The 55899-nt window shown below is 59.2% G+C and carries 59 protein-coding genes, 1 tRNA gene and 1 pseudogene (1 of these 61 only partly in view); 24 read left to right on the top strand and 37 right to left on the bottom strand.

The genetic code is table 11. The features are described from left to right. From BMY36_RS10325 to BMY36_RS10315, 3 genes are all read right to left on the bottom strand, one after another. A protein-coding gene (locus tag BMY36_RS10325; protein ID WP_175469278.1) for a polysaccharide biosynthesis/export family protein crosses the window boundary here: on the bottom strand, positions 1-485 show its beginning. It extends 661 nt beyond the left edge of the window; only the first 485 of its 1146 coding nucleotides appear in the window; it begins with the start codon at positions 483-485; the stop codon falls past the left edge of the window. Positions 486-706: 221 nt separating this feature from the next. Beyond that, positions 707-976, bottom strand: a complete 270-nt coding sequence (rpsO, locus tag BMY36_RS10320; RefSeq protein ID WP_050518908.1) for a 30S ribosomal protein S15 — start codon at positions 974-976, stop codon at positions 707-709. 132 nt (positions 977-1108) lie between these two features. After that, positions 1109-1765, bottom strand: a complete 657-nt coding sequence (locus BMY36_RS10315; RefSeq protein ID WP_050518928.1) for a peroxiredoxin — start codon at positions 1763-1765, stop codon at positions 1109-1111. 195 nt (positions 1766-1960) lie between these two features. On the opposite strand from BMY36_RS10315, the gene BMY36_RS10310 reads away from it, so the two are divergent. Both BMY36_RS10310 and BMY36_RS10305 read left to right on the top strand, forming a co-directional pair. Beyond that, positions 1961-3406 carry an aldehyde dehydrogenase family protein gene (locus BMY36_RS10310; protein ID WP_050518907.1) on the top strand — a complete coding sequence of 482 codons (1446 nt, stop codon included), beginning with the start codon at positions 1961-1963 and terminating at the stop codon, positions 3404-3406. Between the two features lie 418 nt (positions 3407-3824). Then, complete coding sequence (locus tag BMY36_RS10305; protein WP_050518906.1) at positions 3825-4379, top strand: L,D-transpeptidase; 555 nt, start codon at positions 3825-3827, stop codon at positions 4377-4379. 42 nt (positions 4380-4421) lie between these two features. On the opposite strand, the gene BMY36_RS10300 is transcribed toward BMY36_RS10305, so the two are convergent. After that, a complete protein-coding gene (locus tag BMY36_RS10300; protein ID WP_050518905.1) occupies positions 4422-4877 on the bottom strand; it encodes a universal stress protein in 456 nt (151 codons plus the stop codon). 62 nt (positions 4878-4939) lie between these two features. Continuing rightward, positions 4940-5803 (bottom strand): branched-chain amino acid aminotransferase, encoded by an 864-nt coding sequence (locus BMY36_RS10295; RefSeq protein ID WP_050518904.1) that lies wholly within the window; start codon positions 5801-5803, stop codon positions 4940-4942. Between the two features lie 141 nt (positions 5804-5944). Here BMY36_RS10295 and BMY36_RS10290 point away from each other — a divergent pair, with 141 nt between their 5' ends. Continuing rightward, a complete protein-coding gene (locus BMY36_RS10290) occupies positions 5945-6256 on the top strand; it encodes a hypothetical protein (protein WP_074818684.1) in 312 nt (103 codons plus the stop codon). Positions 6257-6302: 46 nt separating this feature from the next. Here the strand turns inward: BMY36_RS10290 and BMY36_RS10285 are convergent, their stop codons facing one another. From BMY36_RS10285 to trpS, 3 genes are all read right to left on the bottom strand, one after another. Next, positions 6303-7550, bottom strand: a complete 1248-nt coding sequence (locus BMY36_RS10285; protein ID WP_050518902.1) for an Hsp70 family protein — start codon at positions 7548-7550, stop codon at positions 6303-6305. A gap of 62 nt (positions 7551-7612) precedes the next feature. Beyond that, positions 7613-8098: a VOC family protein gene (locus BMY36_RS10280; protein WP_050518901.1), complete on the bottom strand. Its 486-nt coding sequence runs from the start codon at positions 8096-8098 to the stop codon at positions 7613-7615. 85 nt (positions 8099-8183) lie between these two features. Next, positions 8184-9221 carry a tryptophan--tRNA ligase gene (gene trpS, locus BMY36_RS10275; RefSeq protein WP_050518900.1) on the bottom strand — a complete coding sequence of 346 codons (1038 nt, stop codon included), beginning with the start codon at positions 9219-9221 and terminating at the stop codon, positions 8184-8186. An 88-nt stretch (positions 9222-9309) separates the two neighbouring features. Between trpS and BMY36_RS10270 the strand changes: the two genes are divergently transcribed. The 3 genes from BMY36_RS10270 to BMY36_RS10260 all read left to right on the top strand — a co-directional run bounded on the left by BMY36_RS10270 (position 9310) and on the right by BMY36_RS10260 (position 10935). Then, complete coding sequence (locus BMY36_RS10270) at positions 9310-9996, top strand: rhomboid family intramembrane serine protease (protein WP_050518899.1); 687 nt, start codon at positions 9310-9312, stop codon at positions 9994-9996. Between the two features lie 297 nt (positions 9997-10293). Continuing rightward, positions 10294-10533, top strand: coding sequence for a hypothetical protein (locus BMY36_RS10265; RefSeq protein ID WP_050518898.1), 240 nt, complete (start codon positions 10294-10296; stop codon positions 10531-10533). Between the two features lie 54 nt (positions 10534-10587). Beyond that, complete coding sequence (locus tag BMY36_RS10260; protein ID WP_050518897.1) at positions 10588-10935, top strand: hypothetical protein; 348 nt, start codon at positions 10588-10590, stop codon at positions 10933-10935. 156 nt (positions 10936-11091) lie between these two features. Here the strand turns inward: BMY36_RS10260 and BMY36_RS10255 are convergent, their stop codons facing one another. From BMY36_RS10255 to BMY36_RS10245, 3 genes are all read right to left on the bottom strand, one after another. Continuing rightward, a complete protein-coding gene (locus BMY36_RS10255) occupies positions 11092-11742 on the bottom strand; it encodes a pseudouridine synthase (RefSeq protein WP_050518896.1) in 651 nt (216 codons plus the stop codon). A 69-nt stretch (positions 11743-11811) separates the two neighbouring features. Continuing rightward, positions 11812-12267 carry a free L-methionine (R)-S-oxide reductase MsrC gene (locus tag BMY36_RS10250; protein WP_050518895.1) on the bottom strand — a complete coding sequence of 152 codons (456 nt, stop codon included), beginning with the start codon at positions 12265-12267 and terminating at the stop codon, positions 11812-11814. 63 nt (positions 12268-12330) lie between these two features. Continuing rightward, positions 12331-13491, bottom strand: a complete 1161-nt coding sequence (locus BMY36_RS10245; protein ID WP_050518894.1) for a thiolase family protein — start codon at positions 13489-13491, stop codon at positions 12331-12333. Between the two features lie 88 nt (positions 13492-13579). On the opposite strand from BMY36_RS10245, the gene BMY36_RS10240 reads away from it, so the two are divergent. The 3 genes from BMY36_RS10240 (at position 13580) to BMY36_RS10230 (ending at position 16178) form a co-directional block, all read left to right on the top strand. Further along, a complete protein-coding gene (locus tag BMY36_RS10240; RefSeq protein WP_050518893.1) occupies positions 13580-13915 on the top strand; it encodes an STAS domain-containing protein in 336 nt (111 codons plus the stop codon). A gap of 1 nt (position 13916) precedes the next feature. Beyond that, positions 13917-14369: an ATP-binding protein gene (locus tag BMY36_RS10235; RefSeq protein WP_050518892.1), complete on the top strand. Its 453-nt coding sequence runs from the start codon at positions 13917-13919 to the stop codon at positions 14367-14369. 219 nt (positions 14370-14588) lie between these two features. Then, positions 14589-16178 carry a gamma-glutamyltransferase family protein gene (locus BMY36_RS10230; protein WP_050518891.1) on the top strand — a complete coding sequence of 530 codons (1590 nt, stop codon included), beginning with the start codon at positions 14589-14591 and terminating at the stop codon, positions 16176-16178. A 104-nt stretch (positions 16179-16282) separates the two neighbouring features. Here the strand turns inward: BMY36_RS10230 and BMY36_RS10225 are convergent, their stop codons facing one another. Genes BMY36_RS10225 through pheS form a run of 3 tightly spaced genes read right to left on the bottom strand, consistent with a single transcriptional unit; the run spans position 16283 to position 19381 of the window. After that, the gene (locus BMY36_RS10225; RefSeq protein ID WP_197086036.1) at positions 16283-17197 is read right to left on the bottom strand and encodes an AEC family transporter; all 915 of its coding nucleotides are present in this window, start codon (positions 17195-17197) and stop codon (positions 16283-16285) included. Positions 17198-17207: 10 nt separating this feature from the next. Further along, positions 17208-18308 (bottom strand): chorismate synthase, encoded by a 1101-nt coding sequence (gene aroC, locus BMY36_RS10220; RefSeq protein WP_050518889.1) that lies wholly within the window; start codon positions 18306-18308, stop codon positions 17208-17210. Beyond that, positions 18305-19381: a phenylalanine--tRNA ligase subunit alpha gene (gene pheS, locus BMY36_RS10215; protein WP_050518888.1), complete on the bottom strand. Its 1077-nt coding sequence runs from the start codon at positions 19379-19381 to the stop codon at positions 18305-18307. The genes aroC and pheS overlap by 4 nt, the downstream gene beginning before the upstream one ends. 143 nt (positions 19382-19524) lie before the next feature. On the opposite strand from pheS, the gene BMY36_RS10210 reads away from it, so the two are divergent. Continuing rightward, the gene (locus tag BMY36_RS10210; RefSeq protein WP_050518887.1) at positions 19525-20214 is read left to right on the top strand and encodes an SGNH/GDSL hydrolase family protein; all 690 of its coding nucleotides are present in this window, start codon (positions 19525-19527) and stop codon (positions 20212-20214) included. Positions 20215-20265: 51 nt separating this feature from the next. Here the strand turns inward: BMY36_RS10210 and rplT are convergent, their stop codons facing one another. From rplT to pyk, 4 genes are all read right to left on the bottom strand, one after another. Further along, positions 20266-20655 carry a 50S ribosomal protein L20 gene (gene rplT / locus BMY36_RS10205; protein WP_050518886.1) on the bottom strand — a complete coding sequence of 130 codons (390 nt, stop codon included), beginning with the start codon at positions 20653-20655 and terminating at the stop codon, positions 20266-20268. 12 nt (positions 20656-20667) lie between these two features. Then, positions 20668-20868 (bottom strand): 50S ribosomal protein L35, encoded by a 201-nt coding sequence (rpmI, locus tag BMY36_RS10200; protein ID WP_050518927.1) that lies wholly within the window; start codon positions 20866-20868, stop codon positions 20668-20670. 120 nt (positions 20869-20988) lie between these two features. Beyond that, positions 20989-21213, bottom strand: a complete 225-nt coding sequence (locus BMY36_RS10195; protein ID WP_050518885.1) for a hypothetical protein — start codon at positions 21211-21213, stop codon at positions 20989-20991. 33 nt (positions 21214-21246) lie between these two features. Next, positions 21247-22695, bottom strand: coding sequence for a pyruvate kinase (gene pyk, locus BMY36_RS10190; RefSeq protein WP_050518926.1), 1449 nt, complete (start codon positions 22693-22695; stop codon positions 21247-21249). A 116-nt stretch (positions 22696-22811) separates the two neighbouring features. On the opposite strand from pyk, the gene BMY36_RS10185 reads away from it, so the two are divergent. Continuing rightward, the gene (locus BMY36_RS10185) at positions 22812-23117 is read left to right on the top strand and encodes a DUF1244 domain-containing protein (RefSeq protein WP_050518884.1); all 306 of its coding nucleotides are present in this window, start codon (positions 22812-22814) and stop codon (positions 23115-23117) included. A gap of 238 nt (positions 23118-23355) precedes the next feature. Continuing rightward, on the top strand, positions 23356-24921 hold the full coding sequence (locus BMY36_RS10180) for a calcium-binding protein (protein WP_175469276.1): 1566 nt from the start codon (positions 23356-23358) through the stop codon (positions 24919-24921). A 156-nt stretch (positions 24922-25077) separates the two neighbouring features. Here BMY36_RS10180 and BMY36_RS10175 read toward each other — a convergent pair whose 3' ends face one another. Both BMY36_RS10175 and dgcA read right to left on the bottom strand, forming a co-directional pair. Next, on the bottom strand, positions 25078-25941 hold the full coding sequence (locus BMY36_RS10175; protein ID WP_050518882.1) for a D-amino-acid transaminase: 864 nt from the start codon (positions 25939-25941) through the stop codon (positions 25078-25080). Positions 25942-25944: 3 nt separating this feature from the next. Continuing rightward, positions 25945-26907 (bottom strand): N-acetyl-D-Glu racemase DgcA, encoded by a 963-nt coding sequence (dgcA, locus tag BMY36_RS10170; RefSeq protein WP_050518881.1) that lies wholly within the window; start codon positions 26905-26907, stop codon positions 25945-25947. A 163-nt stretch (positions 26908-27070) separates the two neighbouring features. On the opposite strand from dgcA, the gene BMY36_RS10165 reads away from it, so the two are divergent. Beyond that, positions 27071-28027: an L-malyl-CoA/beta-methylmalyl-CoA lyase gene (locus BMY36_RS10165; protein WP_050518880.1), complete on the top strand. Its 957-nt coding sequence runs from the start codon at positions 27071-27073 to the stop codon at positions 28025-28027. 36 nt (positions 28028-28063) lie between these two features. Here the strand turns inward: BMY36_RS10165 and trxA are convergent, their stop codons facing one another. The 8 genes from trxA to regB all read right to left on the bottom strand — a co-directional run bounded on the left by trxA (position 28064) and on the right by regB (position 40025). Next, the gene (trxA, locus tag BMY36_RS10160) at positions 28064-28384 is read right to left on the bottom strand and encodes a thioredoxin (RefSeq protein ID WP_050518879.1); all 321 of its coding nucleotides are present in this window, start codon (positions 28382-28384) and stop codon (positions 28064-28066) included. Between the two features lie 58 nt (positions 28385-28442). Next, the gene (gene addA, locus BMY36_RS10155; protein WP_050518878.1) at positions 28443-31790 is read right to left on the bottom strand and encodes a double-strand break repair helicase AddA; all 3348 of its coding nucleotides are present in this window, start codon (positions 31788-31790) and stop codon (positions 28443-28445) included. Next, on the bottom strand, positions 31787-34741 hold the full coding sequence (addB, locus tag BMY36_RS10150) for a double-strand break repair protein AddB (RefSeq protein WP_050518877.1): 2955 nt from the start codon (positions 34739-34741) through the stop codon (positions 31787-31789). The genes addA and addB overlap by 4 nt, the downstream gene beginning before the upstream one ends. Beyond that, positions 34734-35426, bottom strand: a complete 693-nt coding sequence (locus tag BMY36_RS10145) for a nucleotidyltransferase family protein (RefSeq protein ID WP_050518876.1) — start codon at positions 35424-35426, stop codon at positions 34734-34736. Before BMY36_RS10145 ends, addB begins: the two co-directional genes overlap by 8 nt. Next, complete coding sequence (locus BMY36_RS10140; protein ID WP_082224776.1) at positions 35402-36409, bottom strand: aminoglycoside phosphotransferase family protein; 1008 nt, start codon at positions 36407-36409, stop codon at positions 35402-35404. Before BMY36_RS10140 ends, BMY36_RS10145 begins: the two co-directional genes overlap by 25 nt. Then, a complete protein-coding gene (gene tsaE / locus BMY36_RS10135) occupies positions 36402-36878 on the bottom strand; it encodes a tRNA (adenosine(37)-N6)-threonylcarbamoyltransferase complex ATPase subunit type 1 TsaE (protein WP_050518874.1) in 477 nt (158 codons plus the stop codon). The genes BMY36_RS10140 and tsaE overlap by 8 nt, the downstream gene beginning before the upstream one ends. Before the next feature lie 48 nt (positions 36879-36926). Next, positions 36927-38519: a PAS-domain containing protein gene (locus tag BMY36_RS10130; protein ID WP_050518873.1), complete on the bottom strand. Its 1593-nt coding sequence runs from the start codon at positions 38517-38519 to the stop codon at positions 36927-36929. Positions 38520-38636: 117 nt separating this feature from the next. After that, positions 38637-40025, bottom strand: a complete 1389-nt coding sequence (regB, locus tag BMY36_RS10125; RefSeq protein WP_050518872.1) for a sensor histidine kinase RegB — start codon at positions 40023-40025, stop codon at positions 38637-38639. A 105-nt stretch (positions 40026-40130) separates the two neighbouring features. Here regB and BMY36_RS10120 point away from each other — a divergent pair, with 105 nt between their 5' ends. The 3 genes from BMY36_RS10120 to BMY36_RS10110 all read left to right on the top strand — a co-directional run bounded on the left by BMY36_RS10120 (position 40131) and on the right by BMY36_RS10110 (position 41802). Further along, positions 40131-40745, top strand: coding sequence for an SCO family protein (locus BMY36_RS10120; protein WP_050518871.1), 615 nt, complete (start codon positions 40131-40133; stop codon positions 40743-40745). Positions 40746-40807: 62 nt separating this feature from the next. After that, positions 40808-41362, top strand: a complete 555-nt coding sequence (locus BMY36_RS10115; RefSeq protein ID WP_050518925.1) for an ActR/PrrA/RegA family redox response regulator transcription factor — start codon at positions 40808-40810, stop codon at positions 41360-41362. Between the two features lie 125 nt (positions 41363-41487). Beyond that, on the top strand, positions 41488-41802 hold the full coding sequence (locus BMY36_RS10110; RefSeq protein ID WP_050518870.1) for an H-NS histone family protein: 315 nt from the start codon (positions 41488-41490) through the stop codon (positions 41800-41802). A 9-nt stretch (positions 41803-41811) separates the two neighbouring features. On the opposite strand, the gene BMY36_RS10105 is transcribed toward BMY36_RS10110, so the two are convergent. Next, entirely contained in the window at positions 41812-42402 is a 591-nt protein-coding gene (locus tag BMY36_RS10105; protein ID WP_050518869.1) for an HD domain-containing protein, read from the bottom strand. 97 nt (positions 42403-42499) lie between these two features. On the opposite strand from BMY36_RS10105, the gene ahcY reads away from it, so the two are divergent. After that, positions 42500-43888 carry an adenosylhomocysteinase gene (ahcY, locus tag BMY36_RS10100; protein WP_050518868.1) on the top strand — a complete coding sequence of 463 codons (1389 nt, stop codon included), beginning with the start codon at positions 42500-42502 and terminating at the stop codon, positions 43886-43888. Between the two features lie 175 nt (positions 43889-44063). Further along, positions 44064-44405: a DUF2853 family protein gene (locus BMY36_RS10095; RefSeq protein WP_050518867.1), complete on the top strand. Its 342-nt coding sequence runs from the start codon at positions 44064-44066 to the stop codon at positions 44403-44405. 259 nt (positions 44406-44664) lie between these two features. Here the strand turns inward: BMY36_RS10095 and BMY36_RS10090 are convergent, their stop codons facing one another. The 8 genes from BMY36_RS10090 to tsaD form a co-directional block, all read right to left on the bottom strand. Next, a complete protein-coding gene (locus BMY36_RS10090) occupies positions 44665-45498 on the bottom strand; it encodes a shikimate dehydrogenase family protein (RefSeq protein ID WP_050518866.1) in 834 nt (277 codons plus the stop codon). Further along, on the bottom strand, positions 45495-46991 hold the full coding sequence (locus BMY36_RS10085) for a tripartite tricarboxylate transporter permease (RefSeq protein ID WP_050518865.1): 1497 nt from the start codon (positions 46989-46991) through the stop codon (positions 45495-45497). Before BMY36_RS10085 ends, BMY36_RS10090 begins: the two co-directional genes overlap by 4 nt. After that, a complete protein-coding gene (locus tag BMY36_RS10080) occupies positions 46992-47501 on the bottom strand; it encodes a tripartite tricarboxylate transporter TctB family protein (protein ID WP_050518864.1) in 510 nt (169 codons plus the stop codon). A 64-nt stretch (positions 47502-47565) separates the two neighbouring features. Continuing rightward, the gene (locus BMY36_RS10075) at positions 47566-48558 is read right to left on the bottom strand and encodes a Bug family tripartite tricarboxylate transporter substrate binding protein (protein ID WP_050518863.1); all 993 of its coding nucleotides are present in this window, start codon (positions 48556-48558) and stop codon (positions 47566-47568) included. A gap of 79 nt (positions 48559-48637) precedes the next feature. Continuing rightward, positions 48638-49060, bottom strand: coding sequence for an EVE domain-containing protein (locus tag BMY36_RS10070; protein WP_050518862.1), 423 nt, complete (start codon positions 49058-49060; stop codon positions 48638-48640). Continuing rightward, positions 49060-49332 (bottom strand): YciI family protein, encoded by a 273-nt coding sequence (locus tag BMY36_RS10065; protein WP_050518861.1) that lies wholly within the window; start codon positions 49330-49332, stop codon positions 49060-49062. Before BMY36_RS10065 ends, BMY36_RS10070 begins: the two co-directional genes overlap by 1 nt. 4 nt (positions 49333-49336) lie before the next feature. Beyond that, positions 49337-50269, bottom strand: a complete 933-nt coding sequence (locus BMY36_RS10060; protein WP_050518860.1) for an NAD(P)H-dependent glycerol-3-phosphate dehydrogenase — start codon at positions 50267-50269, stop codon at positions 49337-49339. Then, positions 50266-51345 (bottom strand): tRNA (adenosine(37)-N6)-threonylcarbamoyltransferase complex transferase subunit TsaD, encoded by a 1080-nt coding sequence (tsaD, locus tag BMY36_RS10055; RefSeq protein WP_050518859.1) that lies wholly within the window; start codon positions 51343-51345, stop codon positions 50266-50268. Before tsaD ends, BMY36_RS10060 begins: the two co-directional genes overlap by 4 nt. Positions 51346-51391: 46 nt before the next feature. On the opposite strand from tsaD, the gene BMY36_RS10050 reads away from it, so the two are divergent. The 6 genes and pseudogenes from BMY36_RS10050 to BMY36_RS21015 all read left to right on the top strand — a co-directional run. Beyond that, on the top strand, positions 51392-52126 hold the full coding sequence (locus BMY36_RS10050; RefSeq protein ID WP_050518858.1) for a uroporphyrinogen-III synthase: 735 nt from the start codon (positions 51392-51394) through the stop codon (positions 52124-52126). Between the two features lie 68 nt (positions 52127-52194). Then, positions 52195-53382, top strand: coding sequence for a COG4223 family protein (locus BMY36_RS10045; RefSeq protein WP_050518857.1), 1188 nt, complete (start codon positions 52195-52197; stop codon positions 53380-53382). 8 nt (positions 53383-53390) lie between these two features. Next, positions 53391-54851, top strand: coding sequence for a heme biosynthesis protein HemY (locus tag BMY36_RS10040; RefSeq protein WP_050518856.1), 1461 nt, complete (start codon positions 53391-53393; stop codon positions 54849-54851). Between the two features lie 90 nt (positions 54852-54941). Then, positions 54942-55017 (top strand) — tRNA-Thr (locus BMY36_RS10035). Positions 55018-55078: 61 nt separating this feature from the next. After that, complete coding sequence (locus BMY36_RS20875) at positions 55079-55603, top strand: DUF6538 domain-containing protein (protein ID WP_331458121.1); 525 nt, start codon at positions 55079-55081, stop codon at positions 55601-55603. 139 nt (positions 55604-55742) lie between these two features. After that, positions 55743-55899: pseudogene (locus BMY36_RS21015) on the top strand (IS110 family transposase); the annotation flags it as partial.

Raw genomic sequence — 55899 nt, 5'->3', positions numbered from 1 at the left:
TGCGGTGACGTCAAAATGGTGCCCATTTTTTCCTGCAATTCCGCCCGCGCCACATCCGGGGTTTGATTGCTGATGGTGTAATCGCCGATGTAGGGCAGGAAAATCTTGCCTGTCGGGCTGACCACAATGTTCGCCAATTGCACCGATTTCTGGTTTCCGGGCGTCAACAACGCGTTCGCCTCATTCTCCCAAACTGTCAGGCTGATGCGATCCCCCGGTTTGATCTTGCTGCTGGTGCCCCCACGCCCCGCGCTCGGCCAGCCCTGCGTCGCCGCTTTGTTTGGCGTGGCCCACCCGTTCAACTGGTCAATATTTTGCTGGCTGATCGCGACAACGCTGTATTCGCCCGATGTTTGGCCACTTTTCTTGGTAATCTCACTTTGGATAGGCCCGCCGCGCGGCAATGCGCAGGCCCCCAGCGCAAACGCCAAAAACAAGCCAGTCATAAGGCGCAGCCAATACGTCATAAGGTCAAACCCGCTCATCATCGGGCGATCCTTGTGCAGCCAAGACCACCCCCCAAACCTGAATCTATAGCCATGATTGTGGGCTGAGGCAATGCGCCTGCTATATATTGTGTGTCCCTATCACATTCTGTGAAACAATTGATCTGCATAACAAAATCACGCACGCGGCCACCAAAACGCGAAATGCCCGCACCTTTTGGGTGCGGGCATCGTGTAAAATCAATCGGCTGGGCCGCGCCTTAGCGGCGGATGCCCAAACGCTTGATCAAGGTCTGATACCGCTCATCGCTTTTGGATTTGGTGTAATCCAACAGCTTGCGGCGCAAGGCCACCATCATCAACAACCCACGACGGGAATGATTGTCTTTTTTGTGGCCCTTAAAATGCTCGGTCAGGGTCGAGATGCGCGAGGTCAAAATGGCAACCTGCACTTCGGGCGACCCAGTGTCACCTTCTTTGGTGGCATAGTCTTTGATCAGTTGGGCTTTCAGTTCTGGCGTAATCGACATCGGGTTCTCCGTGGTTGAATTGTGACGGCACGTGCCGGGATGTCGTCCAGCAAGGCCCTTAATGCCCCGAACAGGTCGGGACCGCTTTCCCTTAGGGGGTTTGCGCCCAAAAGGAAAGCGGCAAGTGAATGGTTATTTCGGCGCTTTGGCAAACCGCAAATAGGGCAGTTTGATATCCAGCGGGCCAAACTTTGCCTCCGCCGCCGCGTTGTCCAACGAATTGGCGACAATCACATCTTGCCCCGGCACCCAGTTGGCGGGCGTGGCGATCGGCACACCGTCGGTGGCCTGCACCGCATCCAATGCGCGCAAAATCTCGGCAAAATTGCGGCCCACGGACATTGGGTATGTCATGGTCAGGCGGATTTTTTTGTCCGGCCCAATGATATAAACCGCGCGCACGGTGGCGGTGTTGGCAGGGGTGCGGTCCGCGCCGGGCAGATAATAATCGGCGGGCAGCATGTCAAACGCCTTGGACACGGTCAGCGATGTATCATCAATGATCGGGAAATCGGCGGGCGCACCGGCAAAGGCGGCAATGTCGTTTTTCCATTTCACATGCTCTTCGACCGAATCAACCGACACACCCAGAACCTTGGTTTTGCGTTTGGCAAATTCGGGGGCCAATTGCGCCACTGCGCCAAATTCCGTGGTGCAAACGGGGGTAAAATCGCGCGGGTGGCTGAAAATGATGGCATAGCTGTCGCCAATCCAGTCATGCAGCTTGATCTGGCCAGCGGTGCTGTTGGCGGTGAAATCGGGGGCAATATCGTTGATGCGAACGGACATGATGTTTCCTTTGTCTAAGCTGCCCCTGACATATGCGGTTTTTCGCATATTAACACCCCCGAACCCCGCCTTGCGTCAAAAAGAAACAGCTTCCCGCCGCAAACGCCCCGCCCAAACCGCTTTCCCCCACCGCGCGGCCTTGCAGGTCCGCCGTTCCGGTGCCACGTTGATGCAAAGAAATAATGGGAGGCCGCAATGCTCGACAAACGCAAATTTTACATCAATGGCCAATGGGTCGCACCGTCTGCGCCGCGCGATTGCGACGTGATCGACCCATCGACCGAAGATGTCTGCGCCGTCATCTCGCTTGGCGCGCAGGCCGATACCGACGCCGCCGTGGCCGCCGCGAAAACCGCCTTTGAAACATGGTCCGTGACACCGCCCGCCGAACGACGCCGCATCGTGGCTGGCATCTTGGACCAATATAACCAGCGGGCCGAGGAAATGGCACAAGCCATCAGCCTGGAAATGGGCGCGCCAATTGACATGTCGCGCAATGATCAAGCGCCGTGCCTGCCGTGGCATCTGGAAAATTTCCTGACCGCATTTGACGCGATGGAATGGATCCGCCCCCTTGGCCCCCACGCGCCAAATGACCGGATTGCGATGGAACCGATTGGCGTGGTGGCCCTGATCACCCCGTGGAACTGGCCAATGAACCAAGTCACGCTAAAGGCGATTCCCGCGTTGCTGGCAGGCTGCACGTGTGTGCTGAAACCGTCCGAGGAAAGCCCTTTATCGTCGATGCTGTTCGCCGAATTTTGCCATGATGCAGGCGTGCCCGCAGGCGTGTTCAACTTGGTGAATGGCGATGGCATGGGGGTCGGGTCGCAGCTGTCGTCGCACCCGGATGTTGAAATGATCTCGTTCACAGGCTCCACCCGCGCGGGGCGTGCAATTTCGGTTGCGGCGGCGGAAACGCTGAAACGCGTGACGCTGGAACTGGGCGGCAAAGGCGCAAACGTGATTTTCGCCGATGCCGATGACAAGGCGGTGAAACGCGGTGTTCTGCATATGATGAACAACTCGGGGCAAAGCTGTAATGCGCCAAGCCGGATGCTGGTGGAACGCAGCATCTATGACAAAGCGGTGGAAATCGCGGCCGAAGTGGCGGGCGGCATTAAAGTCGGCCCCGCGTCTGAACCCGGCCGCCACATCGGCCCCGTGGTGAACCGCCGCCAATGGGACCAAATCCAAGGCTTCATCCAAAAAGGAATTGATGAGGGCGCGCGCCTGATCGCAGGCGGCCCGGGCTTGCCCGATGGGCTGAACAAAGGCTTCTACGTCCGCCCCACGGTGTTTGCGGATGTAAAACCGGGTATGACGATTGAGCGCGAAGAAATCTTTGGCCCCGTGCTGTCGATGATCCCGTTTGATACCGAAGAGGACGCAGTGCGCATCGCCAACGACACGCCCTACGGCCTCACCAACTACGTCCAATCCACCGACGGCGCACGCCGCAACCGCATGTCACGCAAACTGCGGTCGGGCATGGTGGAAATGAACGGCAAATCCCGCGGCGCCGGATCGCCATTCGGTGGCGTCAAATCATCCGGCCGCGCCCGCGAAGGCGGCCACTGGGGGCTGGAGGAGTTTTTGGAAGCCAAAGCCATTTCCGGCTGGGACAACGACGCCGGGTAAAAGGGCAGCCGTTGCAGGGCGGCATTGAGCCCCCCTGCAACGGCGCTAACGCAGTACGATAACCACCGACATGCTATCTGGGCACCGACATATAGGTACTTGGACCAAGCCGAATTTGCAAAGCACGCTCTTTGATTTCGGCTTGGCTTAAATACCTATTCGGCGTTTCCCCATCACCACTATCCCCCAAACCCGTAACGTGTCGAAAAAACACGTCAGTGCCGCCGAGATGGGTTCGATGCCCATCTCGGCGGCCCCCCCTTTTTGCTTGCGCACAGTCTTAGAAAATCAGCGAACAGCCACAACACAGCAGCCCGCACACAGGCGCAACCCTCACGCACAGATAAAGCCAATGTCATTTGTAAACCCGACCTGCCGCACCCATATACCCATTAAAGGAGCACAAAGGACCACGCAGATGATCCCAACCACCCCAACCCGCCGCCAAGTATTGCTCGGCGCCGCCTTTGCCCTCGCCACCCCCAGCCTTGCGCGCGCCATGCAGCCCGTGCGCAACAACACCTCTGGCTTTCAATCCGCCCGCTGGCAGGACCATTTCGACACCACCGAAAACGGCGTTATTCTGGCCGATATGACCTCACGCGCTGTGCATTTCTGGTCCGAAGATCAAACGATTTACCGCCTTTGGCCCTCGTCTGTTCCTATATCCGAGGAATTGACACGCCGCGGCATGACCCGCATCACCAAAAAGGTCGAAGGCCCGACATGGACCCCCACCCCCTCCATGCGGGAACGCTTTCCGCATTACCCCGCCGTGGTCCCCGCCGGGCCGGAAAACCCGCTGGGCACCCATGCGCTGCATCTGTCATGGCAATATTACCGCATCCACGGCACCCATGACACGCGCAAAATCGGGCGCGAATCGTCGGACGGCTGCATCGGCCTTTACAACGAACACATCGCGCAACTTTATACTTTGGCAAAGGTCGGCACGCAGGTCAAACTGCTGTGACCCTTGGGCGTAGGGTGGGTGCAATCCATCGCCACTTGGGTTTTAAGTAATCTGCTCCAACCGCTCTTTGGACATATCACCGGGCACGATCGTGATCGGCACCGGCAACCCGGCCGAACTGCGGCTCAGTTGCGTGACCAACGGGCCGGGGCCGGATTTGTCGCTGCCTGCCCCCAACACCAAAATCCCGATTTCGGGGTCATCGCGCACTTGCGCCAAAATCTCTGTCAGCGGGTCACCTTCACGGATCACCAGCTCCGGGTTCACGCCTTGCTTGTCGCGCATCCACTTGGCGAACACTTCAAAATGCGCCTCAATCCGTTCGCGCGCCTCGGCCCGCATCAGGTCGGCAACCCCCATCCAATGCTGAAACTCCTCTGGCGGGATAACGGACAGAATTTGCACCCCCGCCCCCGTATGCGCCGCCCGCAACGCCGCGAACCGCATCGCGTTCAGACATTCGCGGCTGTCATCCAGCACAACCATAAACTTACGCATGTTCGCCCCCGTCTTTCCCGCAGACCATGGCGCATCTGCCCCCCGACTTGCAAGCCCCTCACCTATCCTGCGCTATGCGCCCAATCCCAATACAACGACCGCGCCCGCCGCGTCATAGGCCCAATCTGGTACTGCGTATCGTCAAACGCCCGCACCGCCGTGATCTTGGCGAAATTGCCCGACAAAAACACTTCATCCGCCGCGTGGAAATCGTCAAAGCTCAACACGGTTTCCACCACCTCCACCCCGTCAGCGCGCAGGTTGGCAATGTGGCGCGCCCGCGTGATGCCCGACAGGAACGTGCCATTGGCAATCGGGGTAAAGGCCACCCCATCCTTCACCATAAACACATTAGCAGTCGCGGTTTCGGCCACATTGCCCATCGCATCGGCACACAGCGCATTACCAAACCCTTTGCTTTTTGCCTCCACCAACATGCGCGCGTTGTTGGGGTACAGGCAGCCAGCCTTGGCGTTGCACACGTTATCTTCCAACACCGGGCGGCGAAACTGGGTGCGTGTCAAACTTGTGGGCACATCGAAATCCGGCATCGCCACTTGTTCCAGGCTAATCGCAAACCCGGTCGAACCCTCTTTTGGGGCCACCCCCAGTTCGGACCCGTCCAGCGCCCAATACATCGGCCGCACATACACGGCGGCGCCGGGCGCGTATCCGCGCAACCCATCGCGCACCATCGCCTCCATCTCTGCCGCGCCAACCGTGGGCGTGATCATCAACGCTTGCGCGGATGCATTGGCCCGCGCGCAATGCTTGGCCAAATCGGGCACCACCCCATCAAAATACCGCGCCCCGTCAAAGATGGATGACCCCTGCCAAATCCCATGATCGGCCGCGCGCATCACGGCCACATCGCCCTCATGCCACTTGCCTTCGAAATATGTGCGGATATTGGTGCCGATTGCCATGCGCTGCCCTTTCATGCGGAAACAGGCAACGCTAACGCCCCGGCCCCCACGGCGTAAAGGGCACCATGCCACAAATCCCAATAAATTCCCCTTTTGCTGCACTGCAGCATAGTGTAGGCATGACTTAACAAGGAGCGCATAATGCCCAGAAAACCAGCCGCAAATCCCATGACCAACGCCCTGCAACTCAGCATGATGATGATCGAGGCGCAGTCCGTCATCGCCATGCGCATGATGGGCATGGCCGGACTGTGGAAAGTGTCGCCCACGGAAAACGACCGCATGGTGACCGAAAAAATGGACGCCATGGTGGAATCCGCCGCCGCCGTTGGCCGCGTCACACTGCAAGGCGGATCCGCCGATGAAATTACCGCCGCCGCAATCGCCCCGATGCGCAACGCCACCCGCCTGAACAAACGCCGCCTAAAGAAAAGCGGAATGAAAACAGGCTAAAGCCCTTCATCTCTTCCTAAATACCCCCGCGCGGAGCGCTCCCAAATCAGCCAAACCGCCGCGCCGCATCCAATGCAAGGCCAGTCCCCACGCTGCCCAACACATCGCCTGTGGCCACCCGAACCCCCGGCAAACAGGCCGCAACGGCGGCCTGCACCACGGGCAGGCTGGATGATCCGCCGGTCATGAACACGGTGCCAATCTGGTCTGCCCCAACGCCCGCATCCGACAAAACATGCGCAATCGCGCCCGCAATCCGCGTCACAGGTTTTGCCACCGCCGCATCAAACATCGCGCGGCTGGCCCCGGTATCCACCCCAATAATATCCGCCAACCGAATCGGCGTGGCCAGCGTTTCCGACAATTCAATCTTTGCCACCTCCACCGCCATCGCAATATTGTGGCCTTGTTTTTCCTCAATCACCCCGATCAAGCGGTCCAACAGGTCCGGCTCCGCCGCATCAAACCGAATTTGCTTCACCTCCAGCAACGCGCGGCCCGCATAGACCATGTTGATCCGGTGCCACGTCGCAAGGTCGTGATAGTAATGCAGCGGCATCGGCGTTTTGCCTTTGTTGATCATGGACCCAAGGCCCAGCGCAGGCATCACCTGCCCCAGCGACAAAAGGCGGTCAAAATCGGTGCCGCCCACGCGAATACCGTGGCTGGCCAAAATATCATTGTCCCGGTCCGGCAATCCGCGCCGCGCAGGCCCGACGCGCAGCACCGAAAAATCCGACGTGCCGCCGCCAATATCGACGATCAGCACCAATTCCTCGGCCTCAACACTCTGCTCGTAATGCAGCGCGGCCGCGATCGGTTCAAACTGAAACGCCACATGGTCAAAGCCAAATTTGTGCGCAATCGCCTCCAGCACGTCTTGGGCGGCTTGGTCGCCCGCCGCGTCATCATCGACAAAATGCACCGGGCGGCCCAACACCACATGCCGCGTGCCGGGTTGCACGGCGTCCAATTGGCGGCGCAAATGTCCGAAAAACCGCCCCAAAATATCGGTGAACGCCAGCGCGCGGTTGCCCACCCGCGTCTTTTCATGGATCAACGCAGACCCCAGCGCGGATTTCAGGCCGCGCATCAGCCGCCCATCCTCGCCCCCCGTATAGGCGGCGATGGCCGCGCGGCCAAATTCGGGGGCGGCCCCGTCACTGTCCCAAAACACCGCCGATGGGATGGTGACCGCCGCCCCTTCCAGCGCGATCAACCGCGACACGCCGCCCGACAGAATGGAAACCGTGGAATTGGAGGTGCCAAAATCAATACCGCAAACCTGTACCATCGCACGCCCCTTTGCCTCAGCCAGCCGCAGGGTCTAGGCCCGATGCCAAGCGGTGTAAACCCTCACACCCCTTCGGCCAGCAATGCCGCCACATCCAACCGCGCGTTGACCATCTTCAGCGCCCCATCCGCATCCCGCGGCCAATCGGCGGGCGCGCGGTCGCGGTACAATTCCACCCCGTTGCCGTCTGGGTCGCGCAAATACACCGCCTCCGACACGCCATGATCGGCGGCCCCGTCCAGCGCAATGCCCGCCGCCAACACGCGCCCCACCGCCGCCCCCAAACTGGCGCGGTCGGGGAACAAAATCGCCGTGTGGTACAACCCCGTATGCCCCTGCGCAGGCGGCGTGCCACCCAGACTGTCCCAAGTGTTCAGGCCAATGTGGTGGTGATACCCCCCCGCCCCCAAAAACGCCGCTTGGTCGCCAAGGCGTTGCGTGACCGCAAACCCCACCACATCACGGTAAAACGCAATCGCGCGGTCAAGGTTGGCCACCTTCAAATGCACATGGCCAATGCGGGTTGTGGGGGGCAAGATTTGGGTCATCACATCGCTCCAAGGCTGGTTTGGCAGACATTAGCGCAGCAATACCGCCCCCAACACCTGCCCAACCGCACAGAACCTGCGCGCCTTACCGCGACCGGATCATCCCAACAATATCATACACATCATTCACAATCGGGCGCGCAATCGCATCGGCACGCACGGCCCCTTCGCCCAAAATGCGGTCAATCTCGGCCACATCTTGCATCAACCGGTTCATTTCCGTTGTGATCGGCGACATCACCGACACCGCCAAATCCGCCAGCGCGGGCTTGAAACTGCCAAATTGCGCGCCCGCGTGCTGGGTCAGCACCGCTTGCGGCGTCATATCCGCCAACGCGGCATAGATGTTGACCAAATTGCGCGCCTCTGGCCGGTCCGCCAACCCGTCCATCTCACCCGGCAACGCCTCGGCATCCGTCTTGGCCTTTTTGATCTTTTTCGCGATCATATCGGCATCATCGGTCAAATTAATGCGGCTTTGGTCCGATGGGTCCGATTTCGACATCTTTTTGGTCCCGTCCCGCAAACTCATCACCCGCGTACCAGCGCCTTCGATCACGGGTTCGGTGATCGGGAAAAAATCCACGCCAAAATCATTGTTAAACTTGGCGGCAATATCGCGGCACAGCTCCAGGTGCTGCTTTTGATCCTCGCCCACTGGCACATGCGTCGCCTTATAGGCCAAAATATCGGCCGCCATTAGCGCAGGGTACGCGAACAGCCCCAGCGACACATTCTCAGAATTTTTGCCCGCCTTATCCTTGAACTGCGTCATCCGGCTCATCCAACCCATCCGCGCCACGCAGTTGAAAATCCACGCCAATTCCGCATGGGCATGCACTTGGGATTGGTTGAAAAGGATGGACCGCGCAGGATCAATCCCCGCCGCAATAAACCCCGCCGCCGCCTCTCGGGTCTGTTGGCGCAGGCGCGCGGGGTCTTGCCACACGGTGATCGCGTGCATGTCCACAAGGCAATAAACCGTCTCAATCCCCTCATCCTGCTTTTCCACAAAGCGTTTCAGCGCGCCAAGGTAATTGCCCAGCGTCAACCCGCCCGACGGCTGAATCCCCGAAAAAATGCGGGTGGCAAAGGCAGGAGGCGTTTGGACCGGCTCAACCATGGCGATAACTCCATCTGGAAACTGCGTTGCAAACCGCTTACCCTTGCCACCAATGGGCGTCAATCAGCCTAGAAAATTGAGAGGCCGAATGTACACAGACCGCAACGCCGCCCCGCTAAACCCATTGCCCGCCGTGGTGTGGCTGCTGGCCCTGCCGATAATAGCGGTGGAGGTGGTGGTAAACCTTGCCGCCGCTGGCCTGATTGGTGGCGCGCAAGGCATCGGCTGGCGCGCAGACGCCGTACAACGCTGGGCGTTCGCGCCCGACCTGATGCGCGAAATGATCGCAACCGGCACCTACCCCCCTGAACACCTCATGCGCTTGGTCAGCTACCCGCTTATCCACCTCAGCTTTACCCATGCCGCCTTTGTGGTCGTGTTCCTGCTGGCGCTTGGCAAAATGGTGGGCGAAGTGTTCCGCCTGTGGGCCGTCCTCGCCGTGTTTTTCGGCGCCACCTTGGCCGGGGCCGCCGCCTATACCGCATTGCCCTTCATCACCGCGCCCCTGATCGGCGGCTATCCTTCGGTCTACGGGCTTATCGGCGCGTTCACGTTCCTTTTGTGGACCAATCTGGCCAACACCGGCGACAACCAATACCGCGCGTTTTCCTTAATCGGCATATTGATGGCCATCCAACTGCTGTTCGGCCTGATATTTGGCAGCGGCTGGGAATGGGTCGCCGAACTGTCAGGCTTTGCGGCGGGGTTCCTTTTGTCATTCTTGGTCAGCCCCGGCGGCTGGGCGCGGGTGCGGGCGAAGATACGGGAGCGGTGAAGGGGGCAAACCAAAGGCAATTCCAAATGCCAAATTCTGTCGTTTTTCGGGCTGGTTTGGACGCCGCGATGTCCACAAACACGAAAGGCAATCCGCTGGCGCATGTCGCAGACTTCTGACCAGCAAGAACGTAATTTGGACAAAAACTGTGCAGACGTCCTTGGATAACTTTGATAAAGCGCCGAAAAATAAAGCGAGTTTGTCAACGAACAGCGACAAATTCTTACGCGCCTGCCCGTTGCAGGCCAGTCAGAAAACCGGTCGCGCTTAAGTGATTGAAACCATAGGTTTGTGAACATGTTAATCGGCGTCGAAAAAAGGTTTATCTTTGTTTCCAATACAAAAGCAGCTTCCACATCGGTAGAGCATTTATTGATGCCCTATACGGAGGTCGTGTGCTTGGGTAATTCTGAACGCAAACACAGGCCGATGAAAAAAGTGCTGACCAGCTTTCCATTCCTCTTTGACCAGCCCAAGTTCCAACCTGAAAGCTTTTTTCGGTTCGGTGTTATGCGCCATCCGTTGGAGTGGATCTAGTCGTGGTACAGGTATCGAAAAGGAAACCAAGTCGCAGATCCGCTTACTGAAAATATGGGTTTCAGCGCGTTCTGGGCCCGAAAGGATTGGAACATTCAACGGCAAGACGGAACAAAATACCTGCAAAGCCAGATGTTTTGCGCGGATGATGGCCAAGTTTTGGTCGACGTGATCATTCCCTACGCTCGTTTGAATGAAATGCTCGGTGAAATTTGCGGCAACCTTAAGATCGTGGGAAAGCTAGAGCAGAAAAATGCCAGCATCCTTGGCCAAACTGATTCGCTTCCCGACAGCCTGAAAAGCGAGATGGAAGAGTTTTATGTCAAAGATTTAGAGCTTTTTGATCGACTGGATCAGATCAACGCCGTTGGCATGCAAAAGTTACGGGAGATGGCCCCATAACTGTTTGAGACCAAGCAGGTCCGTAAATATGCCGGGTTTCATGCTTGGTCTGTAAGCCTTGGATCAAAAGGCCTTTTTAAACATCCGTGTAAGACAACCATGGAACCTGTTCTGTATCAGCGTTTTTACAAAACATCGCGGGCGACACCGCACCTGTTAAAACGGGCAAACCGCCGCAAAGGTCATTGCCGTACCGCTGTCTGGATGCCGAATTTTCAGGCTGTCGGCGTGCAGCATCAAGCGCGGGAAATCGGCCGCCGGCCCCTGCGCATACAAAGGATCGCCCAGAATGACATGCCCCAGCGCCTGCATATGCACCCGCAATTGGTGACTGCGCCCAGTTAGCGGGGTCAATCGCATCCGCGTCTCTGCCACCTCACGGCGCAGCACGCGCCAATCGGTTTGGGAGGGTTTGCCCGTGGCGTGGTCTACATGCTGGCGGGGGCGGTTGGGCCAATCCACAATCAGGGGCAAATCCACCCGCCCCGCCTCTGCCGCCACCTGCCCCCACACGCGCGCAAGATAGATTTTCTTGGTCAGCCGCTGTTCAAACTGCTGGCCCAAAAACGCCTGCGCGGGCTTGGTGCGCGCGAAAATCATCACGCCCGACGTGTCCAGATCAAGGCGATGCACCAGCAGAATATCCGCGTACACATCGCGCAGCCGGTTGATCAAACAATCCGCCCGATCATCCCCCCGCCCCGGGACTGAGAGAAGGCCAGACGGTTTGTCCGCGACCACAATATGATCATCGGCAAACAAAACGGCCAGCGGCACATCCGGGGGGGTATAGATAAAATCAGTCATGTGGTGGTGGTATCGCAGGCAGGCAGGCGCTCGCAAGCAGGCAAACAGGGGCGGTGGGTTGCACCCACCCTATACCGCGTCCCTAAACAGCCGCGCCATAAGGCCTGTAAGTTCGCACACATCCGTGTCCGTAAACGCGGCAGGGGTGTCGCTGTCCAAATCCAGCACCCCCAAAAGCCGCCCCGCACCGTTATAGACCGGAAGCACCAGTTCCGACCGGGTCGAGGATGCGCAGGCAATATGGCCAGGAAACGCATCAACATCAGGCACCAAATGCGGCTGCCCCGTGCGCGCCGCCGCACCGCACACCCCGCGTGAAAACGGAATGACAAGGCAGCCATGGCCGCCTTGATAGGGGCCGATTTTCAACAGATCAGGTTCGGTGACGCGGTAAAACCCGGTCCAATCTGACAGGACGTGCGCGTGGTGGAGTTCGCAAGCGATGGTGGCCATCAGCGCGACCGTATCCGTTTCGCCGCGGCACAGCGCATCGAGGGTTTTAGAAAGGTTGGGATAGTCGGGCATATGCGGTCCTTTTTGGTCAATGCCAGAGAGGTATTTGTCCCAAGCCGAATTGGAAAGGGGGGTTTAGGGGCGTTCGATCGCAATTGCCGTGCCTTCGCCACCACCGATACAGATGGCGGCAATGCCGCGTTTTAGGCCCCGCGCCTCTAGCGCGTGGAGAAGGGTCACGATGATACGCGCGCCGGATGCGCCGATGGGGTGGCCCAGCGCGCAAGCGCCGCCATTGACGTTCAGTTTGGCATGCGGGATGCCAAGGTCGCGCATGAAGGCCATAGGGACCACGGCAAACGCCTCATTCACCTCCCACAGATCGACGCTGTCCACGCGCCAACCAAGGCGGTCCAGCAGTTTACGGGCAGCGGGGATGGGTGCTGTGGCAAAATCGGCGGGGGCCTGAGCATGGCTGGCATGGCCCCGGATATAGGCGCGGATGGGCATCGCATGTGCCTGCGCTGCGTGTTCAGAGGCCACAAGGAGCGCCGCAGCGCCATCGGAGATTGACGACGCGTTGGCCGCCGTGACCGTGCCCCCGTTGCGAAAAGCGGGTTTCAGGGTGGGGATTTTTTCGGGACGCGCCAGCAGGGGCTGTTCATCCGCCATGATCACAGTGTCGCCCTTGCGCCCCTGCACGGTCACGGCAGCGATTTCCACCGACATATCCGCCGCCCGCGCGCGCGTCAGCGAGGCCAGAGCATAGCCATCTTGATCAGCGCGGGTAAAGCCGAACGCCGCCGCGCAATCTTCGGCAAAACTGCCCATCAGCCGGCCTTTTTCATACGCATCCTCCAACCCGTCCAGAAACATATGATCCTGCGCGGCGCTGTGCCCCAACCGCGCGCCGCCCCGCATTTTGGGCAGCAAATACGGGGCCTCGGTCATGCTTTCCATGCCACCCGCCACGATGATCTGGCAGCCCCCCGCGATGATCTGATCATGCGCCAGCATCACCGCTTTCATCCCCGACCCGCACATCTTGTTCAGCGTGGTCGCGGGCACCCCTTGCGGCAGCCCACCCGCAAACGCCGCCTGCCGCGCGGGCGCTTGGCCTTGACCGGCGGGCAGCACGCAGCCCATCACCACCTCCTCCACCAGCGCCGGGTCCACGCCCCCAAGGCTGGCACGAATCGCAACACCCCCCAGCACCGCCGCCGGCACCCCCGCAAACACGCCCGCAAACCCACCCATCGCCGTGCGCGCCGCCCCCGCAATGACAACTTTCTGCATTTGCCGCCCCCAAATTCGCTTTCAGTTACCAGATGCTAACCACTGCCCCCTAGCCTGCAAGCACCGAATTTGGGAAAGAGAGCGCATAATGAACCTGACCGCCAATCTGCACACCGACCTTTTGGTCGTCACTTGCCATGAAAATCGAATCGACAGCGCCAGTGCCATCCAGTTCAAGGAACGCATGCGTGACATCACTGAAACACCGTCCGCCCGCGTGATGCTGGACCTGTCGAACGTGGCATTTCTGGACAGTTCCGGCCTTGGGGCTGTTGTCGCGGTGATGAAACTGCTGGGCCCCGATCGCAAACTGGAACTGGCGGGCCTAACCCCCACCGTGGCCAAGGTGTTTCGCCTGACGCGGATGGATACCGTTTTCACCATCCACGCCACCCTGCCCGACAATCTGCGCAAGGCAGGCTGATATGATCCACAATATCGACAGCTTTTACAGGGGACTTATGCAACTGGTTATTGAAAGCGACCCCACCGCCGTGCGCAGCGGCCTGGCCCAATTGCTGGCCAGCGACATGATCCAAACCATGCAAGACGGCGCGCGCGGCACCGCCGAAATCGTGCTGGCGGAGGTGTTGAACAACATCGTCGAACACGCCTATGCGGGCGATAATGGGGCGATTCTGATCGGGCTGGCCCATCACCCTGACGGCGTCCACGTCACCGTCCGCGACCAAGGCCGCCCCTTCCCAAGGGAGAAACTGCCACAAGGCCATCTGCCCGAAATTGATCAATTCGCCAACCTGCCCGAAGGTGGTTTTGGCTGGTATCTGATCCGCACCTTGGTCCGCGACCTCACCTATCTGCGCACGGACGGCTTCAATCACCTGTCCTTTTGCCTGCCTTATGAGGATTCTCTCTAAATCATCCAAAATGCCGCAACCTTGCCATTTTTTCCCCCTGAACACGCCACAAATAGCGCCTACATAAGGGGGGTAGCTCTATAAAGCTTCCCTCGGTGCTGCGACTTTTGCCCCCACCCAGAACGTGGCACCGAGGACGATCTTTTCCCCAAAATACGCCTTTCCGCCACCCCGCCTTTCGTCCTAGGCTGTGGCAAATGCAAAACGGGGAACCACATCATGCGCGATTTTCAAATGCCGGGCCGCTCGGCGGTCTATGCCGCCAACGGTATGTGTGCCACCTCGCACCCACTGGCCGCAGGTGTGGCGATTGATATTTTAAAGGCAGGCGGCAACGCGATGGACGCGGCGATTGCAGGCGCGGTCCTCCTTGGGTTTTGCGAACCGCAAATGACCGGGCTTGGGGGCGATTGCTTTGTTCTGTTCAAACCCGCAGGCAGTGAAAATATCCACGCGATGAACGGGTCGGGCCGCGCCCCCGCCGCGCTGAACGCCGCGCTGAACGCCGATGCCTTGCGCGCGCGCGGCCTTACCGCAATGCCGCTTTACACCGCCGATGCCGTCACCCTGCCCGGCGCGGTTGATGCGTTTTGCACCCTGTCCGCCGATTGGGGCAAAATCGGCCTGCCCGCCACGCTGGCCCCCGCCATTCATTACGCCGAAAACGGCGTCCCCGTGGCCCCCCGTGTCGCCAGTGATTGGGCCGAGGCGGCGCACCTGCTGCAAGGCCGCGCGCGGCAAACCCTGCTGCACAACGACAAACCCCTCACCCTTGGCCAAATGTTCCGCGCCCCCGGTCAGGCGCAGGTCCTTAAACGCATCGCAAGCGAAGGCCGCGCTGGGTTTTACGAAGGCGAAGTGGCCCAAGATATGGTTGCCTCCCTCACCGCGCTGGGCGGCACCCACACGCTGGCCGATTTCGCGAATGTGAATTCCGAATATGTCGATGCCGTTTCCGGCCCCTATAAATCCATTGAACTCCACGAACATCCGCCAAACGGCCAAGGGGCCACCGCCATTCTGCTGCTGAAAATTCTCCAACATTTCGACATCGCCGCGATGGACCCGATGGGCGCCGACCGCGCGCATATTGAGGCGGAGGCGACAAAACTCGCCTATGACGCGCGCAATCGCTTCATCGCGGACCCCGACCACACAACCCGGCTGGCCCATATGTTGCACCCCGATACGGCGGCAAAACTCGCCGCCTTGATCGACCCCAAACGCGCCATGGCCAACCCCGCCCCCCTCACCGAACAGGTCCACAAAGACACGATCTACATCACCGTGGTCGACCGTGACCGTATGGCCGTCTCGCTCATCTACTCCGTCTACCACAGCTTCGGGGCCTGCCTTGCCTCCGACAAATTCGGCATCAACTTTCAAAACCGCGGCGCAGGCTTAACCCTTGAGCAGGGCCACCCAAATGAGGCGGCAGGCGGCAAACGCCCCATGCACACCATCATCCCCGGCATGGTCACCGAAAATGGCCGCGTCACCCTGCCCTTCGGCGTCATGGGCGGATCGTACCAACCCACAGGTCACGCGCGGCTCGTCTCCAACATCGTGGATTTTGGCATGGACCCCCAATCCGCAATGGACGCCCCGCGCTGTTTTTCGGGGGTCAACGGCATGGAAATGGAACGCGGCTACAGCGACACCGTCCGCGCGGACCTCGCCGCACGCGGCCATAACGTCATCCCGCCCGAGGTGCCGCTTGGCGGCTCCCAAGCCATCAAGCTCCACGCAGATGGCCTCTTGGAAGGGGCCTCCGACCCCCGCAAAGACGGCTGCGCCCTAGGGTACTGACGACACATTATTCGTCTTGGCCCAAATACCTTCGGGGGTGATGAGTGTTAAAAAACGCCCCAGTGGGGCGTTTTAGCGAAGAACGCCTGCCCCAAAATCAGCCTTCACATCAAAAACACCAACGCCAAACTCAACGTGAAAAAGCTCATCGCTGTCGTCATCAACAGTGCCAGCGATGCCAGCCCTTCCATCCCCTGCTCTTGCGCAAAAATCGGGTACACACCCAGCATCGGCACGGCGCAGGCGATCAACAAACACGCCTGCAATTCAGGCGACAGCCCCGCCCCCGCAACCGCCAAAACACCAAGGGCCAACAGCGGGTGCAACACCAACTTGCCCACAGAAATCTGCGACGCCAGCCCCAGATTGCCCCGCAGCGACACCCCCGCCAGCGACCCGCCCACCACAAACAGCGCCAACGCGACTGCGGCGGTGGATATCATCCCCAACCCTTGGCCCAACACCGCAGGGATCGGCAGCTTGAACACCGACCAAACCAACCCCGCAATCAGCGCCAAAATCAACGGGCGGCGCAGCAAATCGCGCGCAATCCCCCAAATCATCCCGGCCCCGCGCCCGCGCCCCAGTGCGATCAACACCAATACGGTGGGAATCATCAACAGATTTTCCACCAACAGGCACATCGCCAGCACTTTTGCCGCCAAATCCGGGAACGCCAACAGCAAAATCGGAAACGACATATAACCAGAATTGGAACAGGCCACGCCCATCATACAAATGCCCGCGCGCTCCAACGGCATCCCGCGTACATGGCAAAACCAAACATAGGCAATTGCCAGCGCACACAGCGACACGCCCGCGTAAATCCCCATGAACACCGGGTCAAACACCTCGGCCACGTCGCGCTTTGCAATGGCGTTAAACAGCAGTGCGGGCAGCGCGATCGAAATCACAAACCGCCCGAAAATCCGCATATCGGGCACCGAAAAAAGCCCCGCCCGCGTCACGCCGAACCCCAGCCCCACCACCAGAAAAATCGGCAGTGTGATGGCGATCACAACCTCCATATCAGCCGATATGCCCGCGAATACCGCCGGTTTGGCCCCGGTCCATCAACACATGGTCCAGCAGCACGCAGGCCATCATCGCCTCGCCCACCGGCACCGCGCGGATGCCCACACACGGGTCATGGCGGCCCTTGGTGATCAAATCCACCTCGTCGCCCGCCACCGTCACCGTCTGGCGCGGCGTCAGGATGGACGATGTGGGTTTCACCGAAAACCGCACCACCACATCTTGCCCCGTCGAAATGCCGCCCAATATCCCGCCCGCGTGGTTGGTCAGAAACGCTGGCCCCTGCGCCCCCATCCGAATTTCATCCGCATTTTCAACACCCGTCAGGCTGGCCGCCGCCATGCCCTCACCAATCTCCACGCCTTTGACCGCGTTGATCGACATCATGGCCGCCGCCAAATCCGCGTCCAACTTGGCATAGATCGGCGCACCAAGCCCCGGCACCATCCCGCGCGCGACAACTTCAATCACCGCACCAACCGAATTATGCGCGCGCCGCAAATCATCCAAATACACCGCCCAATCACGCGCGGCCACAACGTCCGGCACCCAAAACGGGTTCTCATCAATCTGGTCCCAATCAAACCGCGCGCGGTCAATGCAGTGCGGCCCCATCTGCACCATATACCCTGTCACCGACAGCCCCGGCACCAACTGCGCCAACGCCGCCCGCGCCACACCGCCCGCCGCCACCCGCGCCGCCGTTTCGCGCGCCGATGACCGCCCGCCCCCACGCGGGTCGCGCACCCCGTATTTCTGGTGGTACGAGATATCCGCATGACCGGGGCGGAAACTTTGCACAATATCCCCGTAATCCTTGGACCGCTGATCGGTGTTCTCAATCATCAACTGAATGGGCGTGCCCGTCGTGCTCCCCTCATACACCCCCGACAAAATGCGCACTTGGTCCGCCTCTTGCCGCTGCGTGGTGTATTTGTTCTGCCCCGGTTTGCGCTTGTCCAACCACGGCTGAATATCGCCTTCGGTCAACGGCACCCCCGGCGGGCACCCATCGACCGTGGCGCCCAGCGCGATCCCATGGCTTTCGCCCCACGTCGTGACCCGAAACATATGACCATAAGTGTTGAAGCTCACGCCACACCCCCGGCCAGTTCGGGCACATTCAACGCCGCAAACCCGTAATGGCGCAACCAGCGCAAATCGCTCTCAAAAAACGCGCGCAAATCGGGGATGCCGTATTTCAGCATCGCCATCCGGTCGATGCCCATCCCAAACGCAAACCCTTGCCATTCGTCCGGGTCCACACCCGCCGCGCGCAACACTTTTGGATGCACTATCCCAGAGCCGAGGACTTCCATCCACCCATCCCCTTCACCAATGCGCAACTGCCCATCAACCCAGGAACACTGAATATCCACCTCGGCCGATGGCTCGGTGAATGGGAAATGGCTGGCGCGGAACCGCGTTTTCACGGGCTTGCCGAAAAACGCGGTAAAAAACTCCTCCAACACCCATTTAAGGTTCGCCATAGAGATGTCTTTGCCAATCACCAAGCCTTCGACCTGATGGAACATCGGCGAATGGGTTTGGTCCATGTCCATGCGGTACACGCGGCCGGGGCAAATGATGCGAATGGGCGCGCCTTGGTCCAGCATCGCGCGGATTTGCACGGGGGATGTGTGGGTGCGCAACACATGCGGCGGGCGATCATCGCCGTCCGCGCGGTTCATAAAAAACGTGTCATGTTCTTGGCGCGCCGGGTGTTCGGGCGGAATGTTCAGCGCGTCAAAGTTGTACCAATCGCTCTCCACCTGCGGCCCCTCGGCCACCGCAAACCCCATATCGGCAAAAATCGCCGTCAATTCCTCGGTCACTTGGGAAACTGGATGGATGGTGCCCACCGGGCGCGGTCGCGCGGGCAGCGTCACATCCAACCATTCCGTGCGCAACCGCGCATCCAGCGCCGCATCACCCAGTGCGACTTTTTTCGCGCGCAACGCCGCGTCAATCTCATCCTTCACCACGTTCAGCGCCGCGCCAAATGTGCTGCGCTCCTCAGGCGACATCCCGCCAAGTTCACGCATTTTCAGGCTAATTTCGCCCTTTTTTCCCAACGCTTCCAGCCGCACCGCCTCCAGCGCCGCCTCATCACCCGCATCGGCCACGGCGGTCAGGTATTTGGCCTTCAGATCATCAAGCGCGGTCATGGGTCTGCCTTTCGGAATTTACGCTTTTGTGCTATAGTCCAAGGGCTTAAAATGCAAGGCCCGCACCCGCGCCCCAAAATTAACGTATTCGCAAGGTTTAATCCGAACAATCGCGCTTAACAGACCTGCCAAACGGACCCGATATGATCAGAACCATCGCCGCCCTCATGACCTGCCTTTTGCTTGCCGCCTGCGGTGAACAGGTCACCCCCAACACCAAATCCCGCATCCTTTTGCTGGGCGACAGCATGATGGCAGCCAACGCGCCTACAAACAACACCGTCGCCAACGGGATAGAGGCGGCATTGGGCGAAGAGGTGATCGACCGCTCCGTGATCGGCGCGCGCTATTTTTATTCGCTGCCCCTGTCAGGTGCGGCGGGGTTGAAACTGGATGCGCAATACCGCCCCGGCCCGTGGGATTGGGTCGTGCTGAACGGCGGGGGCAATGACCTGCTGTTTGGCTGCGCTTGTACGTTTTGTGATGGGGTGTTGAACCGGCTGGTCTCCCCTGATGGGCGCAAAGGGGCGATTCCCGCACTCATGGCCCGGCTGCGTGCATCTGGCGCGCGGGTCGTTTATGTCGGGTATTTGCGCAATCCCGGCACCTTAACCCCGGTAAAGGCGTGCGGCCCGGCGGGCAATGAACTGGACCGCCGTTTGGCCAAAATGGCCACGCTCAACAGCGGGGTCGATTTTCTGCCCATGTCGGGTGTCGTGCCCAATGGCGACTGGTCGTATCATCAGATTGACCGCATCCACCCCTCGGTCAAAGGCAGCACCGCCATTGCGGCCCGCATCGTGGCGCATATCAAATCAAAACCACGCCGCTAAAACGCAAAAAGCCCCGTATCGCTGCGGGGCCTTTCACAAACTCAAGTCAAATCACACAGCTGCTTTTGCCGCTTCGGATTTGTCAAAGGCTGCCTTGGCGGATGCTGCGATGGCGTTGAACGCCTCCGGCTCATGCACAGCCAGATCGGCCAGTACTTTGCGGTCCACTTCAATCCCCGACAGCATCAAACCATTGATGAAACGGGAATAGGTGAAGGCAGCATCAAACAAACGCACAGCCGCGTTGATCCGCTGGATCCACAGCGCGCGGAAGTTGCGCTTGCGGGTCTTACGGTCGCGTGTGGCGTATTGGTTGGCTTTATCAACCGCCTGCGTTGCAGTGCGGAAGTTGGTGCTGCGCGCGGCGTAATAGCCTTTTGCAGCCTTAATTACCTTGCGGTGACGGGCGTGGGTAACGACGCCAGATTTTACGCGGGACATCTTTGGCTCTCCTTACCGGTTATAGGGCATGTATTTTTTGACAATTTTCGCATCGGCTGCGCACAGGATCATGGTCCCGGCGGTGTCCCGAATGAATTTCGTCGTACGCTTGATCATGCCGTGGCGCTTGCCGGCGGGGCCGGCCTTTACCTTACCGGATGCGGTGAAGCGAAAGCGCTTCTTGGCCGCTGATTTGGTCTTCATCTTGGGCATTTCCATCTCCTCGTTCGAGTGGTTATCGCGCGACTCGGCATGCCACTTTGGCCGGTCCCACGGATCATAGAAGCGTGCGTGATACGGCCCACCGCCCCAAAGTGCAAGCCAAAAAGCCGCCTAATTCACATAACGCCCAACAACTTTAAAAAACACATCGGGGATTTGCGCGATAGTATATCCCCCCGGTTTGTTTTGCAGCGCCATCACCACCAAAACCCCCGCAATCAACACCATAATCGCCGCCACCCGTGGCGCGCGGCTTTCCGAAAGCGCCGACAACATGGACGGGACAGCAAGAACCCCAATCATTATGCCCACAATCAGCAACAGGTCGGGGTCCATGCCATCCTCCAATATTCGTTAAGAGTATTGGTATTATTCAGCTTCAGACGCGTAAATCAACCGCTCATCACACGGGGCCACGCGCAGAATGTTGGTGGTGCCGGGCACGTTAAACGGCACCCCGGCGGTGACCACAATCTGCTCAGCCTCTTTGGCAAACCCATCACTGCGCGCCGCCCGCACAGCGGCCAAAACGGCGCCTTTAAACCGGTCCTGCGGCTCTGTGATCACACAATGCGCGCCCCAGGTCAGCGTCAAACGCCGCGCGGTGCGCACCAATGGCGTCAGCGCCAAAATCGGCGTGCGGGGCCGTTCGCGCGCCACCAAACTTACCGTGGTGCCCGACTGCGTGAAACAACAAATCGCCTTAATATCCGTGGTTTCCGCAATTTCCCGCGCCGCCGATACAATAGCATCCGCCACGGTGTTTTTCGTGCCCTTCCGGCTCGCTTCAATCACCTCGCGGTAAATCTTGTCGCTTTCCACCGAAATCGCCACGTTGTTCATCGTGGACACCGCTTCAATCGGATACTGCCCTGCCGCCGATTCCGCCGACAACATCACCGCATCCGCACCTTCATAAATCGCGGTCGCCACGTCTGATACTTCGGCCCGCGTGGGCACCGGGGCCGTGATCATCGATTCCAACATCTGCGTCGCCACAATCACCGGTTTCGCCGCCGCCCGCGCCCCGCGCACCAGCCGTTTTTGAATCGGCGGCACCGCATGCACCGGCAATTCCACCCCCAAATCGCCGCGCGCCACCATAATCCCGTCCGACACGGCCAAGATGCTGTCAAACGACTTCACCGCCGCCGGTTTTTCAATCTTCGACATAATCGCGGCGCGCCCTTTGGTCAACTCGCGCGCTTCCAACACATCTTCAGCCCGCTGCACGAACGACAGCGCCAACCAATCCACACCCATCTCGCAGGCAAATTCCAAATCGGCGCGGTCCTTGATCGACAGGGCTGCCAACGGCAACAACACATCGGGCACGTTCACGCCCTTGCGGTTGGAAATGACGCCGCCCACCACAACCGTGCAATCGGCAAAATCCTTGCCGCACGCCTCAACCTTCAACCGGATCTTGCCATCATTCACCAACAGGCTAGCACCCGGTTGCAACGCTTCAAAAATCTCCGGATGCGGCAAGTTCACCCGCCGAATATCCCCCGGCGTCGCGTCCAAATCCATGCGAAACGCCGCCCCTTCCACCAACTCCTCGCCCGCGTCATTGGCAAACACGCCCACGCGCAGCTTTGGCCCCTGCAAATCCGCCAACACGCAAATCGGCCGCCCGGTGTCTGCCTCAATCTGGCGAATAATGTCGTACCGCGCGCGCTGCTCATCATGCGTGCCGTGGCTCATGTTCAACCGAAACACATCGGCCCCCGCCTCAAACAGCGCGCGGATGGTGTCATAGGTGGAGGATGCTGGGCCCAGCGTGGCCACGATTTTCACATTGCGAAGGCGTCTCATGGTGTCGCTGTCCTCTCGATCAAAATTAGGGTAAAGCATGGGCTTTATGGCCCAGTTTCAGCCGCGCGGCAACGCCGGAATGATAGCGCCAACATAACCACCAGAAAGGAAACGCCATGGACCCCAAAACCCAAATCGAACTGGAGGCCGCTGCCTTTCGCCGTCTGATCGACCATTTGATGCACAAACGCCCCGATGCGCAAAACATCGACATGATGAACCTTGCCGGGTTTTGCCGCAACTGCCTGTCGCGCTGGTACATGGAGGCAGCGAACGACCACGGCATAGATATGGACAAGGAAACCGCACGCACCGCGATCTATGGCATGCCCTATGACGACTGGCGCGCACAGCACCAAACCCCGGCTGATTCGGCAAAACAAGCCGCTTTTGCACAGGCGTTCAAGGATAACGTGGGCTAAGTCGCGCTCTGATTGTGCCTTAAAACCACTCTTTCGGGCGGTCCCGACGCAACTGTTTTCAATCCCACAACAAGCCCGCCCCAATAAGGCCCCAACCCCCCGCAACCTCTCGAATATATTGACTTTAAGTCAATTCCATCACGATATGTTTTTTGAGTTGGTGGGCCCAAACAATGCACGAAATCTTGCAACAGCAACGTGTTTTGTTTTGGTTATTTTTTGTTCTGGGGAGACTACTGTGGAACTTCTTTTTATCGCGCTGCCACTTTTGTTGCTTGGCACCCTCTTTTTCGACGGGTCCAGTGACAATGGTGATGATGATGCAACACCTGCACCAAACCCCGGCACCACGCCGACCACCCCCGTCGTGCCAGTAACACCGGGCACAGTTGGTGGCACCGCTGGCGATGATGATATCAACGGCACCAACGGCAATGACATTATCGAAGGCGGCGCTGGTAACGACACAATCGACGGCCTTGACGGTCGCGATCAAATTTTCGGCAATGCTGGCGATGACAGCTTGAACGGCGACAGCGGCGCGGACAACATCTTTGGCGGGTCTGGCAATGACACTGCGTTCGGCGCGCTTGGCAACGATTCAATCGACGGTGGCACCGGCAACGACGCCCTGTTTGGCGAAGATGGCAACGACACCCTGACAGGTGACGTGGGCGCAGACAGCTTGGTTGGCGGCACGGGCAACGACCAATTGTTCGGCGGTCTTGATAATGACAGCCTGAATGGCGGCCGTGGCAACGACGCATTGTTCGGCGGCAGCGGCGACGATCTGGTGATCGACGTGTTTGGTCAGGATACGCTGAACGGCGATGCGGGCAACGATACCATCATCGCAGCAGAACTGGATGATGAACTGCCACTTGATCTGTTTGGCGATGTCGTAAACGGCGGCGCGGGCGATGATTCCATCGCAGGCGATGCTGGCTTTGTTGATGGCGCCGCGGACACGCTGACAGGCGGTTCGGGCAACGACAGCTTCTTCATCTCCGCCTCGGGCGGCGCTGCGGGCCAATCCATCATCGACCCAACCGTAATCACCGACTTCACCGATCTGGACCGTCTGGAAATCTATATCGACCGTTTGGATGGTGGCACAGAATTGTCGCTGGCCCCCACGGCCGATGGTTTGGGCACCCAAGTGTTGATTGATGGCGTCACCCACGCCGTTTTGCTGGGTGCAACGGCTGTAACCTTGGGCCAAATCCGGCTTAGCGCCGATCAAGTTGACGGCACGCGCATCAACGGCACGTCCGGCAACGACACGCTGTTCAGCAACGGTTTGGATGATTTCCTTGCGGGCGCTGCGGGCAATGATGTGCTGTCTGCCAACGTGCCCGGCACAGGCGATGCAACACTTGAAGGCGGCGCTGGCAATGACACCTTGATCGGTGGCGCAGGCGCAGACAGCTTGTTCGGCGGCTTGGGCGATGATGTGATGACAGGCTCCGTGGTAATCAGCGCTGGCAACAGCGATGCGATGTTCGGTGGCTTTGGCAACGACACCATGATCGGCGGCAACGGCGACACCATGACAGGCGGCGATGGCAATGACGTGTACCGCGTAAATGCAGCCTTGGGCACAATCAACGTCACGTCCTTCGTACCCGGCGCAGATCGCCTTCAGGTTCTCGACACCGGCACAGGCGCGGCGCAGGCCTTGTCGTTCACAACCGTTACGGCCGGCATCCAGGTGCTGTACGGCACAAACATTGTGGCGACGCTCGCCACCACCACGCCCGCAACCTTTGTTCTGGCGCGTGACGTGTCCATCATCCGCGCCTGATCTTTTTCACCTGGCGTCATGAAAAAGCCCGCTGCGATGCAAATCGCAGCGGGTTAATTTTTGGTTAACAGAAAAAGTTATATTGTTTGATATCAATATCTTGGCTTGCGCATCGCGCGCGATGCGCGGCGCAAATTGCAAGCCATATCGCAACCCTCAAACGGCGGTCTTGCGGCTCTCATCCAGATAAATCTCGCGCAACCGCCGCGCCACAGGCCCCGGTTTCCCGTTCCCCAAAACGGCCCCATCAATCTCCACCACAGGCATCACAAACGCGCTGGCCGAGGTGAAAAACGCCTCATCCGCCGCCATCGCTTCCGCGATCGTAAAGGGCCGTTCCTCAACCTCCATCTGGGCCTCCGCCGCGAACCGCAAAACGGCCGCACGGGTGATCCCATGCAAAATCTCATGAGAAAGCTGCCGGGTGATAATCCGCCCATTTTTCACAATATACGCGTTGTTTGAGGTGCCTTCCGTGACATGCCCCTCCTCCACCATCCACGCATCATCCGCCCCGGCCTTTTTCGCCATCATCTTGCCCATTGACGGGTACAGCAGCTGCACCGTTTTAATATCGCGGCGGCCCCAGCGAATATCCTCAATGGAAATCACCTTGATGCCCGTTTTCGATGCCGGACTGTCCGCCATCCCCGGTTTTGATTGCGTGAACAAAACCAGCGTCGGCTTGGTGGTGGCCGGGTCGGGAAACGCAAAATCCCGGTCCCCCGGATTGCCGCGCGTGACCTGCAAATAGATCATCCCATCGGTCAAATCATTGCGGGCCACCAACTCGCGGTGAATCGCCAGCAGTTCACCGTCCGAACAGGGCGCGGCGATATCCAGCTCCCCCAATGACCGGGCCAGCCGCACCTGATGCCCGGCAAAATCCACCAGCTTTCCGTCCAAAACGCTGGTCACCTCATAGACCCCATCGGCCATCAGAAACCCGCGATCAAAGATCGAAATCGTGGCCTCTGCCTCGGGCAAATACTGGCCATTTACATAAACGATGCGCGACATGATCTATCCCCACAAATAAACGCTGGGCGGGTGGACGCCAAACGCGTCAAAAACCAGCGGATTATCCCGGTCTTCGGCCAAAAGCAGCGGCCCGTCAAGGTCGGTGAAGGCCGCACCCTGCGCCAGCAACGTCGCCGGGGCCATCGCCAGCGACGACCCCACCATGCAACCGACCATCACACCAAACCCGGCATCAAGTGCCGCTCGTTTCAACGCAACCCCTTCGGTCAGCCCGCCCGTCTTGTCCAGCTTGATGTTCACCACATCATATTTCCCCCGCAAGCTGTCCAGACTGGCGCAATCATGCGCAGATTCGTCGGCGCAAACTGGCAAAGGCCGCGCAATCTCGGCCAGCATATCATCCGCGCCCGCAGGCAAAGGCTGTTCTACCAGCGCCACCCCCATGGCCACCAAATGCGGGGCAAGGTCGGCGTAAATATCAGCACTCCACCCTTCATTCGCGTCGATAATTATGCGGGTTTTCGGCGCGCCTTGCCGCACCGCCTCCAACCGGGGCATATCATCGGGTGTGCCAAGTTTAATCTTCAAAACCGGGCGGTGCGCATGTTTGGCCGCCTGCGCCCGCATCGCCTCGGGCGTGTCCAAGGACAGGGTAAAGGCGGTGATTTCCGGCCCGGGTCGCGCTATACCTGCCAATTCCCAGACCCGCTTGCCCGCCTGTTTCGCCGCCAAATCCCACAGCGCGCAATCCACGGCGTTGCGTGCCGCCCCTGCTGGCAGCACCGTTTGCAAATCCATGCGCGAAATATCTGGGCAAAGCGCCTCAATCTGCGCGGTGACCGACTCCAAACTCTCGCCATAGCGGGTATAGGGCACACATTCGCCCCAGCCTGTCACGCCGCCGCGCGTGATGCGGACCGTCAACACCCGCGCCTCGGTCCGTGATCCGCGCGAAATGGTGAAAACCTGCGCCAGTCGGAACACATCGGAGGTTATGGTGATCACTTTTTATCCCTTCGCTGTTTTCCAAACCATATCACCGCCGCCCCCCACAGCAAGCTGCACTGCCGCGAAAATGCTGCGCTGCAAAAACAGGGTTGTAGTTGGCCGCGCAACATTCTAACCCTTTGGCGATCAATATGGACACTTCATTGCAAAGAGGCCCTGCATGAGCTTTCGCATCCAGCCAACCCCGCCCGCGCGTCCCAACCGCTGCCAGCTTTTTGGCCCCGGTTCACGTCCCGCCCTATTTGAAAAAATGGCAGCATCAGCGGCAGACGTGATCAACCTTGATCTGGAAGATTCGGTGGCCCCCAACGACAAAGACAGCGCGCGCGCCAATGTGATCGCGGCGATTGGCGCGGTCGATTGGGGGAAAAAGACGGTTTCGGTGCGGATTAACGGGTTGGACACGCCGTATTGGTACCGCGATGTGGTGGATTTGCTGGAACAGGCGGGCGACCGTTTGGACCAGATTATGATTCCAAAGGTTGGCTGTGCTGCCGATGTTTACGCGGTCGATGCGTTGGTCACGGCGATTGAACGCGCCAAAGGCCGCACCAAACCCATCGCGTTTGAAGTGATTATCGAATCGGCCGCCGGTATTTCCCATGTGGAAGAGATCGCAGCATCATCGCCGCGCCTGCAAGCGATGAGCCTGGGGGCGGCGGATTTTGCGGCATCCATGGGCATGCAAACCACCGGAATTGGTGGCACGCAGCAAGATTATTACATGCTGCAAGGCGGCGCGCGCCACTGGTCGGACCCGTGGCATTGGGTACAAGCAGCGATTGTCGCGGCCTGCCGCACGCATGGAATTTTGCCGGTGGATGGGCCATTTGGCGACTTTTCGGATGATGAAGGGTTTCGCGCGCAGGCCCGCCGATCGGCGGTGTTGGGCATGGTTGGCAAATGGGCCATTCACCCCAAACAAATCGCGCTGTGCAATGAGGTTTTCACGCCGTCGGCGGCTGCGATGGCAGAAGCACGCGAGATTTTGGCCGCGATGGCCGATGCCAAAGCGCGAGGCGAGGGTGCGACCGTTTACAAAGGGCGGTTGGTGGATATTGCGTCGATAAAACAGGCTGAGGTGATCGTGCGGCAATCGGAAATGATTGCGGGATAAGGGATGAGGGCGGCGTCACAGCCGCCCTTGATCGTTTCAAACCGCCGAGGCAATCCAAGTGGCCAGCGCCGCCTTTGGGGCCGCGCCAACTTTGTTCGACACGACCTGACCATCTTTGAACAAGAACAGCGCCGGAATACCGCGCACACCCAGTTCGGCCGGGCTGTTTGGGTTTTCATCAACGTTGATTTTGACGATTTTCACTTTGCCTTCGTATTCGGCAGAAAGCTCCTCCAACGCGGGGCCGATTTGGCGGCAAGGGCCGCACCATTCGGCCCAAAAATCCACGACAACGGGAATTGTGGACTTGCGAACTTCGGCATCAAAGGTGGCGTCGGTGACGGCGATGGTGGCCATGACATATCTCCTGAATGGAATGTGTTTCAATTGAAAGTAAGCGCGGGGGGGCGGAACGTCAAGGTGATGTGGCGCGCGCAAGGGCAGACCGCAGCATGTCGGGCGGCAGCAGCATAAGTTGCGCGCTGCGGGTCCACAACAAGGCGACATCCACGGCACGATCAGGGTAAATCTGCGTCAAGGCGGCGTGATAAGCGGCCATTTGGCGCAGCAAACCATCGGGCACAGTTTCAACAGTTTCGGGCACCAAAAGGTTGGATTTGAAATCCACCGCCAGCACGCGGGTGGGGGTCACCAGCAAGCGGTCAATACTGCCGACCATGGGCTGGCGGTTCAGCGTGCCGGTCACCGGTGCCTCGGTCAGCGCATCTGGCGTGAACAGGTCGGGATGCTGGGTGATGGTGGTCGCGACCTCATCCAGCAGGGCGGCGCGGTCGGGGGCATTGGGCAGCAGGGCAGCAGCGATTTGGGGCCAATCGCTGGCCGGATGGTCGGGCAAATATTCCAACAACAGGTGAATACGCGTGCCCCGGTCCATCGCTGCGCGGTTGTCATCATCAAGGGTATAATCGCCGGGCAGCGCCTTTGCCCCGCCAAGGTTGGAGGGGTTCAAGGGCTGATTGGCACGGCTTTCAACCTTTGCCGCCGCGTTAATCCACGCGGGAAGGACCAAGGTTTCGGCCCGAACCTGTGGCGCGTGGGGGGCGTTGGGCGGCCAAACCCCTTCGGCAAATGTTAGCCCACCATCAACGCGCGCGGTGGCCCCGATATGGCCCATCGCCTCTTGGATCAGGCGGTACCAGACCACCTGTTCGGCGTCATCATCGCCTGCATCGGCCCCAATCGCACCTGCCGCCGCCACGATCAGCCAGCTTTGCGCGCGGGTCATCGCGACATAAAGCAAGCGCATGGATTCCGCCGTGTCGCGGGCCTTGCGGGCGGCGCGGGCGGTTGTAATCGCCTCTGGGCTTTCGGCGCTTTGCGTTTTCCACACCGGGCCTTGGGGCAGGATAAACAGCTCATTTCGTTCGCGGGCGCGATACTGGGCGGTGTCGGGCAGGATGACAATCGGCGCCTCCAGCCCTTTGGCACCATGCACGGTCATCACGCGAATACGCTGGCCCGCACTGTCCATCTGGCGCTTCACCTCCACGTCATCCGTCTCTAACCAGCCCAAAAATCCGGTTAGGGAGGGGACATCGTTCCGCTCATAGGCCAGCGCTTGAGAGAGGAGTTCATCAATCCCATCCTCAGCCTCGGCCCCCAAACGGCCCAGCAGTTTGCGGCGACCATCGTGGCGGGTCAGCATGCGTTCGATCAAATCGTAAGGGCGCAAAAAATCGGCCTGATCGCGCAAATCCGCAAGGATAGAGACTGTTTTGGCATGTGCCGGGTCCGGTTCCAGCGCACGCCACAAAAAACCTTTGCGGGGTTGGGCAAGGGTATAAAGCTGCTGTTCGGTCCAGCCAAACAGCGGACTGCGCAGGCAGGCAGCAAGGGCCAGATCATCCTCGGGCGTGGCAAGGAAAGACAAAAGGGCGGCAAGGTCGCGCACCGCAAGTTCGGCACCCAGTTTCAAACGGTCCGCCCCCGCAATGGGCAGGCCCGCCGCCTTGCAGGCCTGAATAATTGCGCCGAAAATGTCGGAACGGCGGCGCACGAGGATAAGGAAATCGCCAGCATGCGCGGGCCGAAATTGCTTGCCGCCCTCAATCGGGATTTGCGTGCCCGCATTGATAATGTCGCGAATGGTATCGGCGACTTTTTGGCCCAGCTTGGCCGCGTGATGTTCCTCCGTGATCAGATCAACAGGGTCGTACCAATTTTCCGGCTTTGGGTTTGGCGATTTTTCGATCACGGGCCACAGGTCGACACGCCCCGGCATATCGGGGAAAAAGGCGATGTGTTTCACCTCGCCGCCCAAACCCTGCTGGCGGCGTTCATCAAATGTTAGGTCGACAAGCCGCAGGATGGTGTTCGACGACCTGAACGAATGTTCCAATTGCAGCTCTTGCAGGGGCAGGTCCACTTGGTCCAGCTTGGCCTTGAACAAGTCGCGCTTTTGGTCAAAGGCGGCGACATCAGCCCCTTGAAAGCTGTAGATGGATTGTTTTTTATCACCCACGACAAAGATCGTCCGCGCCTCATCCCGCGCGCCGCGGCCCGAGGTGAATTCATCTGCCAGCAGTTCGATCACGCGCCATTGGTCGGGGCTGGTATCCTGCGCCTCATCCACCAAAATATGGTCGATGCCCCCATCAAGGCGGAACAAAACCCATTGCGCGACCAAAGGATCGGTCAGCAGCGCCTTGGCGTAGGTGATCAGGTCGTCGAAATCGAGCCAGCCGCGCGCCTCTTTCCGCGCTTTGTATACGGGTAGGAAAACGGCGGCAAAACGGTGCAGAATGGCGGTGCGTTTGGCGGCGATCAGGGCGATACGCGCAGTGCGGGCGGCTTCCACGCGGCGCATCAAATTTTCCAAATGATCCAGCAATTGGCCCAGTTTGGGTTGGGTCGGTTTGGTTGGAAACGTGCCTAACTTGGCGGAAAATGGTATCTTTGCAGCGGCACCCGTCAGAAAAATCCCTTCCATCGCGGACAGCAGACGCAGGTCTGGGCTGGCAAGGTTCAATGCGCGCAGCTTTTCTGCCGCTTTAACGTCATTGGCGGATCCTGTGGCGATGATATCGGCCGCTTGCGGCAGCCATTCCGCCTCACCACCCAAGAAAACATCGGCCAAAAGGCTGTCTTCGGTTTGGCCCGTGGGCACATCGAACATATCGCGGCACTCGGCTTCGGACAGATAGGCCTTAAAATCATTGCGGCGGTTCGCAACCTCCGCCGCCAGCGCGCCAAAATCCTCTCCGGTATAGGCACCAGCCAGCGCGCGAATAACGTCGGGGGCGACATTATCGGCCAATTCATCAATGATTTCGTCGCGCAGCAGGCTTGCGGCGCGGTCATCCATTTCGGTGAATTGCGGCGACACCCGCGCCTCCAACGGGAAACGACGCAGTAGGGAGGCGCAGAAGGAATGGATGGTTTGAATGCGCAAACCGCCCGGCGTTTCGATGGCGCGGGCAAACAGTTGGCGCGCACGGGCAAGGCGCGCGGCGTCAATCGCGTCATCGACACCCAGATCGGCCAACGCTTTGCGCAGCGCCGCGTCTTCCTTCATCGCCCAATCGCCCAAACGCGCGAACAGGCGATTTTGCATCTCGGACGCCGCCGCTTTGGTATAGGTCAGGCACAAAATCCGGCCCGGATCGACGCCCGACAGCAACATCCGCGCCACGCGATCGGTCAACACCCGCGTTTTGCCGGACCCCGCATTGGCCGAAAGCCAGGTGGAGGCGTGGGGATTGGCGGATTGAACCTGCCGTTCGGATGCGGCGTTGCGGATCATGTCATATCCTCCGGGACCGGATCGTCGGTCATTTCCCATTCGCCAAACCGCGCGAGGTGGTCATAATCCCCCGCAAAACGTTCGCCATGCATGGCGCGGCGCGAAACGTAGCCGCGCGCGGGGTCCATATATTCGCGGATCAGATGGTGCAATTCCTCCCAAACTTGGCCCAAAACGGTGTCATCGGGGGTACTGCTGTCTTGTTTCGGGGTGGAGCCGAGGCCGATATACGTGACGCCCGCCACTTCACGCGGCCCTTGCAGCGCCGAAAATGCGCCGCGCGTGGCCATCGCAGCCTCCAGCACCAGCTGTTTGTCGAAAAACTTTTGCTGGTCTTTGCTGGGGGGCGTGCCAGTTTTATAGTCAAAAATATGCACGCGACCATCGGGCAGCATATCAATGCGGTCGGGGATCGCGGTCAGGGTAAAGGGCAGCCCGGTCAGTTGCACCGCGCCACGCTCCTCGATCACCACGGGGGTTCCGCCCAGTGCTGCCTCCACCCCCAAAAAGAAATCGGCGGCGCGGTGCAGGCGAGACAACCACAGGGCGCGGGCGGCGGGCCAAGGCACCTCGGCGGTCAAAACAGTCTCTGCTATGGCCAAAAGACGGGTGCGGGCAGCGTCGCGCTGTTCATTTTCGGGCCGCGTGCGGGTGAAGGTTTCAAGGACCAAATGCAGCACAGAACCCCGCAACAGGGCATCCGGCGAAGGGCGCAGCAGGTTGAGGCGGAACAGGCGCAGAATATGACGGGCGTAAATTGCGTACGGGTCGCGCAGCAAGGTTTTGATGCCCGTAACCGCCAGTTTTGCCGGGCGCGCAGACACCGGGGGCCGGGGGGCCGGCCGGCGCGCAGTGGGAACCTGCGGATCGGGGCGTTCTGCGGCGCTGGCAAGTTCCAGCCATGCGCGACCGCGAGCGCGCATTTCCGCCAAGGCCTGCTGGCCCCCTTGGTTCGGCAACCCACCCAGCAGATTTGTCAAACGGTTCACCCAACGCGAGGCGACCGTTTCGGCATCGGCGTTGCGGGTGGCGCGGCTGATCACAACTTGGGGTGCTGCAATCGCCTGTTGGTAATCATGCGCCGACAACCCGATGCGGCGTTCGGGCAGCAACAGACCCGCCTCCAGCCGCATGGCGCGGTTCATCCACGGGTCGGGCGGTGGCGATTGTGGCCAAATGCCATCGTTCAACCCGCCAAGAATAACCAAATCCGCGCCCTGCACCCGCGCCTCAATCGTGCCCCAGACCATGATGCGGGGGTGCGATTGCAGGGGTTCGCGCACCTCGCCTTTGTTCAAAAACGCCTCAAACAAATGGCGATAATCGGTGGGGGTCATGGTGCCGCCGTGTTCGGCCTCGGCGGCAAGCTCGGTCATTTTGGCAAGCGCTTCGATGCCTGCCGCCTTTTCCCACAGGCCGCTGGTGGTGGCATCTGGGTTGGGACCAAGCGCCAACGCCTCTGCCAAGGCGCGGTGGCGGGTGATGTGGTCAGCCAACGAAAGGGCGGTGTTCGAGACCAAGTTATCCAGAACACGGGCCAGCCACTGCGCCCAAGGTAGTGTCTTTTCATCCTTTTCCGCGCACGCCCATGCGACCAAATCGACGCCCGTGGGAAAGGCAGGGCCGCGGCGGCGCAGTTTCAGTTCAAGGTTGCGGGTGAACAGCAAATGATGGCCGCGATCGGCCTTACCATCTAGCACACGCCCGCTGGCGGTCAGCGGGTGTTTCAGCAAAATCAACAGCGCCTCGGATGTCATTCGGTCCGAAAATAGGCCAAGGATATGGCGCAAATAGCGGCCCGGCGCGGACAAGGCCAAAGGGCGGCCCGCGCTGTCATCGGGCAAAATGCCCCAACGGTCCAGCGCCGATGTGACCTGCCGCGTTAGGCCACGATCGGGGGAAATTAGGGCGGCGGTCACCCCATCCTCGGCTGCTTTGCGCAAAATAAGGGCGATTGCCATCGCCTCTGCGCGCGGGGTCGGCGCCTCGATCAACGTCATATCGGCGCAGGCGGTGGGCAGATTTTGCATCAGCTTGCCCTCAGTCAACCATTGGTCGGTGACGGGGGCAGGACGAAGGGAAAGGGAAATCAAGGCGTTGCGGACAGGGTTTGGGGCGGGGGCTGCGGCCCACACCCGCACATCGGCAGGGGTGATATCAAATATCTGCATCAGTTTGAAAAAACGGTACTGCGGATGGTCTTCGGCGGTCATGGCATCGGCAAGGCCGTTCCAAACCGGGGTCGGCATGTCGAAATCAAAGCCCGGCAGCACCAGCGCCCCTTGGGGCAGCGCCGCCACGGCCTGCATAAACAGCGCAGTGGTCCCGCGCGATCCGGTGGACCCCGCAACAATCACCGGGTCGGTTGGCGGGTTGACCTGCCACGCAGCGATGATCGCATTGACCAACATACGCTGGCGGGTTTGGCTGTCGGGTTGGCCCATTTGGCCCAAAAGCTGCGCCACAATCGCCATGAATTCGCGGGTGCGCGCCCAGTGGGCAGAGTGGTTGGCAACGTCCAGCGACGCGATTTTTTCGGGCAAAACCCCCTCACCCTGCATTTCATCCAGCAGGGTCGCAAGGCTATCGGCAAGGTCATACAGCGCGGAACGGGGGGCAAGGTCGGGCTGTTGGTTCAACAACCCTTCAATCAACTGCGCAAGGATAAGGCGTTGGCGCAGCGGCGATACGGCGGCAGGGATGGCCGCGGTGGGCAGCGCGGCTTGCAGATCGGTGACCAGCCGGATGCGAGGCAAAAACCCAGCCCCCTGAGCGATGAACAGGGCTGTAACCCGCCGCGCCATGCGGGTGGTGTTGACGTAAAGGGTGACGCGCGCCATGTCTTGCGACGGTTTTTCGGACATGCGTCGGGTAAGGCCTGTGACCAATTGCGCCGGGAAATCCGCGCCGGGCGGTAGGGCGAAAATGCGGGGGCCGGGGGTGTCAAACATCGGCGGCCAGCAGCGATTCGGCCTGCGTGATGCCTGCGGGGCGGCCCACATCACACCAGCCGCCGGGGTGCATCACGCCGAAAGCGCGGCCTTCGGCAATCATCTGGTCCCACAAAATATTCAGGGAAAACGCTTTTTGCGCGATGGATTCAATGCCGCGTGGCAGGATGATTTGCGCGCCAAGATAGGCGAGGCCCGGCGCACCATTGGCCCGCGCAATCCGACCATCCGGGGCCAAAATAAAATCACCCGATCCCGCAAACCCCGTGATTTGCGATGGCGGCGCAAGCAGCAACAGCGCGTCCATCCGCACCCCATACCAATTATTACGCAATGTTTTTAGTGGGTTAGGCCCGGTCCAAACCGCATCGGTGTTCAGCGTAAAAACCGGGCCATCGCCCAACAATGGCAAGGCCGCGCGCAAACCGCCCCCGGTTTCAAGGATATAGTCACGCTCCCACGACAACGCCGTGTTGGCGCGGTTTTCCAAATGCTTGGCAATTTGATCACCCAGATAATGCACATTTACCACCGACCGCAGGCCTGCCGTTTGGTCCAGCGCGTGATCCAGCAGGGTTTTTCCCGCAACTGGGATCAGCGGCTTGGGCATCGCGGCGGTCAAATGCCCCATGCGCGTGCCAAATCCGGCCGCGAACAGCATCACCGCGTCGGGTTGGTTCCGCATTGCGCTGCGATCCTTTCCAAAACGTCAGGGGTGGGGGGCGGCAGGATTTTGGCACAGATTTCGGCCAAATCGCCAAGGGCCGGATGCGCCAGATTGCGCTGAAGCTGACCCCAAACGCGGGGGATAAGCGCGGTGTATTGCGGCTTGCCGGCAACCAGACACAGCCGCGTAAAAATGCCTAAAATTCGCAAGGCCCGCTGCGCGCCAATGGTCGCATAAGCGGCGGCGCATTGGGCGGCGTCCTGTCCTGCGCTGAAATGCTGGATCATCGCCGCCTCCGTTTCGGGGGAAACATCGCGGCGGGCGTCTTGCAGCAGGGACACAAGGTCATAAGCGGGCTGGCCCATCTGGCCGAGCTGAAAGTCAAGCATCCCAACCCTTGCAAGGCCCGCCCGATTGGGCAGCCAAAGCAGGTTTTCGGCATGAAAATCACGCAAGATCAGCACGCGGGGCCCGTCGGCATGGGTGCGCAGCGCAGCGGTTAGGGTGTTGGTAAAGTGGGTCGTTTTGTCGGTATCGCCCGTGATGGCGAAACGATACCATTCCAGCGCAAAGGCGGCGGCGGTTGCCCAATCCTGTGCTTGCATATCGGGCAGGTTCGATGGGGCAGGATGCGATTGCAGATGCAGCAAAACATCGACAGCGGCGGTGTAAAGCGCCGTTTCCTGCGCGGGGGCTTGGACAAGGAGGCGGGCAAAAAGGGCATCGCCCAAATCCTCAATCAGCAGGAAACCGTTTTGTAAATCCTGTGCCAAAATGCGAGGGGCGGACAGGCCCAGCGCGTTCAGATGCGCACCAATTTTGATGAAATCCTTGGGGTCGTCGCCTTTTCCGGGGGGGGCGTCCATCAAAACGGCGGTCCGCCCGCCAAGGCGCAGACGATCATAGCGGCGATCGGATGCATCGCCCGCCAAATGCGCGCGCGCCGCAGTGCCCCACCCGATTTGCGCCAGAAATTGCACCGATGCGCGGGACCTATCCATGTGCATTTGCCTGTTTTAACTGGTCCGACAGCCCGGCGCGACCGCCGGAAAATGTGGCGCGCCGGCCATCGCCCTCCAGCGTCAGGGTTAAGTGCAGGGCGTTTGGCGGGGCCAGATTGCCCAGCCTATCTGGCCATTCGACAAGGCAAATCGCGGCATCAAACGCGGCATCAAGACCCAGTTCCAACGCCTCATCCGGGTGGGAGAGGCGGTAAAGATCGGCGTGCCAGATTTCAACATCGCCTGCATCATAGGTCTGGACAAGGGTGAAGGTGGGGGAGGGAATATCCTCGGCCCGATCAAGGCGCGCGCGGATCAGGGCGCGCGAGAAATGCGTTTTGCCCGCGCCAATGCCACCCGACAGCAAAATCGTATCGCCCGCGCGTAAAAGCTGCGCGAAAGCCGCGCCCAGGCGTGCTGTCGCTGCATCATCGGGCAAAAAAAGGCTGCGCTCTACGACGTTATTCATGCACGCAGTTTTACGCGCAGCACCGCCCGGCGCAAGGGCGAAGCCCTATCAACCGACCATTTTGCACGATGCCACAGCCAAGGGATCATCCAATTGTTCATCAAAGGCGGTGGGCCGAAACGTGGCAATGGTGGCCCCGCCAGACAATGGCGCGAAATGGCACACAATAAGGCGACCGTTTAACAAGCGCACTTCATCCGCCCATGCGTCACGTGCACTCATTTGTGCTGCAAAATCCTCCACCCGGTCCCATATTGTGGTCGGGGCGGTTGCGCGCCGCCAATGGTCACAAACGGCGGCCACGCTGCCCTCTGCGCCCAAGCTGATTGCCGGGTCATGGTCCCACAATTGGGCATAGGCGGCATTGGACATCACCAGCACACCCATCGCCGAAAACACCGCAATCGCCGGATCCAGCGCGTCGATCACCGCCTGCCCCAACTCCAGATCGGCGCGGTACCGCCGGGTTTGCGACATTTCGGTTGAGATATCTTCGAACGACAAGGCAAGCGCGCCATTTGGATGTGGCCGCCCGATAACACGGTAGGTTTGACCGCTCGACAAGCTCCACGTCTCCTCATAGTGGCCATTGGCCGCCGCCTCCTCGATATCTGTGATTTGGTTGCGCCAGCTTTTGTAATCGCGCGGTTCGGGAATCATAGAGCTGGAGCGCAGCGCATCAAAAAACGTCGGCAAATTGGGGCATTTGGTCAATAGATCGGGGGAAAGCCCGGTAAGGTCCAACAGTGCCGGGTTAAACAGAACCAGCTTTCGGTCTTGATCAAAAATCGCAAGGCCAGTGGACAGATGCGCGAATGTTTTGGTCAAAGTCTGCATAAAGGCGCGCAGCCCCTCCTCGGCCTTTACGGCCGTATCGGCGGGCAGGGCATAGATTTGGGCGCCATCCCCGTCTTGGGCTGCAAACAGGTCGAACCAACGGTCTGTTTCGCCCCCACTGCCCACCAGCTTTTTCCGGTGCGACGCCCCGCTGCTGGGCGGGTCCATGGTCGGGAACAGCTTGGGCAATGGCCATGTCAGATCATCCTCATCCCCCAGCCGTTCGGCGGCGATGTCGAGGTAACGCGCATTGGCCCACACCACATCGCCCGTATCGGATTCGCGCCAAATGGGCAGCGGTGCCTTGGCGGTAATGCGGCGCAAATGGTCCAATTCATCGCGAATGGCGCGGCGGGTCAGCGGATCCAACACCTGCGCCGATTGTGGCGATTCAGATTCCACCACGGTGATCCGGGTCAAGCCGCCGCGCCATTCCGCCCGCACCAACAAAGGGTCATCCTTGCCATCGTCAGCACTGCTCATCACCAGGATGCCATCGGTGGCCAATGTTTCCAACCGCAACGCAACACCGGGAAACCGCTGTTCCAGATAGCTGATCAAACAAGGCCACGCCGCCGCATTGCTTTGACACGCCTTGGGCAGTAAACTGCGGCCCGGTGGTGTCGCATCAATCAAGGTTTTGCCATCAAACAGAAATTCAGCATTCCCGCTGGTTTCCAAAAAGATCGAGTCCCCCCGGCGGCCGATTTTCCGTTGCAAAACGGCCAAAAACAGCACAGCGAGAAATGCCGACAGCACACCTGTCACAACCAAACCGGCCGCCTGCCAAAGATCGAACGACATGATGACAGCCTCCGCGCTGTTGCTCCGTTAAGGCAGGTTGGCTGCTGAACGGTTAACGCCGCGTTAAAGCCGCAGAATAAAATCAATTTTTCGTTTAATTTTACAGCATTGCTGCCCTTACCCCTCAATCGGGGTGTTTTCGCCCAGATTGCCGGATGGTGTGGCCAGAATTTCGGCCAAAGGCCAAATCACCTCAACAATCGCGCCGCTGCGGGCGGGGCGGCCCGACAGGCCCAGCGGGCGCGGCGCGCCATTGGCAAAGGACAGGTCCGCACCGGACCGTTCCAGCAGCGTTTTGGCGATAAACAGGCCCAAACCCATCCCTTCATATTCCGGGCGCACATCGCCTTGGCGCGGCGCAGGGCGGGTTAAAAACGGATCACCAATGCGTCCCAAAATATGCGGCGCATAGCCGTCGCCATCATCCACCACCCGCACCAAAAGCGACTTTGGCCCCCATTCCGCATCCACCCAAACGGTGGTTTTGGAAAAATCGACCGCGTTTTGGATAAGGTTGCGCAAACCGTGGATCACCTCTGGCTTGCGCTGCACATGGGGCGGGATGGATGTGGCCGGGTCAATCATCGGGTTCAGCGTGAAAATAACGCTTTTACCGCGGCCCATATGCGGCTCTGCAGCTTCGCGCAGCACTTCGGCCAAGGGGGCGCGCAGCAGGTGCAGGTCATTTTTGCCCGCACGACCCATCGATCGCAGGATGTCACGGCAGCGGTCCGCTTGATCTTTGATCAATTGCGCATCGTCACGCAGGGTGGGGTTGTCCGCCAACTCCTCAATCATCTCGGCGCTGACCAGTTTTATCGTGGCAAGTGGCGTGCCCAATTCATGTGCCGCCGCCGCCACCACACCGCCCAGCGCGGTTAGTTTTTGTTCGCGCGAAAGGGCCATTTGTGTGGCCAGCAGCGCATCCGACATGGATTGAATTTCAGTGGCAACGCGGTGGGAATAAAGGCCCAAAAACAAAATCCCGATCACGATCGACTGCCAAAACCCAAACTCTAACAATGGTGGAATCGACAGCACGGACCCATCAGCAAACAGCAGGGGAATGTTGAATAGCGCCGCAAGGCTGATGAACAAGATCGCTATCAACGCCAGCAGCACGGTAATCCGCGATTGCAGCGCCGATGCCGAAATAATGACAGGTGCGATGATCAACAGCGCAAAGGGATTGGTCAAACCGCCCGTTAAATACAACAAAAACGCCAGCTGCGCCAAATCGAACAGCAAGACCAGCATCGCCTCGGCATCGGACAACCGCCTGTTTTTGGGAAAAATGAACCAAGACACCAAATTGGCAATCACCGACGCGCCCACCACCAAATAGCACAGGCCCAACGGCAGCCGCAGATCCAAATGGAAATAGGCCACCGTGATCGCCGCCAATTGCCCCGCAATCGCCATCCAACGCAGCACGACCAATGTGTGCAGCCGCAACCGGTTTTGTCCCACCCCTTCGGAAAACAGCCCGCCGCCTGTGGTGATCATTGCATTGCCCCGCCTGTGCAAAAAGACTATCTGCATTGATACGAAGGGGATGGCGAGGTTTCAATGCAAACCGACCAACCCGCACCAAAACCGATAGGGGCACTGATGACCAAGATTTACGCAGGCGTTGCTGTGGCAGCCGTGGCAGCCCTTTTGGGCGGGTCGGCCTATTGGGTGTATTCCAACCAATCTGGCGATCAATTCGCGCAGTGTCGGGGTGGCCAAGTGGCGGGCGGCGCGATTGGCGGGCCGTTCGAGCTGGTCAACCAATTGGGCGCAACGGTTACGGATGCCGATGTGATCACCAAACCAACCCTGATTTACTTTGGCTATACGTTTTGCCCCGATGTTTGTCCGCTGGACAACACCCGTAACGCCGAAGCGGTTGATATACTAGAGGAAATGGGCGTCGATGCCACCCCGGTTTTCATTTCCATCGACCCCGCCCGCGACACTGTTGAGGTGATGGCAGACTACGCCGAAATCATGCACCCAAAAATGATCGCGCTGACAGGCAGTGAAGCGCAGGTAAAAGCCGCCTCGCTCGCCTATAAAACCTATTACAAAAAGCAAGACGCCGAGGATGAGTATTATTTGGTCGATCATTCGACATTCACATATTTAATGCTACCTAACGTGGGCTTTGCAGATTTCTTTAAACGCGAAGTAACGCCGGACCAAATGGCCGAACGTGTGGCCTGTTTTGTAGGGGCAAGCTGAAAACGGTTGCAGCGTTGCGGGCATCTGCCCCGCGCCGCGTGGAATGACAAAAGGGAATGGAAATGTCTGAAGATCTAAGCGCTGAAATTGGGCCGGACCGCTCGCTGCTTTTGGTTGATGACGATGAACCTTTTGTGAAACGGCTGGCGCGGGCAATGGAAAAACGCGGGTTCATTCCCGAAACCGCCGAAACTGTGGCCATGGGCAAGGCCATTGCCCAAGCGCGCCCGCCCGCCTATGCCGTGGTTGACTTGCGCCTGGAAGATGGCAACGGTTTGGACGTGGTAGAGGTGTTGCGCGAACGCAGGCCCGATTGCCGGATTGTGGTGTTGACGGGATATGGCGCCATTGCCACCGCCGTTGCCGCCGTTAAAATCGGGGCAACAGATTATTTGTCCAAACCCACCGACGCGAATGAGGTGACAAACGCCTTGCTGGCACGCGGTGATGCCCTGCCCCCGCCGCCCGAAAATCCAATGTCGGCGGACCGGGTGCGCTGGGAACACATTCAGCGCGTATATGAAATGTGCGAACGCAATGTATCGGAAACCGCGCGCCGTTTGAACATGCACCGCCGCACCTTGCAGCGTATTTTGGCGAAACGCAGTCCGCGTTAACCGCTATTGCCTTAATACCCATTAGGCTTGCCCGGCTAACACCCGCGCAGGCCTTAAAACCTTTGTTGCACGCGGTGAAAAGGCGGAGTATAAAATGCCTTGCCGTTAAACAAAAGGATCTGAAATTGGACATTAACCTTCATAATCTTTCATTGAAAGAGTTGCGCGATTTACAAGCCAGCGTTGCCAAGGCAATTGCTGGTTTTGAAGACCGCAAAAAGAAAGAAGCTATTGTAATTCTGGAAGAAAAAGCCCGCGAATTGGGCTTTTCGTTTTCCGAATTGTCGGGCGCCACCGCCCAGCGCAAACGCGCGCCCGCTGTCGCAAAATATGCCAATCCGCAAGACGCATCGCAAACATGGTCTGGCCGTGGCCGCAAACCATTGTGGTTTGTCGCCGCATTGGCATCGGGCAAATCGGTTGATGATTTGGCTATTTGATTGAACGGGTTATAACAAACCCATCAATTCAGCGTGCCGCGCCACAAACGCAGCACGCACCACGGCAGGCGGGCGCAGATCAATCACCAACCCTTTGGTCAATTGCACGCTTTGTTTACCAAAGATTTTATCCGCCTCAGTCACGCTGAACCCGGCGATATGAACCGCCTCCAACCAGGCGGACACTTTATCCGCCGCCTTGATCGCCGTTTTAATGCTGGCGGGCAGCACCGCTGGCAGGCCAAAGCGAATATGAATGGCCGCCGTCAACCGATCATCCAGCGCGCCATATCCCGGCCCAACTGCCGCCTTAACCGGACTAATCATATCGCCAATCACATATTCTGGTGCATCATGCAGGAGTGCTGCCAGCAACCAACGTGGCGCTTGGCCGGGGTTGGTTTTGCGAAAAATCGCCTCCACCAGCAGCGAATGTTCGGCGACCGAATAGGGCCAATCGCCAATCGTCTGCCCATTCCAGCGCGCCACAAACGCCAACCCATGCGCAATATCTTCAATTTCAATATCAACAGGCGTGGGGTCCAACAGGTCCAACCGCCGCCCCGAAAGCATCCTTTGCCATGCGCGCGGCTGTTTCATACCCTGCCCCTTTGGTCGTTTTACTACCAATCATTGCCCCACGGGGGGGACAATGCTATCTGACCCACAATTAATCACTTGCCAAGGAGAACGGCACATGCCGAAAGATTACGTCGTCAAGGATATTGCGCTGGCCGAATTTGGGCGCAAGGAATTGAACATCGCGGAAACAGAAATGCCGGGCCTGATGGCATTGCGCACCGAATTTGGTGAGGCGAAGCCGCTGAAAGGCGCGCGCATCGTCGGTTCCTTGCATATGACCATTCAAACCGCTGTGTTGATTGAAACCCTGACAGCCCTTGGCGCCGATGTGCGCTGGGCGTCTTGTAACATTTTCTCCACCCAAGATCACGCGGCGGCGGCGATTGCAGCGGGCGGCACGCCTGTGTTTGCGATCAAGGGCCAGACCTTGACCGAGCATTGGGATTATTTGGACAAATCCTTCATGTTCCCCGAAGGCGCGAACATGATTTTGGATGATGGCGGCGATGCCACCCTCTACGTCCTGTTGGGCGCACGGATGGAAGCTGGCGAAGATGTTTTGTCCGTGCCGCAGTCTGAGGAAGAAGAATGCATCAAGGTACAAATCCAAAAGCGCATCAAGGAAACACCCGGTTGGTTTGCGAAAACCAAAGCGGCAATCCAAGGCGTGTCCGAGGAAACAACGACCGGCGTTCACCGCCTTTATGATCTGCACAAAAAGGGCCAACTGCCTTTCCCTGCTATCAACGTGAACGATTCTGTGACCAAGTCGAAATTTGACAACAAATACGGCTGCAAGGAATCGCTGGTCGATGGTATTCGCCGCGCAACCGACACCATGATGGCTGGCAAAGTCGCTGTGGTCTGCGGTTACGGCGATGTTGGCAAAGGCTCCGCTGCATCGCTGCAAGGCGCTGGTGCCCGCGTGAAAGTGACCGAAGTGGATCCAATCTGCGCGCTGCAAGCCGCAATGGACGGGTTTGAAGTGGTCCTGCTGGAAGATGTGGTGGGTTCCGCCGATATTTTTATCACCACCACGGGCAACAAAGATGTCATCCGGATTGAGCATATGCGCGCCATGAAGGATATGGCCATCGTTGGCAACATCGGCCATTTCGACAATGAAATCCAAGTGGCCAGCCTGAAAAACCACAAATGGACAAACATCAAAGAACAGGTGGATATGATCGAGATGCCGTCCGGCAGCCGCTTGATCTTGCTGTCCGAAGGGCGTTTGTTGAACCTTGGCAATGCCACCGGCCACCCATCCTTCGTGATGTCGGCCAGCTTTACCAACCAAGTTTTGGCGCAGATTGAACTTTGGACCAAGGGCGACGAATATGCCCCCGGCGTCTATATCCTGCCCAAGCATCTGGATGAAAAAGTTGCGCGCCTGCACTTGGCCCGTATCGGTGTCAAATTGACAGAGCTGCGCAAAGATCAGGCGGATTACATTGGCGTGCCACAAGAAGGCCCGTTCAAGCCAGAGCATTACCGCTACTAATCCCAGCCAAATCGACACGAACAAAGGCCCGGCGCAATCACGCCGGGCCTTTCCTTTTGCCACCTTAGGGTGAAAAATCGGGCAGTTTTTCCTTTATTTCTTGCCTAACTTCCGCCTAGACTTTTCCCAGCCGCCCAAGGGCCAAAACAATAGCAACCCACAAGGAGTGACCTTAATGAGCAAAAGAGATGACCTGATCGCGAAATATGCCGAAGATCTGCGCACCAAGTGTAAGATGGAACCCGACATGGCCCTGCTGACCAAAGTGACCATTGGCTGCGGCCCAGCGATTTACAACGCAGACAGCTCCACCGTTGCGGGAACTGATAACGCCGAACTGGAAACCATCAAGAAAAACTTTTTGATGAAAAAGCTGGGGCTGGCCGACAGTCCCGCCTTGATGGAAGCGATCCACGCCGTCATCAACACCTATGGCAAATCCGAGCGGAGCAAGTACCGCGCCGTTGTGTATTACATGCTGGCCAAGCATTTCAAAAAAGAAGCTGTCTACGCTTAATTCCGTTTGCCGCGTTCCAATAACACCCGTGCCCAATAGGTGCGGGTGTTATCATTTCCAAACCCTTAAAAACTCCGCATGCGCTTCAATTAATTGCGATATGTTTGGAATTTGCGCGGGCCAATGTAGTCCGCTATATCAAACACACAGGGCAGTATGCCCGGGACCTTTTCAAACTGAACACGTGTGGTGCTAGGGAGCGCGTGGGTGGCTGGGGGGTCCTGTTGGGGTGGGACCCCCCAATTTTATTCTGACTTCATTATTCTGCTAACAATGCCGCCCGCAGGGTTTTTGCATCCATCGGCACGCCCGTAAAAATATGCCACGCATCAATGCCTTGGCCAAAAAACAATTCCCACCCAGATATAACCGACAGGCCCGCCGCGGCGGCATCCTGCAAAAACGCCGTATCCATGGGGGTATAAACCGCATCAAACGCCCAGCCCGCGCCTTGCATCGCCTGCGCAGGCAAAGGCGTGCCGCCATATCCAACCATACCAACGGGCGTGCAATTGATCAAACCATCAACGCCTTGCGCAGCCTCATCCGCACCTGTGACCACCACAACCCGTGTCGCAGGGCTGGCCTTGCGCAAATCCCGCGCCAACGCCTCCGCCTTGGCCAAATCAATATCGACCAGATGAACCACCTTGGCCCCCAGCGCGATCAGGCCAAAGGCAACTGCGCGCCCCACGCCACCCGTGCCAATCGTGCAAACAACGCCGGGGGCCGCTGCCCGCGCCGCGCGGTACGCCGCAACAAACCCCGAATGATCGGTGTTGTGCCCGACAGGCCCATCCGGCCCAAAAACAACCGTATTCACCGCCCCAATCGCGCGCACCAACGGGTCCAGCACGGTCACGCTGGCCACCACGCGTTCTTTGTACGGATAGGTGATGTTCAGCCCGCGATACCCTTTATCCCGCGCCATCGCAAAAACGGCGTCAAAATCCAGCCCCAAATCGCGCGGCACCAAACGGTCATACCGTACATCCAAACCCGCAATCTGCCCCGCCAAATGATGCAAACGCGGCGCTTGGGATACGGCGATATTATCGCCAATCAGGCCCAACTTTATCTGCGTGCCCATCATGTCACCCGCCGTTTTATCCAACCCCACAGCGGCGTTTGACTGACAAAAATCAAGATCACACTGACAAACAGCACGGTCGACAGCGGGCTGCCCAGCACCCCTGCCATGAATCCCGGCACGCTTTCACGCACCGAAATAATCGCCCGCCGCCAATTGTCATCCAGCAACCGCGACAGGATAACGCCCAAAACCACCGGACCCAGCGGATAGTCATATTGCTTCATGAAATAGCCGAACACGCCAAAGCCCAGCATCCAATACACGTCCGTGACCGAATTGTTGACCGCATAAGCCCCCACAATCGACAGCAGCATGATCAACGGAATAAGCACGGCACGCGGCATTTCCACGATCTTGGTGAAGACCCGCACACCCGTCAGCCCAAAAATCAGCATGAAAACGTTGGCCGTAAACAGCGCGCCGACGATGAACCAAAACATATCCGGCTGATCAATCATCAACATCGGGCCGGGGTTCAACCCGTGGATAAACAACGCGCCAATCATAATGGCCGTCACCGCATCGCCCGGAATCCCCAACGTAATCATAGGGATAAATGCACCCCCCACCGCTGCGTTATTGGCGGTTTCAGGCGCAATCAACCCCTCCATCGCGCCTTGCCCAAATGGCACTTCGGGGTTCTTCGTCACGCGTTTTGCGTGGTCATAAGCCAGCAGGGCCGCAATATCGCCCCCCGTCCCCGGCAACGCGCCAATGATCACCCCGATCGACGATGTTTGCAAACTTAGCGGCAGGTGTTTGCGGATGGTCCCCCAAGACGGCACAATCCGCCCGATTTTTTGCTTGATGATCGGCGTGTCCAAATGACGCAACTGCATCAGCGCCTCGGACACGCCAAACAACCCGATCATCACGGCAATGAACGAAACCCCTTGGCGCAGCACCGGAAAATCAAAGGTGAACCGTTCCGTAAACGTCAGCGGGTCCATGCCCACCGACCCAATGCCAATGCCCAGCGCGCCTGCAAAAATGCCTTTCACCAAACTGCCACCCGACAGCGACCCAACCAGCAAAATCCCCAACAGCGCCAACAGCATATAATCGCGCGGCTGAAACCGCAGCGCAAAATCTGCAATCACAGGCGCCGCCACCGCCAACACCAAAATCCCCACCAGCCCACCAAAAAACGACATCACGGTGGTCACACCAATCGCCACCCCCGCATCACCCTTTTGCGCCATGGGATACCCATCCAGCGCAGTCGCAATCGCCGATGGCGCACCCGGAATGTTCAGCAAAATCGCCGTGCGCGACCCGCCATACACCCCACCCATATAAATCCCGATCATCAAGGATATCGCCGGATACACATCCCACGCAAAGGTGAACGAGATCAGGATAGACACCGCCATCGTCACCGACAGCCCCGGAATCGCCCCAATATAAATTCCCGCAAAGGTGCCCAGCGCCACCAAACCCAGCAAATCAAGCTGGGTAAACACCGTGGCAAAGGCCCAAAACGCCTCGGCCACTTACCGCCCCCCGCCAAGCAGGCCGCGAAACCACGCCAGCATTTCACCTTCCGGCACAATCCCCGGCGGCATAAGCACCGAAAATCCAACCCGAAATGTCAGGTAAATCACCAAAAGGCAGCCCAGCCCAATTGCCACGCTATACCCCCACCCGCGCCGCGACAGCAGCTTGATGGTCAAAACCAAAAACAGCGCTGACACGGGCAAAAACCCCAGCGGTTTTAACACCGCAGCAAAGGCCAGCAGGCCAACCATCACCACCACCACAATCGGCGGCAGCACAAAACGCCAAAATCCCAGCCCCGCCGCAGGTTTGCGCAGCGTTTGCACCACGACCAAACCCGCCGTGATCAGCATGGCGGCAGTCGCAGCCATCGGGATCGCCCCCGGCGCGCTCAACGCTTCAAACCCTGAAATGCCATAAGCGGTATACAGTAAAAACGCGCTAAACCCGGCTAAAAACAGCGCAAAGGCAAGTTCGCCGGGGCGGCGGTTGTTTTGGGGCTGCATGGCGTGGCTCCTTTGCCCCAGCGCAATAAAAGGGGGCAGGACACATGGCCCCGCCCCAACAACGTTACGGCCGCGTGATGCCAAACGCCTCGGGCGAGGTTTTTGCAAGCCCTGCATCCTGCATCAACCAAGATGTGGTTTGCTGCCACTTGGCCAGAAACGCCTGCGCCTCATCCCCCGTGATGTCCATCATGGTGAACCCACGCCCCGCCATCAGCTCCACGAAATCTGGCGCTTTGGTCGCTTCGGAATAGGCTGCGCGCAGCTTGGCCACCACATCATCCGGCGTGCCGTTTTTCACGAACACACCGAAAAACGGCCCCCACGGCAACATCGCGCCAAATTCCGGGTTGGTCGACACAATCGTTGGAATTTCTGGCGCAGCGGCCATCGGCTCCACGTCAAACAGCGCCAGCGGCTTCATCGTGCCCGCGCGAATCCCCTCAATCGCCACGCCAAACACGGCGGGCATCACATCGATCGCGCCACCTTGCAGCGCGGTCAGTGCCGGACCATCGCCATCATAGGGCACAAAAATAACCGGCAATTCGGCGGTCGAGGTGATCATCGCGGTCACAACCGATGGCAAACCGCCCGGCCCGGTGGACCCAAAGCGCACAGTATCCGGGTTCGCCTGCACATAGGCCAGCATTTCGGGGTATGTGTTGAACGGTGCATCCTTGCCCGCCACCAAAATCGGCGTACCGCGCGCCAGCAACGTGATGGGTGTAAAATCGCTGTAATCCTTGTCTCCCAGACCCATGACCTTGTACAAAAGCGGGTTTTCCGCCCCCATCAACACGGTATAGCCGTCAGCCTCGGCATCCGCGACTTGGTTCAGCGCAATCGCCCCCACGCCGCCCGTCACGTTCTGCATCACCACAGACCCGCCCAGCGCCTTTTCGGCATGTGGCGTCACGGACCGCATCACCACATCGGTGGACCCGCCAGCACCCCATTGAATAATGCCTTGAATTTCCTTGGCCGGGTATTCGGCAAACGCCGCCCCTGCCGAAAGTCCCAGCGCGATCACCGCACCCATCAGTTTTACAGACATCTCCGTCCTCTCCCTAAAAATAAATGGCCGAATCTTTTGCCCGGCGCGCCTGTGAAAAGTGAACGCTGACAGCCCGTTGTCAAGGCAATTGCAGCCCGCCCAAGCCGCAAACAATCCGCCACTCATCTGGGGTGACAGGTTGCACAGACAGGCGCGCAGTTTTCACCAAGGCCATATTTTCCAATCCTTGCTGCACTTTGCACGCTTCCAACGTTACGGGGCGCGGCATCGCGGCCACCGCACGGATCATCACACAATCCCAACGCGGATCATCGGTGGTGCTGTCGGGCGCAGATGTGCGGCACACCTCCACCACACCGACAATTTCCTTGCCGATGTTGGAATGATAGAAAAAACCACGGTCCCCCACCACCATCGCCCGCATGTTGTTGCGCGCTTGGTAATTGCGCACGCCGCCCCACTCCTCACCCTCATCGCCGCGGGCTGTCTGATGGTCCCAGCCCCAGACGTCGGGTTCAGATTTGAACAGCCAAAAGGCCATCAGCCAATCACCTTTTTCCATTCGGTAATCGTCACAGACGCAAACAACCCCGCCAGCGCATAAGGGTCCGCCGCCGCCCAATCTTGGGCTTGCGCCAGATCATCTACCGACAACACCACCAGCGACCCGCACATCTGCCCTTCGGGGGTCAACAGCGGCCCGGCCATTTCGACCACGCCCGAGGATTCGATATGCGCCAAATGGGCGGCGCGGTTGTCCAGCCGCACTTGCAGCGCACCGGGTTTATCATGGCAAAAAAGGACAACGCGCATTGGTTTACTCCGGTTTCAAAGGTCGCGACATCAGGGCGCGGATCGCATCGCCCAGCGTGATTTCAGAACGGGTCAGCGCCGCCACCATCGCGGTGATCGGCATCTCTATCCCATGTGTGCGAGCCAGTGTAGCGACGGCCTGCGCGGTCGCAACCCCCTCAACGGTCATCAACGGGTCCGCAGCGGCCCCAACCCCCATCGCCAACCCAAACCGAAAGTTGCGCGACTGCGCCGATGTGCAAGTCAGCACCAAATCACCAAAGCCGGAAAGCCCCGCCAACGTGTCGCCCTGCGCGCCCATATGCAGCGCCAGCCGTTGCATTTCCGCAAATCCGCGCGTCATCAACGCCGCCCGCGCGCTTTCACCCAGCCCCGCACCCATCACAACGCCCGACGCAATCGCAATCACGTTTTTCACCGCCCCGCCAAATTCGGCGCCCACAACATCGGTGATGCGGTACAGGCGCAAACTGTCGGTGGATAATTCTTGCTGCAACGCCACCCCCACCGCCGCGTCCCCGCAGGCCAGCGTCAGCGCGGTCGGCAAGCCCTTGGCAATATCGCTGGCGAAACTCGGCCCCGTCAAAATCGCGGCTTGAGCATCTGGCACCTGCGCCAAAATCACCCCGGTCGGCCCCAAACCCGTGGCAAGGTCCACGCCCTTGCAACAGGCCACCAACCGTTTGCCCGCCAACAACCCTGCGTGGTCGTCCAAAAATCGCCCCATCGCCTGCGCGGGCAGCGCCAATAGAACGGTCTGCGCCTGCGCCACCGCCGCCAAATCCGTAACCGTTACCAACTCTGGCAATACCGCACCCGGCAGCCGCGCAATATCACGCCCCACCAACCCGCGCCCCCACAAGGTCACTGCCTGCTTTTGCCCCAGCGCAATCGCCAGCGCCCCGCCAAATGCCCCTGCCCCGATAATTCCAATCACAGCTTGGCCCCCTTTTTGCCGGAACCAAGCAATGCGGGCGTTGATTGGTCCAACGGCCAACGGGGCCGCGCCGACAGCGTCAAATCATCCCGGCCCCCTGCCCGAAACCGTTCAACCCCCGCCCAGGCAATCATTGCGGCATTATCGGTACACAGTGCCAGCGGTGGGGCCAAAAAGCGCACGCCTTGGACAGTGCAAACAGTCTCTAACGCGCCGCGAATGGCTTGATTTGCGGCCACACCCCCCGCCACGGCAAACGTGGCCACGGGGGACGCATCCAACGCGCGGCGGGATTTTTCGGTAAACACATCCACCACCGCCGCCTGAAACCCTGCGCACAGATCGGCACGGTCCGCCCGCATCAAACCACCCTTTTGCGCAATCACCCCATCGCGCGCCCGCAGCACGGCTGTCTTTAGCCCCGAAAACGACATGTCGCAGCCGGGCCTGTCCATCAAAGGGCGCGGCAGCGCGAACCGTTTGGGGTTTCCCCGCACAGCCTCCGCCTCCACCATTGGGCCACCCGGTTGCGGCAGGCCCAAAATTTTGGCCACTTTGTCAAACGCCTCGCCGGGCGCATCATCAATGGAACCGCCAAGCCGCACAAAATCCTGCGGCCCATCGACCCGCAAAAACTGGCAATGCCCGCCCGAAACCAACAGCATGATATAGGGAAAATCCACCCCATCCGTCAGGCGCGGCGTTAACGCATGCCCCGCCAAATGATTAACGCCAATCAAGGGCAGGCCCGTCGCCGCCGTTATCCCTTTGGCGCACATCACCCCCGCCAAAACCCCACCAATCAGCCCCGGCCCCGCCGTCACCGCCACCCCGTCCAAATCCGCGAATCGCAGGCCAGCGTCCCGCATCACCTGCGCCACGCACCCATCCACTCGCTCCGCATGGGCCCGCGCCGCAATTTCCGGCACCACGCCGCCGAAATCCGCATGCAGGCTGGTTTGCCCCAAAACCACATTCGCCAAAATCTGCCGCCCACCCGGCCCATCGCGCACAATCGCGGCAGCCGTGTCATCACAACTGCTTTCAATGCCAATAAGGGTTAACGTATCACGCATATCAGCCCAGTTGATTAAGGGTTTATCAGCAGGTAACACCGTCTATATGGCCACACAATCCCGCCTGCCCGCCTTTCTGTTGACCCGCCCAATGGCGCAAAGCCAACGCTTTGCCGCCCAATTGCGCCACCGCTTTGGACCGGACCTGCTCATCACCATCAGCCCGCTTATCGCCCCCCATTACCTTGCACCTGCCTTTCCGGTGGGGCCTTTCACTGCCCTCATCTTCACCTCCGAAACCGGGGTTGCGGCGTTTGCACATCACCCAAACCGCCCAAACTGCCTGCCAATCCGTGCCTATTGCGTCGGGGACCAAACCGCAAAAGCGGCACAATCTGCGGGGTTAGAGCCTGTTTCAGCCGATGGTGACGCCGCCACCCTCATCGCCCTGATCCAAGCCACGCACACCGGCCCCCTGCTGCATCTTTGCGGTACGCAAACCCGCGGTGACGTGGCACAAACCCTGACAGATGCGGGCCACCCGACCACCGCCCTTGAACTTTATGACCAGCGCGAACACCCCCTGACCGCCGCTGCAATCGACCTGTTGCGGGGGGAAAGGCCCCTCCTTGTTCCCCTGTTTTCCCCGCGCAGCGCCACTTTATTCTGCCAACACTTGGCCATTGTGGCCCCCACCGCCCCGTTAACCGTGATTGCCCTTAGCGCGGCGGTCGCAACGGCATTGCCCACTACGATGGATCACCACACGGCGAAAAAACCTACTGCCGATGCGATGATCGTCGCCTTAGCCAATTTATGTGACCCCCCGCAGGTGCCTTGAGGCTTTTGCCCAGTCAGTCTAGATTATAAATTTCCGGCACCCCGGACCGTTGAAATGGAGGCGCAGCAATGGCAACCCCAAATACCCCCCGCAAGCGGGCAGACGATAAAACGGCGACGCCCGCTGCACCTATCGCAGAAACAGTCATCGCCGCTACCGATGTGGCGCTGGACCAGCCCGAAACAAACACGCCCACAAATGCGCCCGCTGTGGACACCCCTTCACCAGACCCGGCGCCTTTGGCTGAAATCCCAACGCAGCACGAAACGGCCCCACAAACCGAAACCAAACCCACAGCGGCCAAACCCAGCTTTGTGCCCATGGTCTTTGGTGGCGTGATCGCTGCGGGCCTTGGCTTCGCCCTTGCGCAATTTGTGGCCCCGAACGGCTGGCCCACCTCCAACGTCAATCCGCTGCAAACCCAAATTGCCGAGCAGGCCGAACAAATCGCTGCCCTTCAGGCGCAACTGCAATCCCTGCCCCCGCCCGCTGATACATCCGCGCTGCAAGATGAAGTGGCGCAGCTGCGCGCCGCCTCCACCGCCGCCCAACAATCTGCGCCCGATTTGACCGATCTGACCACCCGCTTGGCCACATTGGAACAGCGCCCCACGGCCGCCGCCAGCACAAACCCCGCCGCAATTGACGCACTGACCAGCGACATCGCCACCCTGCGCCAAGGGCTTGACGCGCAAAAGGCCGCCGCAGATGCCCTGATCGAGTCCGCCGAAATTGCCCGCCAACAGGCCGCCGCCGAGGCGCAAACAGTGCTGCTGCAAGCCACCCTGAACAACGTGCAAGCGGCCATGCAAAACGGTCTGCCCTTTGCCGAACAATTGGCCCTGCTGTCAGATGCGGGCCTGTCCATCCCAGCCGCCCTCACAAATACCGCCGAAAACGGCCTGCCCACCACCGCCACCCTTGCCGCCAGTTTTGATGAACCGGCCCGCGCGGCCCTGAACATTAGCCTGCGGGGCGACATGGGCGACACCACAACCGAACGTGCGTGGTCGTTCCTGCGCGCCCAAACTGGCGCACGGTCACTGACCCCACAAGAAGGCAGCGACCCCGACGCCGTTTTGTCGCGCGCCGATGCCGCTGTGGCCGTAGGTGATTTCGCCACAGCCCTCAGCGAAATCGCCACCCTGCCCGAACCCGCCCAAGCCGCGTTGGCCGATTGGGTGGCCCAAGTAAATCTGCGCAATGATGCACAATCAGCGACTGCCGCATTGGCGACAGCGCTGGGTGAAAGGTAAACGTTGGAATGATTTGGTCGCTTCTCAAAGTAATGCTGTTTGTGGCTGCTATCGCCGGGCTCGCTTTTGGCGCAGGTCGGTTGATGGACACGGGCGGTGGGATTCAAATCGCCCTTTTGGGCATGGAATACACACTTGGCCCGCTGCAAACCGCGATTGCCCTGCTGGTCCTGCTCGCCGCGCTGTGGCTGCTTTTGAAACTGATCGGGTTGGTGGTCGCCGTCCTGCGCTTTTTGAACGGCGATGAAACCGCAATCTCGCGCTATTTCGACCGCAACCGGGAACGCAAAGGGTATCAGGCGCTGTCCGATGGCCTTATGGCGCTGGCATCTGGCGAAGGGCGCGTGGCCCTGTCGCGCGCTGCCAAAGCCGATAAATTGCTGGACCGCCCCGAACTGACCACCCTTTTGATCGCCCAAGCCGCCGAAATGACGGGCGACACCAAGCGCGCGACCGAGGCGTATAAACTGCTGCTGGATGATAACAAATCCCGCTTTGTCGGTGTGCGCGGGTTGATGCGCCAAAAAATTGCCGAAGGCGACACAACGACCGCGTTGAAACTGGCGGAAAAGGCGTTCGCGCTGAAACCCAAAAACGATGAAATTCAGGAAACGCTGCTGGGTCTGCAAACCGGGCAAGGCGACTGGAAAGGCGCGCGCGTCACGCTGGGTGCCAAACTGAAATCTGGCGTGCTGCCGCGCGATGTGTTCCGCCGCCGCGACGCCGTTCTGGCCTTGCAAGAGGCGTCAATCCTGATTGACGACAGCGCCAGCATCGAGGCGCGCGAAGCGGCGATTGAAGCGAACCGCCTGTCCCCCGACCTTATTCCAGCGGCAACAATGGCCGCGCGCAGCTATATCGAAAAGGGCGACGCTCGCAACGCCACCAAAGTTTTGAAAAAAGCGTGGAGCGTGCAACCCCACCCCGATCTGGCCGCTGCATTCGCCGAAATCGCGCCGAATGAAAGCACGACACAGCGCCTAAAACGCTTTGCGGTGCTGACCAAACTGAACCCCGAAAATATCGAAACCCGCTTGCTGTTGGCCGAACTGAACATCACGGCAGAGGATTTTCCAACCGCCCGCCGCGCGCTTGGTGACCTTGCCACTAGCAAACCGAATGCCCGCACTTTGGCGATCATGGCTGCGGTCGAACGTGGCGAAGGCGCCGATGACGCCGTGATCCGTGGCTGGCTGGCGCGCGCCTTAACCGCCCCGCGCGGCCCGCAATGGTGCTGCGACAAATGCCAAGCCATCCACGCACAATGGGTGCCAATCTGCGAAAACTGCACCGGGTTTGACACTTTGTCATGGCGCGAACCCGCGGATTCGACAGGCCCCAGCGCCACAGGCTCCGAATTGTTGCCATTGATCATCGGCCTACCCACCCCCGCGCCCACCTTTGCGGATGGCCCAGAAGATGCCGAAATCGTAGATGAGGCAGATCAGACCGCCAGCAAACAGCCCTAAAAATACCGCAGCCGATCCAGTTAAACCCATCACCAAGACGCAATCCGGCATCTTGAACTGCGCGCGCCCTGCGGATAAAAGCATGACAACGCCCCAATAGCTCAGCAGGTAGAGCAATTGCTTCGTAAGCAATGGGTCGGCGGTTCGAATCCGTCTTGGGGCACCACCACTTCAGCTAACACCTTGGTAACACTCCAGCTTTTAACACTTGTTAGGAGCCGTAGACCATGTCGGAGACCAAATCACCTACGTTCACCTTCGCGAAGGACGGGGTCTTTTACTTCAGCCGCCGTATCCCCAGAGAGCTTCGCCGCCATTATTCTTCCCCTAGGATCGCATATTCGTTGCGCACCAAATCGGAAAAACTAGCCGAAGCCAGAGCGAGACGGGCTGCAGACCAGTTGGATGAATATTGGTACCACCTAAGGACACATGATGCTGATTTGCCGGGAAAGCATATGCTTCGCCGCCAGTCTGACGTGTCGAGATCAAGTCCAGCCGATCTGACAGCACCGTCGTCACTGTCTGTCGTGCTGTCTGAGGCGGTATCCATTTATCTGCTACAGAAGGGCAAAGGGCGTCCTGAGACCTTCCAGAGAGCCGCTGAGCGAGCGTGTGGCTATGTTATCGATGTATGTGGTGACAAACACCTCGAGGCCTACACCAAAGCAGACGCGAACGCCTTTCGTGATGCTTGTCTTATGAAGGTCCCAGCTTTTGTGCGAAACAAGAGCCACAGACAAGCATTTTGAAATGCTTGTCTGTGGTGGTGGTTGGATCGTTTAGAGCTTGGTCTTTGAGGACCGTATCAGAGTAAGATCAACCACCACCTTCGCCACAGGCCTGAACGGATACAGAGCGGCACGAAGCCCTCTAGGACAAGCATAGGATATGACGAAGATGCCCGATGATACCATTGGTATAGATATTTCCAAAGCCACTTTAGACATTCACCGGCTGAGCGACGGGAAGATGATGTCGTTTAGCAATTGCCCTGCAGGATTTAAGGCGCTTTCCAAGTTCTGCGCACAGACGACGGTAACACGCG

The sequence above is a fragment of the Pseudorhodobacter antarcticus genome, assembly GCF_900110135.1.
Classification (GTDB): Bacteria; Pseudomonadota; Alphaproteobacteria; order Rhodobacterales; family Rhodobacteraceae; genus Pseudorhodobacter; species Pseudorhodobacter antarcticus.
The sequence above is the reverse complement of the archived record's forward strand: the minus strand, read 5'-3'. Positions and strand labels throughout refer to the sequence as shown.

Coding starts and splice junctions, on each gene's coding strand:
- BMY36_RS10050 (WP_050518858.1), top strand. CDS start 51,392: ATGGCCACACAATCCCGCCTGCCCGCCTTTCTGTTGACCCGCCCAATG.
- BMY36_RS10065 (WP_050518861.1), bottom strand. CDS start 49,332: ATGCGCGTTGTCCTTTTTTGCCATGATAAACCCGGTGCGCTGCAAGTG.
- BMY36_RS10095 (WP_050518867.1), top strand. CDS start 44,064: ATGAGCAAAAGAGATGACCTGATCGCGAAATATGCCGAAGATCTGCGC.
- BMY36_RS10250 (WP_050518895.1), bottom strand. CDS start 12,267: ATGCCCGACTATCCCAACCTTTCTAAAACCCTCGATGCGCTGTGCCGC.
- ahcY (WP_050518868.1), top strand. CDS start 42,500: ATGCCGAAAGATTACGTCGTCAAGGATATTGCGCTGGCCGAATTTGGG.
- BMY36_RS10105 (WP_050518869.1), bottom strand. CDS start 42,402: ATGAAACAGCCGCGCGCATGGCAAAGGATGCTTTCGGGGCGGCGGTTG.
- BMY36_RS10315 (WP_050518928.1), bottom strand. CDS start 1,765: ATGTCCGTTCGCATCAACGATATTGCCCCCGATTTCACCGCCAACAGC.
- pyk (WP_050518926.1), bottom strand. CDS start 22,695: ATGAGACGCCTTCGCAATGTGAAAATCGTGGCCACGCTGGGCCCAGCA.
- tsaE (WP_050518874.1), bottom strand. CDS start 36,878: ATGAATAACGTCGTAGAGCGCAGCCTTTTTTTGCCCGATGATGCAGCG.
- BMY36_RS10280 (WP_050518901.1), bottom strand. CDS start 8,098: ATGACCCAAATCTTGCCCCCCACAACCCGCATTGGCCATGTGCATTTG.
- trxA (WP_050518879.1), bottom strand. CDS start 28,384: ATGGCCACCATCGCCGTCACCGACGCCACCTTTGATGCCGAAGTTCGC.
- BMY36_RS10130 (WP_050518873.1), bottom strand. CDS start 38,519: ATGTCGTTCGATCTTTGGCAGGCGGCCGGTTTGGTTGTGACAGGTGTG.
- BMY36_RS10245 (WP_050518894.1), bottom strand. CDS start 13,491: ATGCAGAAAGTTGTCATTGCGGGGGCGGCGCGCACGGCGATGGGTGGG.
- addB (WP_050518877.1), bottom strand. CDS start 34,741: ATGTTTGACACCCCCGGCCCCCGCATTTTCGCCCTACCGCCCGGCGCG.
- BMY36_RS10230 (WP_050518891.1), top strand. CDS start 14,589: ATGCGCGATTTTCAAATGCCGGGCCGCTCGGCGGTCTATGCCGCCAAC.
- BMY36_RS10090 (WP_050518866.1), bottom strand. CDS start 45,498: ATGATGGGCACGCAGATAAAGTTGGGCCTGATTGGCGATAATATCGCC.
- BMY36_RS10300 (WP_050518905.1), bottom strand. CDS start 4,877: ATGCGTAAGTTTATGGTTGTGCTGGATGACAGCCGCGAATGTCTGAAC.
- BMY36_RS10295 (WP_050518904.1), bottom strand. CDS start 5,803: ATGGCAATCGGCACCAATATCCGCACATATTTCGAAGGCAAGTGGCAT.
- BMY36_RS10195 (WP_050518885.1), bottom strand. CDS start 21,213: ATGGACCCCGACCTGTTGCTGATTGTGGGCATAATGATTGGGGTTCTT.
- BMY36_RS10045 (WP_050518857.1), top strand. CDS start 52,195: ATGGCAACCCCAAATACCCCCCGCAAGCGGGCAGACGATAAAACGGCG.
- BMY36_RS10080 (WP_050518864.1), bottom strand. CDS start 47,501: ATGCAGCCCCAAAACAACCGCCGCCCCGGCGAACTTGCCTTTGCGCTG.
- rpsO (WP_050518908.1), bottom strand. CDS start 976: ATGTCGATTACGCCAGAACTGAAAGCCCAACTGATCAAAGACTATGCC.
- BMY36_RS10255 (WP_050518896.1), bottom strand. CDS start 11,742: ATGACTGATTTTATCTATACCCCCCCGGATGTGCCGCTGGCCGTTTTG.
- BMY36_RS10040 (WP_050518856.1), top strand. CDS start 53,391: ATGATTTGGTCGCTTCTCAAAGTAATGCTGTTTGTGGCTGCTATCGCC.
- regB (WP_050518872.1), bottom strand. CDS start 40,025: ATGATCACCACAGGCGGCGGGCTGTTTTCCGAAGGGGTGGGACAAAAC.
- BMY36_RS10290 (WP_074818684.1), top strand. CDS start 5,945: ATGCCCAGAAAACCAGCCGCAAATCCCATGACCAACGCCCTGCAACTC.
- addA (WP_050518878.1), bottom strand. CDS start 31,790: ATGATCCGCAACGCCGCATCCGAACGGCAGGTTCAATCCGCCAATCCC.
- BMY36_RS10310 (WP_050518907.1), top strand. CDS start 1,961: ATGCTCGACAAACGCAAATTTTACATCAATGGCCAATGGGTCGCACCG.
- BMY36_RS10210 (WP_050518887.1), top strand. CDS start 19,525: ATGATCAGAACCATCGCCGCCCTCATGACCTGCCTTTTGCTTGCCGCC.
- BMY36_RS10305 (WP_050518906.1), top strand. CDS start 3,825: ATGATCCCAACCACCCCAACCCGCCGCCAAGTATTGCTCGGCGCCGCC.
- BMY36_RS10140 (WP_082224776.1), bottom strand. CDS start 36,409: ATGGATAGGTCCCGCGCATCGGTGCAATTTCTGGCGCAAATCGGGTGG.
- BMY36_RS10270 (WP_050518899.1), top strand. CDS start 9,310: ATGTACACAGACCGCAACGCCGCCCCGCTAAACCCATTGCCCGCCGTG.
- BMY36_RS10285 (WP_050518902.1), bottom strand. CDS start 7,550: ATGGTACAGGTTTGCGGTATTGATTTTGGCACCTCCAATTCCACGGTT.
- BMY36_RS10235 (WP_050518892.1), top strand. CDS start 13,917: ATGATCCACAATATCGACAGCTTTTACAGGGGACTTATGCAACTGGTT.
- rpmI (WP_050518927.1), bottom strand. CDS start 20,868: ATGCCCAAGATGAAGACCAAATCAGCGGCCAAGAAGCGCTTTCGCTTC.
- BMY36_RS10175 (WP_050518882.1), bottom strand. CDS start 25,941: ATGTCGCGCATCGTTTATGTAAATGGCCAGTATTTGCCCGAGGCAGAG.
- tsaD (WP_050518859.1), bottom strand. CDS start 51,345: ATGCGTGATACGTTAACCCTTATTGGCATTGAAAGCAGTTGTGATGAC.
- trpS (WP_050518900.1), bottom strand. CDS start 9,221: ATGGTTGAGCCGGTCCAAACGCCTCCTGCCTTTGCCACCCGCATTTTT.
- BMY36_RS10115 (WP_050518925.1), top strand. CDS start 40,808: ATGTCTGAAGATCTAAGCGCTGAAATTGGGCCGGACCGCTCGCTGCTT.
- BMY36_RS10260 (WP_050518897.1), top strand. CDS start 10,588: ATGGGTTTCAGCGCGTTCTGGGCCCGAAAGGATTGGAACATTCAACGG.
- BMY36_RS10265 (WP_050518898.1), top strand. CDS start 10,294: ATGTTAATCGGCGTCGAAAAAAGGTTTATCTTTGTTTCCAATACAAAA.
- BMY36_RS10185 (WP_050518884.1), top strand. CDS start 22,812: ATGGACCCCAAAACCCAAATCGAACTGGAGGCCGCTGCCTTTCGCCGT.
- BMY36_RS10240 (WP_050518893.1), top strand. CDS start 13,580: ATGAACCTGACCGCCAATCTGCACACCGACCTTTTGGTCGTCACTTGC.
- BMY36_RS10070 (WP_050518862.1), bottom strand. CDS start 49,060: ATGGCCTTTTGGCTGTTCAAATCTGAACCCGACGTCTGGGGCTGGGAC.
- BMY36_RS10165 (WP_050518880.1), top strand. CDS start 27,071: ATGAGCTTTCGCATCCAGCCAACCCCGCCCGCGCGTCCCAACCGCTGC.
- BMY36_RS20875 (WP_331458121.1), top strand. CDS start 55,079: ATGTCGGAGACCAAATCACCTACGTTCACCTTCGCGAAGGACGGGGTC.
- pheS (WP_050518888.1), bottom strand. CDS start 19,381: ATGACCGCGCTTGATGATCTGAAGGCCAAATACCTGACCGCCGTGGCC.
- BMY36_RS10075 (WP_050518863.1), bottom strand. CDS start 48,558: ATGTCTGTAAAACTGATGGGTGCGGTGATCGCGCTGGGACTTTCGGCA.
- BMY36_RS10145 (WP_050518876.1), bottom strand. CDS start 35,426: ATGCGGAACCAACCCGACGCGGTGATGCTGTTCGCGGCCGGATTTGGC.
- rplT (WP_050518886.1), bottom strand. CDS start 20,655: ATGTCCCGCGTAAAATCTGGCGTCGTTACCCACGCCCGTCACCGCAAG.
- BMY36_RS10120 (WP_050518871.1), top strand. CDS start 40,131: ATGACCAAGATTTACGCAGGCGTTGCTGTGGCAGCCGTGGCAGCCCTT.